This window comes from Kribbella sp. VKM Ac-2566, from assembly GCF_004366005.1.
Lineage (GTDB): Bacteria > Actinomycetota > Actinomycetes > Propionibacteriales > Kribbellaceae > Kribbella > Kribbella pratensis.
On record NZ_SODT01000013.1, the window covers coordinates 504,515 to 561,050 of the forward strand.

56 protein-coding genes (2 of these 56 cut by a window edge) are annotated in these 56,536 nt (G+C 68.8%); 27 read left to right on the top strand and 29 right to left on the bottom strand.

Translation table 11 applies throughout. The features are described from left to right. From EV647_RS33180 to EV647_RS33200, 5 genes are all read right to left on the bottom strand, one after another. Positions 1–28: the 5' end (the start) of a helix-turn-helix transcriptional regulator gene (locus EV647_RS33180; protein ID WP_238177515.1), read on the bottom strand. The gene continues 842 nt to the left of window position 1, outside the view; 28 of the gene's 870 nt are visible here — the first part of the coding sequence; it begins with the start codon at positions 26–28; its stop codon lies beyond the left edge, outside the window. A gap of 44 nt (positions 29–72) precedes the next feature. Next, a complete protein-coding gene (locus tag EV647_RS33185; RefSeq protein ID WP_238177516.1) occupies positions 73–552 on the bottom strand; it encodes an O-methyltransferase in 480 nt (159 codons plus the stop codon). A gap of 110 nt (positions 553–662) precedes the next feature. Beyond that, positions 663–1,337 (bottom strand): bifunctional 2-polyprenyl-6-hydroxyphenol methylase/3-demethylubiquinol 3-O-methyltransferase UbiG, encoded by a 675-nt coding sequence (locus EV647_RS33190; RefSeq protein WP_134010014.1) that lies wholly within the window; start codon positions 1,335–1,337, stop codon positions 663–665. Further along, complete coding sequence (locus EV647_RS33195) at positions 1,330–2,883, bottom strand: ATP-dependent DNA ligase (RefSeq protein ID WP_134010016.1); 1,554 nt, start codon at positions 2,881–2,883, stop codon at positions 1,330–1,332. The genes EV647_RS33190 and EV647_RS33195 overlap by 8 nt, the downstream gene beginning before the upstream one ends. Before the next feature lie 99 nt (positions 2,884–2,982). Then, on the bottom strand, positions 2,983–3,951 hold the full coding sequence (locus EV647_RS33200) for a Dyp-type peroxidase (RefSeq protein WP_134010017.1): 969 nt from the start codon (positions 3,949–3,951) through the stop codon (positions 2,983–2,985). Positions 3,952–4,147: 196 nt separating this feature from the next. Here EV647_RS33200 and EV647_RS33205 point away from each other — a divergent pair, with 196 nt between their 5' ends. Further along, a complete protein-coding gene (locus EV647_RS33205) occupies positions 4,148–5,119 on the top strand; it encodes a CPBP family intramembrane glutamic endopeptidase (protein ID WP_134010019.1) in 972 nt (323 codons plus the stop codon). A gap of 44 nt (positions 5,120–5,163) precedes the next feature. Further along, the gene (locus tag EV647_RS33210; protein WP_134010021.1) at positions 5,164–5,880 is read left to right on the top strand and encodes an HAD family hydrolase; all 717 of its coding nucleotides are present in this window, start codon (positions 5,164–5,166) and stop codon (positions 5,878–5,880) included. Between the two features lie 106 nt (positions 5,881–5,986). On the opposite strand, the gene EV647_RS33215 is transcribed toward EV647_RS33210, so the two are convergent. The 5 genes from EV647_RS33215 to EV647_RS33235 all read right to left on the bottom strand — a co-directional run bounded on the left by EV647_RS33215 (position 5,987) and on the right by EV647_RS33235 (position 11,255). Next, positions 5,987–6,946 (bottom strand): RNA polymerase sigma factor RpoD/SigA, encoded by a 960-nt coding sequence (locus EV647_RS33215; RefSeq protein ID WP_133789278.1) that lies wholly within the window; start codon positions 6,944–6,946, stop codon positions 5,987–5,989. Between the two features lie 258 nt (positions 6,947–7,204). Continuing rightward, entirely contained in the window at positions 7,205–9,322 is a 2,118-nt protein-coding gene (locus EV647_RS33220; RefSeq protein ID WP_134010023.1) for a S9 family peptidase, read from the bottom strand. A 36-nt stretch (positions 9,323–9,358) separates the two neighbouring features. Beyond that, positions 9,359–10,162, bottom strand: coding sequence for an exodeoxyribonuclease III (locus EV647_RS33225; protein ID WP_134010025.1), 804 nt, complete (start codon positions 10,160–10,162; stop codon positions 9,359–9,361). Between the two features lie 10 nt (positions 10,163–10,172). After that, positions 10,173–10,637 carry a hypothetical protein gene (locus EV647_RS33230; protein WP_134010027.1) on the bottom strand — a complete coding sequence of 155 codons (465 nt, stop codon included), beginning with the start codon at positions 10,635–10,637 and terminating at the stop codon, positions 10,173–10,175. A gap of 6 nt (positions 10,638–10,643) precedes the next feature. Further along, entirely contained in the window at positions 10,644–11,255 is a 612-nt protein-coding gene (locus EV647_RS33235) for a TetR/AcrR family transcriptional regulator (RefSeq protein WP_134010029.1), read from the bottom strand. Between the two features lie 74 nt (positions 11,256–11,329). On the opposite strand from EV647_RS33235, the gene EV647_RS33240 reads away from it, so the two are divergent. Genes EV647_RS33240 through EV647_RS33260 form a run of 5 tightly spaced genes read left to right on the top strand, consistent with a single transcriptional unit; the run spans position 11,330 to position 15,221 of the window. Next, a complete protein-coding gene (locus EV647_RS33240) occupies positions 11,330–12,223 on the top strand; it encodes an SDR family oxidoreductase (protein ID WP_134010031.1) in 894 nt (297 codons plus the stop codon). A 20-nt stretch (positions 12,224–12,243) separates the two neighbouring features. After that, positions 12,244–13,392: a trans-acting enoyl reductase family protein gene (locus EV647_RS33245; RefSeq protein WP_134010033.1), complete on the top strand. Its 1,149-nt coding sequence runs from the start codon at positions 12,244–12,246 to the stop codon at positions 13,390–13,392. After that, positions 13,364–14,110 (top strand): alpha/beta fold hydrolase, encoded by a 747-nt coding sequence (locus tag EV647_RS33250; protein ID WP_238177517.1) that lies wholly within the window; start codon positions 13,364–13,366, stop codon positions 14,108–14,110. The genes EV647_RS33245 and EV647_RS33250 overlap by 29 nt, the downstream gene beginning before the upstream one ends. Further along, entirely contained in the window at positions 14,107–14,493 is a 387-nt protein-coding gene (locus EV647_RS33255) for a YccF domain-containing protein (protein ID WP_134010035.1), read from the top strand. The genes EV647_RS33250 and EV647_RS33255 overlap by 4 nt, the downstream gene beginning before the upstream one ends. Further along, positions 14,490–15,221 (top strand): MBL fold metallo-hydrolase, encoded by a 732-nt coding sequence (locus EV647_RS33260; RefSeq protein WP_134010037.1) that lies wholly within the window; start codon positions 14,490–14,492, stop codon positions 15,219–15,221. The genes EV647_RS33255 and EV647_RS33260 overlap by 4 nt, the downstream gene beginning before the upstream one ends. Here EV647_RS33260 and EV647_RS33265 read toward each other — a convergent pair. After that, positions 15,218–15,661, bottom strand: coding sequence for an SRPBCC domain-containing protein (locus EV647_RS33265; RefSeq protein WP_134010039.1), 444 nt, complete (start codon positions 15,659–15,661; stop codon positions 15,218–15,220). The two genes, EV647_RS33260 and EV647_RS33265, sit on opposite strands and share 4 nt — an antisense overlap. A 9-nt stretch (positions 15,662–15,670) precedes the next feature. Continuing rightward, positions 15,671–16,189 carry a hemerythrin domain-containing protein gene (locus EV647_RS33270; RefSeq protein ID WP_134010041.1) on the bottom strand — a complete coding sequence of 173 codons (519 nt, stop codon included), beginning with the start codon at positions 16,187–16,189 and terminating at the stop codon, positions 15,671–15,673. Between the two features lie 50 nt (positions 16,190–16,239). Here EV647_RS33270 and ddaH point away from each other — a divergent pair, with 50 nt between their 5' ends. Then, the gene (gene ddaH / locus EV647_RS33275) at positions 16,240–17,037 is read left to right on the top strand and encodes a dimethylargininase (RefSeq protein WP_134010043.1); all 798 of its coding nucleotides are present in this window, start codon (positions 16,240–16,242) and stop codon (positions 17,035–17,037) included. Here ddaH and EV647_RS33280 read toward each other — a convergent pair. Then, the gene (locus tag EV647_RS33280) at positions 17,006–17,938 is read right to left on the bottom strand and encodes a tetratricopeptide repeat protein (protein ID WP_134010045.1); all 933 of its coding nucleotides are present in this window, start codon (positions 17,936–17,938) and stop codon (positions 17,006–17,008) included. The genes ddaH and EV647_RS33280 overlap by 32 nt on opposite strands. Continuing rightward, entirely contained in the window at positions 17,931–19,286 is a 1,356-nt protein-coding gene (locus EV647_RS33285) for a DNA polymerase IV (RefSeq protein WP_134010047.1), read from the bottom strand. The genes EV647_RS33280 and EV647_RS33285 overlap by 8 nt, the downstream gene beginning before the upstream one ends. Positions 19,287–19,322: 36 nt before the next feature. Here EV647_RS33285 and EV647_RS33290 point away from each other — a divergent pair, with 36 nt between their 5' ends. From EV647_RS33290 to EV647_RS33335, 10 genes are all read left to right on the top strand, one after another. Further along, the gene (locus tag EV647_RS33290; protein ID WP_134010049.1) at positions 19,323–20,084 is read left to right on the top strand and encodes an MBL fold metallo-hydrolase; all 762 of its coding nucleotides are present in this window, start codon (positions 19,323–19,325) and stop codon (positions 20,082–20,084) included. Between the two features lie 103 nt (positions 20,085–20,187). Further along, positions 20,188–21,666, top strand: a complete 1,479-nt coding sequence (locus EV647_RS33295; protein ID WP_134010051.1) for a glutamate--cysteine ligase — start codon at positions 20,188–20,190, stop codon at positions 21,664–21,666. 352 nt (positions 21,667–22,018) lie between these two features. After that, positions 22,019–22,432, top strand: coding sequence for a universal stress protein (locus EV647_RS33300; protein WP_131337975.1), 414 nt, complete (start codon positions 22,019–22,021; stop codon positions 22,430–22,432). A 1-nt stretch (position 22,433) separates the two neighbouring features. Beyond that, positions 22,434–23,054, top strand: coding sequence for an HhH-GPD-type base excision DNA repair protein (locus tag EV647_RS33305; RefSeq protein WP_134010053.1), 621 nt, complete (start codon positions 22,434–22,436; stop codon positions 23,052–23,054). A 203-nt stretch (positions 23,055–23,257) separates the two neighbouring features. Next, positions 23,258–24,574: an RNA polymerase sigma factor gene (locus tag EV647_RS33310; RefSeq protein ID WP_131292075.1), complete on the top strand. Its 1,317-nt coding sequence runs from the start codon at positions 23,258–23,260 to the stop codon at positions 24,572–24,574. A 4-nt stretch (positions 24,575–24,578) separates the two neighbouring features. Beyond that, positions 24,579–24,845, top strand: coding sequence for a DUF6412 domain-containing protein (locus EV647_RS33315; protein WP_130385811.1), 267 nt, complete (start codon positions 24,579–24,581; stop codon positions 24,843–24,845). A 45-nt stretch (positions 24,846–24,890) separates the two neighbouring features. Beyond that, positions 24,891–25,568, top strand: a complete 678-nt coding sequence (locus EV647_RS33320) for a membrane protein insertase YidC (protein ID WP_134010055.1) — start codon at positions 24,891–24,893, stop codon at positions 25,566–25,568. An 86-nt stretch (positions 25,569–25,654) separates the two neighbouring features. Next, complete coding sequence (locus tag EV647_RS33325; RefSeq protein WP_134010057.1) at positions 25,655–26,836, top strand: ROK family transcriptional regulator; 1,182 nt, start codon at positions 25,655–25,657, stop codon at positions 26,834–26,836. 35 nt (positions 26,837–26,871) lie between these two features. Then, positions 26,872–27,678 (top strand): sugar phosphate isomerase/epimerase, encoded by an 807-nt coding sequence (locus tag EV647_RS33330; RefSeq protein ID WP_134010059.1) that lies wholly within the window; start codon positions 26,872–26,874, stop codon positions 27,676–27,678. A 1-nt stretch (position 27,679) separates the two neighbouring features. Continuing rightward, positions 27,680–28,735, top strand: coding sequence for a Gfo/Idh/MocA family protein (locus EV647_RS33335; RefSeq protein ID WP_133789299.1), 1,056 nt, complete (start codon positions 27,680–27,682; stop codon positions 28,733–28,735). Positions 28,736–28,782: 47 nt separating this feature from the next. Here the strand turns inward: EV647_RS33335 and EV647_RS33340 are convergent, their stop codons facing one another. Beyond that, positions 28,783–29,592, bottom strand: a complete 810-nt coding sequence (locus EV647_RS33340) for a phosphotransferase (RefSeq protein WP_134010061.1) — start codon at positions 29,590–29,592, stop codon at positions 28,783–28,785. Between the two features lie 93 nt (positions 29,593–29,685). Here EV647_RS33340 and EV647_RS33345 point away from each other — a divergent pair, with 93 nt between their 5' ends. Continuing rightward, the gene (locus tag EV647_RS33345) at positions 29,686–31,002 is read left to right on the top strand and encodes an MFS transporter (protein WP_202876386.1); all 1,317 of its coding nucleotides are present in this window, start codon (positions 29,686–29,688) and stop codon (positions 31,000–31,002) included. Between the two features lie 58 nt (positions 31,003–31,060). Then, the gene (locus tag EV647_RS33350) at positions 31,061–31,687 is read left to right on the top strand and encodes a cyclopropane-fatty-acyl-phospholipid synthase family protein (RefSeq protein WP_134010063.1); all 627 of its coding nucleotides are present in this window, start codon (positions 31,061–31,063) and stop codon (positions 31,685–31,687) included. A 54-nt stretch (positions 31,688–31,741) separates the two neighbouring features. Here EV647_RS33350 and EV647_RS33355 read toward each other — a convergent pair whose 3' ends face one another. From EV647_RS33355 to EV647_RS33370, 4 genes are all read right to left on the bottom strand, one after another. After that, the gene (locus tag EV647_RS33355; RefSeq protein ID WP_134010064.1) at positions 31,742–33,241 is read right to left on the bottom strand and encodes a cell wall metabolism sensor histidine kinase WalK; all 1,500 of its coding nucleotides are present in this window, start codon (positions 33,239–33,241) and stop codon (positions 31,742–31,744) included. Next, a complete protein-coding gene (locus EV647_RS33360; protein WP_130385800.1) occupies positions 33,241–33,942 on the bottom strand; it encodes a response regulator transcription factor in 702 nt (233 codons plus the stop codon). Before EV647_RS33360 ends, EV647_RS33355 begins: the two co-directional genes overlap by 1 nt. Positions 33,943–34,029: 87 nt before the next feature. Beyond that, positions 34,030–34,566, bottom strand: coding sequence for a hypothetical protein (locus tag EV647_RS33365; protein WP_134010066.1), 537 nt, complete (start codon positions 34,564–34,566; stop codon positions 34,030–34,032). 131 nt (positions 34,567–34,697) lie between these two features. After that, positions 34,698–35,183: a DUF456 domain-containing protein gene (locus tag EV647_RS33370; protein ID WP_134010068.1), complete on the bottom strand. Its 486-nt coding sequence runs from the start codon at positions 35,181–35,183 to the stop codon at positions 34,698–34,700. Positions 35,184–35,224: 41 nt separating this feature from the next. On the opposite strand from EV647_RS33370, the gene EV647_RS33375 reads away from it, so the two are divergent. Continuing rightward, positions 35,225–37,237 carry a glycogen debranching N-terminal domain-containing protein gene (locus tag EV647_RS33375; protein ID WP_134010070.1) on the top strand — a complete coding sequence of 671 codons (2,013 nt, stop codon included), beginning with the start codon at positions 35,225–35,227 and terminating at the stop codon, positions 37,235–37,237. On the opposite strand, the gene EV647_RS33380 is transcribed toward EV647_RS33375, so the two are convergent. Then, positions 37,195–37,821: a LysE family translocator gene (locus EV647_RS33380; RefSeq protein ID WP_134010072.1), complete on the bottom strand. Its 627-nt coding sequence runs from the start codon at positions 37,819–37,821 to the stop codon at positions 37,195–37,197. The genes EV647_RS33375 and EV647_RS33380 overlap by 43 nt on opposite strands. 90 nt (positions 37,822–37,911) lie before the next feature. Here EV647_RS33380 and EV647_RS33385 point away from each other — a divergent pair, with 90 nt between their 5' ends. Beyond that, a complete protein-coding gene (locus EV647_RS33385; RefSeq protein WP_134010074.1) occupies positions 37,912–39,387 on the top strand; it encodes a PLP-dependent aminotransferase family protein in 1,476 nt (491 codons plus the stop codon). A gap of 107 nt (positions 39,388–39,494) precedes the next feature. Here the strand turns inward: EV647_RS33385 and EV647_RS33390 are convergent, their stop codons facing one another. Continuing rightward, positions 39,495–39,725, bottom strand: coding sequence for a hypothetical protein (locus EV647_RS33390; RefSeq protein WP_133789309.1), 231 nt, complete (start codon positions 39,723–39,725; stop codon positions 39,495–39,497). Between the two features lie 392 nt (positions 39,726–40,117). Here EV647_RS33390 and EV647_RS33395 point away from each other — a divergent pair, with 392 nt between their 5' ends. Beyond that, entirely contained in the window at positions 40,118–42,202 is a 2,085-nt protein-coding gene (locus tag EV647_RS33395) for a type IIA DNA topoisomerase subunit B (RefSeq protein ID WP_134010076.1), read from the top strand. 169 nt (positions 42,203–42,371) lie between these two features. Then, the gene (locus EV647_RS33400) at positions 42,372–43,013 is read left to right on the top strand and encodes an HAD family hydrolase (RefSeq protein ID WP_134010078.1); all 642 of its coding nucleotides are present in this window, start codon (positions 42,372–42,374) and stop codon (positions 43,011–43,013) included. A gap of 222 nt (positions 43,014–43,235) precedes the next feature. Here the strand turns inward: EV647_RS33400 and EV647_RS33405 are convergent, their stop codons facing one another. After that, positions 43,236–44,558 (bottom strand): hypothetical protein, encoded by a 1,323-nt coding sequence (locus tag EV647_RS33405; RefSeq protein WP_134010080.1) that lies wholly within the window; start codon positions 44,556–44,558, stop codon positions 43,236–43,238. Between the two features lie 133 nt (positions 44,559–44,691). Between EV647_RS33405 and EV647_RS33410 the strand changes: the two genes are divergently transcribed. Then, on the top strand, positions 44,692–45,474 hold the full coding sequence (locus EV647_RS33410) for a carbonic anhydrase (RefSeq protein WP_134010082.1): 783 nt from the start codon (positions 44,692–44,694) through the stop codon (positions 45,472–45,474). 155 nt (positions 45,475–45,629) lie between these two features. Here EV647_RS33410 and EV647_RS33415 read toward each other — a convergent pair whose 3' ends face one another. Genes EV647_RS33415 through EV647_RS33445 form a run of 7 tightly spaced genes read right to left on the bottom strand, consistent with a single transcriptional unit; the run spans position 45,630 to position 54,736 of the window. Next, positions 45,630–46,127 (bottom strand): carbonic anhydrase, encoded by a 498-nt coding sequence (locus EV647_RS33415; protein WP_134010084.1) that lies wholly within the window; start codon positions 46,125–46,127, stop codon positions 45,630–45,632. Continuing rightward, the gene (locus tag EV647_RS33420) at positions 46,124–47,110 is read right to left on the bottom strand and encodes a sucrase ferredoxin (protein ID WP_134010086.1); all 987 of its coding nucleotides are present in this window, start codon (positions 47,108–47,110) and stop codon (positions 46,124–46,126) included. The genes EV647_RS33415 and EV647_RS33420 overlap by 4 nt, the downstream gene beginning before the upstream one ends. 46 nt (positions 47,111–47,156) lie before the next feature. Then, entirely contained in the window at positions 47,157–48,815 is a 1,659-nt protein-coding gene (locus EV647_RS33425) for an MFS transporter (RefSeq protein ID WP_134010088.1), read from the bottom strand. Further along, on the bottom strand, positions 48,812–49,513 hold the full coding sequence (locus EV647_RS33430) for an LppX_LprAFG lipoprotein (protein ID WP_134010090.1): 702 nt from the start codon (positions 49,511–49,513) through the stop codon (positions 48,812–48,814). The genes EV647_RS33425 and EV647_RS33430 overlap by 4 nt, the downstream gene beginning before the upstream one ends. A 5-nt stretch (positions 49,514–49,518) precedes the next feature. Further along, positions 49,519–51,966 (bottom strand): DNA topoisomerase (ATP-hydrolyzing) subunit A, encoded by a 2,448-nt coding sequence (locus EV647_RS33435; RefSeq protein ID WP_134010092.1) that lies wholly within the window; start codon positions 51,964–51,966, stop codon positions 49,519–49,521. 59 nt (positions 51,967–52,025) lie between these two features. After that, entirely contained in the window at positions 52,026–53,969 is a 1,944-nt protein-coding gene (locus EV647_RS33440; RefSeq protein ID WP_134010094.1) for an FtsX-like permease family protein, read from the bottom strand. Then, complete coding sequence (locus EV647_RS33445; protein ID WP_134010096.1) at positions 53,969–54,736, bottom strand: ABC transporter ATP-binding protein; 768 nt, start codon at positions 54,734–54,736, stop codon at positions 53,969–53,971. Before EV647_RS33445 ends, EV647_RS33440 begins: the two co-directional genes overlap by 1 nt. 108 nt (positions 54,737–54,844) lie before the next feature. On the opposite strand from EV647_RS33445, the gene EV647_RS33450 reads away from it, so the two are divergent. Together EV647_RS33450 and EV647_RS33455 are read left to right on the top strand one after the other, a co-directional pair. Beyond that, positions 54,845–56,107 (top strand): sensor histidine kinase, encoded by a 1,263-nt coding sequence (locus EV647_RS33450; RefSeq protein WP_134010098.1) that lies wholly within the window; start codon positions 54,845–54,847, stop codon positions 56,105–56,107. Then, positions 56,089–56,536 carry the 5' portion of a response regulator transcription factor gene (locus EV647_RS33455; protein ID WP_134010100.1) on the top strand. It continues 206 nt past the right edge of the window, so only the first 448 of its 654 coding nucleotides appear in the window; it begins with the start codon at positions 56,089–56,091; its stop codon lies off the right edge, out of view. The genes EV647_RS33450 and EV647_RS33455 overlap by 19 nt, the downstream gene beginning before the upstream one ends.

Here is a 56,536-nt window from a genome sequence, read left to right on the forward strand (position 1 = left end):
TCGGCCCCACCACACCTCGCCCCGCCATAACCCGAGTCTACATGATTATCGAACAAATGTTCCCATGCAATCTCAGCTCACCCGGGTGCCCACGAGCAGCGAATTCCGCAGGTCCGGCAACACCACCTCGGCCGCCACGAGCCGCGGATCGCCGAAGAAGAACTCCCGCTTCGGATCGTGTTCGCGGTACGGCGAATCAGCCGGCAGCACGTCCACCGGCGTGACGTCGTCGTTCACCAGCCGCCCGCCGATCCGCAGCAGCTCCACGATCCCGCCGGGCTGCCGCCCGCCGTCCGCGAAGAGCAGATCGAACGGCGCCCGCCGCCGCAACTCGTCGAACGAATCCCCGTGCACCACCGCGACCCGCGGCTCGTCCGCGAACACCCGCCGAGCCGCAGCCACACGGGTCTCGTCCAGTTCCACCGTCACCAGACGGCAATCGACCGGCATCGCCGACGCCATCCACGCCGCCCCGAAGCCGACACCGGTTCCCGCCTCGCCGATCGAACCGCCAATACACCCGGCCGCCAGCACCGCCAGAAATCGGCCCACGTCCGGCAGGCAACAAGACGGACCGGTTCCTTCCCGCCGCAGCGGCATGCCGACTTCACTGGCCGCGTCCAGGGCGCGCTGAACGAGCGGAGGCAGGTCGGACATGGAGTTCAGTCGCGTAGGTATTCGGCTCGCCAGCGGAGGACGGTTGCGTCGACTGGGCTGGGGGACTGGATGAGTTGGATGAGGCGGAGATCCGCGCCGGCGAACGACTGGATGGTTGCGCGCGTGAGGGGCCAGGGTGGGCCTTCGATGGCGTCATCGGGCTGGTCGTCCGGGCGGGCGGCCGCGATGACCAGCAGCGTGCCGCCGGGTGCGACGAACTCGGCGACGTGCTTGACGGCCTCGGGCTGCAGGGCGATCGGGAGTGCCTGCACGGTGTAGATCTCCACCACGAGGTCGAACGCGTGCGGCCAGTCGGGCGGTGGCGCGAGCAGATCAGCGACGCGATAGTGCACTTTCGAGTCCGGGTGATTGCGGACCGCGGTCTCGATCGCGGTGGGGGAGATGTCGAACGCGGTCGTGTCGTACCCGCGGTCGGCGATCAGCTCGGCGTCCCACCCGGTGCCCGCCCCGACGATCAGCGCTGTCTTGCCCGCACCGTCCGGCGCGGACTCCTCGACCCATTCGATCAGCAACTGGTGCGCCGTACCGCGATCCCACGGGACGACCGCGGAACCCTCGGCGGCCGCGGCGTACAGGTTCTCGAACCAGCCGGTCGGGTCGTCCCGGTCGAGCGACTCGCGCGCGATCCGGCGCGACACGACATCCGGGTCCTCACTCATCGCCCACACTCTCTTCCGCACCGGGTCCGAGGTGAATCTCGCGCACCGTCTGCACGGTATCAACGTCGGCAGGACGCTTGTCCTCGCGATACCGGATCACCCGGGCGAACCGCAGCGCCATCCCGGCCGGGTACCGCGGCGAGGTCTGTACGCCGTCGAACGCGATCTCCACCACCACCTCCGGCCGGAGATAGACGGCCCAGTCGTCCCGCCGTACGGCGAGCTCCTGGAACCGCTCCGTCTGCCACCGCAGCAGCTCGTCCGTGAGCCCTTTGAACGTCTTGCCGAGCATCACGAACTCGCCGGTCTCCTCGTCCCGCGCGCCCAGATGCAGGTTCGACAACCAGCCCGTCCGCCGCCCGTGACCCCACTCGGCCGCCAGCACGAGCAGGTCGAGCGTGTGCGTCTGCTTGACCTTGACCCATCCCGAACCGCGCCGGCCCGCCTCGTACGGCACTGTCAACGACTTCACCATCACGCCTTCGTGCCCGCGGCGTACGGCGTCTGCGAAGAACGCCTGACCGGCCTCCGCGTCATCGGTCACGAGTCGCGGCACCCGTCGCTCCTCAGGCACGAGCTTCGCCAGCCACTCGTGTCGCGTGGCACCGTCGAGCCCGAGCAGGTCCTCGCCGTCCTGATGCAGGATGTCGAAGAAGTACGGCGTCAGCGGTACCGACTCCGGTCCCGTCGCAGCCCGGGTCGCCGTCCGCGAACCCGTCACCTGGAACGGCTCCGGTCGCCCGTCGGCCCGCAACGCGATGAGCTCGCCGTCAAGCACGACCTGCTGTGCATCAAGCGCGAGTACGGCGGTCGCCACCTCCGGCACCCGCGTGGTGATGTCGTCCAGCGTCCGCGTGTAGACGACGACCTTCTCGCCGTCCCGGTGCGCCTGGATCCGGATCCCGTCCAGCTTCCACTCGAGCGCCGCCGGCGTACCCGTCTTCTCCAACGCCTCCGCCACACTCGTCGCCGACTGCGCGAGCATCGGCTGCACCCCGCGGCCGACCTCGAGCCCGAACTGCGCGAGCCCCGCCTCGCCCTCGGTCAGTACGGCGACCGCAACGGGAGCAGCCGCCCCACGCAACATCGCCGCGGCCCGGATCTTGTTCAGCGGAATGCCCGTCGCTCGCGCGACCGCATCCGCCATCACACCGTCGAGCGCACCCTGCCGTAGCTCACCCCCGACGAGCAGCCGCAGGAACCGCTGCTCGTCCGCTGTCGCCCGCGCGAACAACCCGTCCACCGCAGCCCGTCGGCGGGCCTGTACGCCGGTGCCCGACATCTCTGCCAGCTCCGCGAACGTCGCGTCGACCTCCTCGACCGTGACTGTCGGCTCGGCCGCCGGCTCCGGCGCGTCCATCAGGGTCCGCCAGCCGACCCCGGTGCGCCGCTGCCGCAGCTCGCCCGACAGGTAGGTCACGACGATCTCGATCTCGGCCGGTTCGGTGGCCTTGGACAACAACCCCGCGATGAACTCGGCCTTCTTCAGCCGCGACCGGGTCCCGGCCAGCGCCGCCGACGTCTCGACCACCTCGGTGAGCAACATGTTCCCAGTGTCACTCAACCCGCCGACACTCGTCCTGACCCCTCACTCGCCACCCCGGGATCCGGCCCGTGCCGTCGTACAGACGCCGGCGGGTCGGTTTCAGGGCGCCGGGGGCAGGTCGTCCAGGAAGTCGGCGGGGGGTGTGAAGAACAGGCAGCCGGTGACCGCGGTGGAGAAGTCGAGGAGCCGGTCGTGGTTGCCCTCGGGAACCCCGATGAACATCCGCCGGAGCATCAGCTCGGTCACCGCCGGCGTCTTGGCGTACCCGATGAAGTAGGTGCCGAACTCCTGCGTGCCGACGGTGCCGAACGGCATGTTGTCGCGCAGGATCTGCAGTTCGTTGCCGTCGTCGTCCTCGATCACGTTGAGCACGATGTGCGCGTTGCCGGGCTTCTTGGCGTCGTCGAGCTCGATGTCGTCGAGCTTGGTCCGCCCGACGGCGAGCTCCTGCTGCTCGACGGTCAGCGCGTTCCACGCCTTCAGGTCGTGCAGGTACTTCTGCACGATCACGTAGCTGCCGCCGCGGAAGTCCGGGTCCTCGTCGCCGATCAGTACGGCGGCGTGCGCCTCGCCGCCGGTAGGGTTCTCGGTGCCGTCGACGAAGCCGAGCAGGTCGCGCATCTCGAAGTACTTGAAGCCGTGCACCTCGTCGACGACCGTCGCGGCGCCGTCGAGCACGGTCATGATCTGGCTGGCCAGCTCGAAGCACTGGTCCTGGTGCGCGGCCCGGATGTGGAAGAGCAGATCACCCGGCGTCGACGGCGCGTGGTGGGTGGCGCCCTTGAGCTCGACGAACGGATGCAACTCGCCCGGGCGCGGACCGCTGAACAAACGGTCCCAGACGTCCGAGCCGATGCTGGTGACACACGACAGGTTGCCGGCCGGCACGCGGAACCCGACCGAACGCACGAGACCGCTCAGCCGCTCCAGCAGGTCCCGGGTCCGGTCCTCGCCGCCCGGCTGCACCTGGACCACCAGGAAGATGGCCGAACCGCTCAACGGCATCAGCACGGACTGCGGCAACGCGTCCGTCTGCCGGTTCACCCCGAGCGTCGGTTCAGTAACCACCTTGTTCTCCCTCCGTCCAGTTGGCCCGATCTTCTAGAGTCCAGTTATGGACCCGCAACAGCCCGGACCGTCTCCGCAACCGGGCCCATACTCCCAGCCGGGGCAGCCCCCACCACCGCCGCCCCACTCTGGTCCATATCCCGAGCAATACCCACCGCCGTATCAACATCCGTACGGCGCTTATCCGTCGCCGTACGTGAACCACGAGCCGCGAACAGTCCCGGCGCCGGAAGGTACGCCGTACCACCGGCTCGCCCGTACGCCGAAACACGCCTGGTGGCGGCCCTTCGCCGGAACCATCCTGCTCGGCCTCTTCGGGTTCGTCCTGACCTCAGCCGTCGTGGTGATCTGGGTGATCGCGCACCGGGCGCTGGCCGGACCGTTCCCCACGCCCAGCGGTACGGACATCTTCCCGAGCGACACCGAGAACCTCGCCATGACCCTGGTGCTGCTCGGCATCCTGACGCCGCTCGTCGGCCTCGTCGCGTGGATGGTCCAACGCCGGCCGTTCTGGAGCGTCGCCTCGGTGCTGAACCGGATCCGCTGGCGCTGGCTCCTGTGGTGCTGCCTGCCGGCGTTCGGGTACATCGCGCTCTCGTTCGCGATGGGCGCGCTGGTCGACGCGGTGTTCCCGGCCGAGGACTCGATCGGGACGGCTGGCGGAGACTGGATCGGCTTCGGTGCGTTCGTCGTACCGGCGCTCGTGATCCTGCTCCTGGTGCCGTTCCAGTCGGCGGCCGAGGAGTTCGTGTTCCGCGGCTGGCTGATCCAGGCGGTCGGCGCGTACGGGCCGGACGACCCGAACGGGCGGGCGCGCTGGTTGCGGACGCTGTTCCGGTCGCCGTGGCCCGGGATCGTCGTCGGCGCCGCGGCCTTCGCGTCTGCCCACGGGTACCTGGGTTGGGCGATGGCCGACATCTTCCTGTTCGCGGTGGTGGTCGGCTGGCTGACCGTCCGGACCGGGGGACTGGAGGCCGCGATCGCTCTGCACGTGCTGAACAACCTGATCGCCTTCCTGTTGCCGGCGGCAACTGGCCGCGGGGATCAGTGGGACGTGCAGGGCAGCGGCCCGTGGACGCTGCTCGTCGCGGACATTCCTTGCCTGGCGTTCTACCTGATCGCCGTCACCTGGCTGGCCCGCCGGCAGGAGATCCGCCGCCTGAGCTGAAAAGCAGGCGAGAACTGTCGGTCGGTTCTGGCAGGCTTTGACGGGTGACGAACGCGAAGATCGAAGCCGTCCTGTTCGACTGGGGCGGCACGCTGGCAACCTGGCACGACATCTCTCTCCACGAGATGTGGAGGGCCGTGTCCGTGCTGCTCGATGAGGACAACGCAGACGAGCTGACGGCCCGCCTGGTGGCGGCCGAGAGCTCTGTCTGGCTGCGGTCGCGCGACGAGCACCGCAGCAGCACCCTGGAGGAGGTGTGCGCGCTCGCCGAGGTGGTGATGACACCCGCGGCGCTGGCGGAGTACGAGCGCCAGTGGGACCCGCACACCGAGCTGGAGCCGGACGCGATTGACACGCTGCAGGCGCTCCGGGACCGCGGTCTCAAGGTCGGTGTGCTGTCGAACACGATCTGGCCGCGTCGGCGGCACGAGGAGGTGTTCGCGCGCGACGGCGTACTCGACCTGCTCGACGGAGCGGTCTACACCAGCGAGATCGCGCACACCAAGCCGCACCCGGAGGCGTTCCTGGCCGCGATGCGGGCGGTCGGGGTGGACGAGCCGTCCCGGTGCCTGTTCGTCGGCGACCGGCTGTTCGACGACGTCTGGGGCGCGCAGAACGTCGGGATGCGAGCGGCGCACCTGCCGCACAGTGCGATCCCGATCGAGCAGATCGGCCACACGGAAGGTACGCCGGACGCGACAGTCCAGCGCCTCTCCGAGCTGCCCCCGCTGATCGACTCCTGGAACGAAGCAGCTGCTTAACGTCCGCGACGCGCTACGGCTAGCGACCGGCCACTTGGGCTGAGAACCGAAAGGACCCCCGAGCCAGATCGTGGCTCGGGGGTCCTGAGGGGTTTCGGGGTGGGTGTTACGCGGCCAGCGTCGGGTCTGCCATCAGGCGGAGGCGGCCCAGTGCCTCGCGCTCGATCTGGCGGACCCGCTCGGCCGAGATGCCGTGCACCGCGCCGATATCGGCCAGCTTGGCCTGGCGGCCGTCGTGCAGACCGTAGCGGCGCCGGATCACGTCCGCGGACCGCGGGTCGAGCTGGTCGACCAGACTGAACAGTCCCGAACGGTCCGACGCGTCGGCGACCAGCTGGTCCGGACCCGGCGCGGTCTCGGCCGCGATCAGGTCACCCAGCGAGGTCTCACCCTCGTCGTCGACCGGGCTGTTCAGGCTGATGTGGTCCCGGCCGATACGGATCAGTTCGGTGACCCGCTCCTCGTCCAGGTTCAGCTCGGCTGCGATCTCGTCCATCTCCGGCTCCCGCCCGAGCTTGCGCTCCAGCGTGCGCCGTGCGGACCCGATCTGGTTCAGCTGCTCCACCACGTGCACCGGCAGCCGGACCACCCGGGCCTGCTGCGCGATACCGCGGGTGATGGCCTGCCGCACCCACCAGGTCGCGTACGTCGAGAACTTGAAACCCTTCCGGTAGTCGAACTTCTCCACCGCGCGGATCAGTCCCGTGTTGCCTTCCTGGACCAGGTCCAGCAGCGGCATCTGGGACCGCCCGTAGCGGCGGGCGATCGACACCACGAGCCGGAGGTTGGCGGTCACGAACCGCTGCTGCGCGCGCCGGCCCTCTTCGGCCAGCCACTCCAGCTCCTCCTCCGTGGCATATTTGGGCGCTCCGCCCTTCTTACGTCCAACCCGCCCTTCGGCCAGCAGTTGCTCCGCCAGGAGTCCTGCCTCGACCGTCTCAGCGAGCTCGACTTCTTCCTCAGCCGTCAGCAAAGGAGTGCGAGCGATCTCCTCGAGGTAGAGACCGACGCTGTCCTTGCCGTCGATACCGTCGTCCGTGGACCGGACACGAGCCATGCGAGCCACCGAAACTCCCTTCGTCGTTACATGGAGAGCAACGCTCGAGTAGGGTTCAAGATTCCGGTACCAGTGTGTAAACACCCTGAAGGTTCCCTGAGAGTTCCCGGCAGCGAATTCGCCGTGGAAACCGGTGTCCCGGGGCGTTCGTGGCCTATTCGGCCCAACACTCCGGGACACAACCTGAGAATCCGTACAGAAATCCGGTGTTCCGGTGCCCCGGATGTGTTACACAACACACGTCCGGGGCCAGAAATTCCCGGCCTCTCAGCTCAATCCGAGGGTGTCCAGCTCCCAGGCGAGCGAGAACGCGACCTCGCGCCAGGCGTCGTACCGCCCGCTGCGGCCGCCGTGCCCGGCCTCCATCTCGGTCTTGAGCAGTACGTCGGTGTCGCCGGTCGCGGTCGCCCGGAGTTTCGCCACCCACTTCGCAGGCTCGACGAAGAACACCCGGGTGTCGTTCAGGCTGGTGATCGCCAGGATGCGCGGATAGTGCTGGGCGGTGACGTTTTCGTACGGCGAGTAGGACTTCATGTACTCGTAGACTTCCGCGTCCTCGAGCGGATTGCCCCATTCCTCCCACTCGATCACGGTGAGCGGCAGCGACGGGTCCAGAATCGTCGTCAGCGCGTCGACGAACGGGACTTCCGCGACGATTCCGCCGAACGCCTGCGGGGCCAGGTTCGCGACGGCGCCCATCAGCAGGCCGCCGGCACTGCCGCCCTGGGCGACGATCCGTTCCGGCCTGGTCCAGCCGGCCTGCACCAGATGTTCGGCGGCGGCGATGAAGTCGGTGAACGTGTTCCGCTTGGTGAGCATCTTCCCGTCGTCGTACCAGTGCCGGCCGAGCTCGCCGCCGCCGCGGACGTGCGCGATCGCGAACACCACGCCGCGGTCGAGCAGCGACAGCCGCGGGATCGAGAACCACGGGTCCATCGAGGACTCGTACGAGCCGTACCCGTACAGCACGACCGGAGCGTTCCCGTCCTGCGCGACGTCCTTGCGCGCGACCATCGAGATCGGCACCTTCGTGCCGTCGGGCGCCGTCGCCCACTCGCGGTACTGCGTGTAGTCGCTCAGGTCGACGCCTCCGAGCACGGGCTGCTGCTTGAGCAGGCGCCGCTCACCGGTCGCCACGTCCACGTCGTACGTCGAACCGGGGGTGACGAGGGACGTGTAGCCGAAGCGGTACCGGGTGTCGTGCCACTCGTCGTTGCGGCCGGGGGACACGGTGTAGATCGGCTCGTCGAACTCCAGTACTTCGGGATCGCCGAACCCGTCAGTACCGTCTTGGCTACGCCGCATGATCGCGAGCTCGGTGAGCGCGTTGCGGCGCCGGTACAGGATGACGTGGTCGGCGAACGCGTCCGCGCCGAGCAGACGGCTGGTCTCGTCGCCCTCGATCAGCGTCGTCCAGTCGCCGGGAGAGTCGAGCGGCGCGGAGGCCAGCGAGAAGTTGGCGGCGTCGGCGTTGTGCGTGATCAGCAGTTGGTCGCCGGCGTGCTCGACGTCGTACTCGACGCCCTCGCGGCGGGCCGCGACCACGACCGGGTCACCCGTCGGGTTCTGGGCGTCGAGCAGCCAGACCTCGCTGGTGAGCTTGCTGCCGAGAGCGATCATGATGGCCTGCTCATTGCGGGTCAGGTCGACTCCGACCCAGAACCGCTCGTCGGGCTCCTCCATGACCAACACGTCGTCGGTCTCACCGAGCGTGTGCCGCCAGACCTGGTACGGGCGCCAGGCGTCGTCGACCTTGGTGTAGAAGATCGTCGAGCCGTCGGCGGACCAGGCCGAGCCGTAGTGCACCTCGGGCAGCTCGTCCGGCAGGAGCTCACCGGTGTCGAGGTCCTTGATCCGCAGCGTGAACCGCTCGTCGCCCTTGAGGTCGACGGAGTACGCCAGCAGGCGGCCGTCGGGGGACACGTCGACGGTGCCGAGTGAGAAGAACTCGGAGTCGCCGGCCACCTCGTTGCCGTCCAGCATGACCTCTTCGCCGGCGATCTCGCCGTCGGTGGCCGGCGGCTGGTCGCCGTCCACCTTGACCCGGCAGTGCAGCGAGTACTGCCGGCCCTCGATCGTGCGCGAGTAGTACCAGTACCCGCCGCGCCGGGCCGGAACGCTCAGGTCGGTCTGCAGCGTCCGGTCCGAGATCTCCTTGAAGATTGCCTCACGCAACGATTCCAGGTGCGCGGTCCGCGCCTCGGTGTACGCGTTCTCGGCCCGCAGGTACCCCAGCACCTCGTCGTCGCTCTTGTCCCGCAACCACTCGTACTCGTCGACGAACACATCACCGTGATGCACCCGCTCAACCGGCTTCCGGGCAGCAACCGGCGGTGTGCCAAAAGATGTGCCAGAAGATGTGACAGAAGAAGAATTCTCGGACATGCCGCGAGACTACCTGCGACGTCGGACAGCGGTCACTCAGAGGTTGTACGTCGCGACGACCGGGGCGTGGTCGCTCCAGCGTTCGGCGTAGGTGGGGGCTCGGTGGATGACGCAGGTGGTGGCGGAGGCGGCGAGGTCGGGGGAGGCGATCTGGTAGTCGATGCGCCAGCCGGCGTCGTTGTCGAAGGCCTTGCCGCGCCAGGACCACCACGAGTAGGGGCCGGGGCCGTCACCGCCGAAGCGGCGGCCCAGATCTACCCAGCCGGCCTCGAAGAGACGGTCCATCCACGCGCGTTCCTCGGGCAGGAAGCCGCTCTTCTTGCGGTTCGCCTTCCAGGCCTTCAGGTCTTCCTCGCGGTGCGCGATGTTGAGGTCGCCGCACATCAGCACGTGCCGCCCGTCCGCCCGCAGTTCGGCCAGCCGGGCGGTGATCGCGTCCAGGAACGCGTACTTCTCCTCCTGCCGCGGCGGGGTCTCGAACTCGCCGGTGAACACGTACGTGCTGACCGCGGTCAACGTCGTACCGTCGTCCAGCACTACGTCCGCCTCGACCCAGCGCCCGGTCCCGGTGAACCGCTCGGGACCGATCTCGCCGCGCTCGTCCTTGATCGGCCGCCGGCTCGCGACCGCGACACCCGCGCGTCCCTTGTGCCCGTCGATCGCCGGCTCGGCGTGCGCGATGTTCCAGTCGCCTCCGAGGAGCTCCCGCAGTACGTCGTCCGACGCGCGAACTTCCTGCATCAGCAACAGGTCCGGGTCCGTGCTCTCCAGCCACGGCGCCATCCCGCGCCGGAAGGCGGCCCTGATCCCGTTCACATTCACCGTGGCAACCGTCAGCACGGCGGAAACCCTACCCCTCGGTGTGCCCCGGCTTGACCACCATCAACACCAGGACGATCAGCCAGAGCAGTCCGAAGATCCCGCTCGTCATCGACAGCAACTTCGCCTTCGAAAGCAGCCCGCTCCGCACCTCGGCCGGCTGGTCGGCGACCGCGAGTACGGCGGACTGCGCCGGCACGACCAGGAACGCGAGGACGAGTGCGGCGGCCAGCGTCAGGACGATCGAGACGATCAGCCACGCCTCGTCCATCACCTGCATGCCACCGGCGACCGCGAACCCGAAGACCGGTACGGCGAGGCCCGCCCACGCGTACACCCGCGTGATCCGGTGCAGTACCTGGAGACCGCCCGCGTCCGGAGTTTCGGCGCCGAGCATGCGCCGCGCGATCGGCGGGAACATGCTGGCCGCGACGGTGACCGGACCGACGCAGAGGATCGCGGCAAGAACATGAACCGTCAGGAAGAACTTGGTCATTCACACTCACTCGGAGGTCGTCGTGAGGCTGGTTGTCGACAGGATGGCGTCCAGGGACTGCGCGCACAGATGCTCGAGGGCTTCCGGCGAGACGGTCGGGTCGTCGATCCACACCAGCAGGGTCTGTTCGACGTAACCCTGCCAGCCGTGACACGCGAGCTCGACGACGGGGGTGATCTCGATGCCACGCTCGGCGACGGCGCTGATCACCCACTGGCTGAAGACCCGGCGCAGGTCGGAGTGCAGCGCCCTGACGTCGGGGTCCCCGGCGGCCGACATCAGCAGCGTCGCCCGGTACAGCTGAGGAGCTTCGAGTACGGCGCGGACGAACGCGCGGATCCCGGCACGCAGCTGCTCGTCGGGCGGCAGCGACGGATCCGGGGCGGTGCGCAGCATGACCTCGGCCGCGGCTTCCTCGATGACGGCGTACTGGAACTTCTTCTTCGAGCCGAAGTAGTGGAACAGGAGAGCGGGGGAGACGCCGGCCTCGGCGGCGACGAGCTCGACCGTGAGCTCGCGGTGCGGGTCCGCGAGCAGCACCCGGCGCGCGGCCGCGAGGATCTGCGCACGCCGCTCGTCGGGCCGCAACCGGGCACCGGAGGAAGAGGTCTGGCTCACGGGAACAGTCTATTGAGTAATCGGTCAACAAGCACTTACTGTTGAGTATCCACTCAACAAGCTGGAGGTCCCAGATGCGTCCGTTGGCCGGTCAAGTCGTGCTCATCACCGGCGCCTCTCGGGGGATCGGCGCCGCGGTCGCCCGGAAGCTGGCGCAGGACGGCGTGAAGCTCGCGCTGGTCGGCCTGGAGCCGGACGAGCTGAAGAAGGTCGCGGAGGACTGCGGCCCGGAGGCCGGCTGGTGGGAGGCGGACGTCACCGACACCGATTCGCTGCGGACCGCGGTCGAGGCGATCGCCGAGCGCTACGGCCGGATCGACGTCGTGATGGCGAACGCCGGGATCGCCGCGCCGGGCTTCAGCCGGAGCATGGACCCGAAGGTCTGGGAGCGCGTACTGGACGTCGACCTGCTCGGCGTCTGGCGCACTGTCCACTTGACCCTGCCGTATCTGCTGGAGAGCAAGGGCTACCTGCTGCTCGTCTCGTCCCTCGCCGCGATCGTCCATATCCCGGGGCTGGCGTCGTACAACGTGTCCAAGGCCGGGGTCGAGGCGATGGGCGACACGCTGCGGGCCGAGCTGAAGCATCTCGGCGTACGGGTCGGCGTCGCGCACATGACGTTCGTCGACACCGACATGGTGCGCGGGGTCGACGCGCACCCGGTGTTCGGCAAGGCCCGGACCGGGATCCCGGGAGTGGGCAAGACGTACTCGCTGGAGTTCGCGGTGGGCAAGTTCGTCGAGGGCATCAGAAGGCGCTCCCGCACCGTTCACGTCCCGGGCTGGATCGGCGCGCTGAAGGTGTTCCGCTGGGTGATCCCGCATGTCATCGAGGCCGGTTCGCGGTTCAGCGTGCCGAAGGCCGACGCGGCGGCGCTGGCCGATGTCCAGGCGCGCGGCGCCGAAGCGTCCTCGCGGCCGACGGGCGCCGGCGGGCTCGCGGACGCCGAGAAAGCGGCCCAGAAATGAGCGCAGAAATGAGCGCAGAAATGAGCGCAGAAACGGGTCGCGAGTACGACGTCGTCCTGCTGGGTGCGAGCGGGTTCACGGGAGCGCTCACCGCGGAGTACCTGGAGAAGAACGCGCCGGACGGCCTGCGCTGGGCCGTTGCCGGACGCAACAAACAGAAGCTCGAGCGGTTCGGCAGGGACATCGTGGTCGCGGACGTCACCGACCCGAACTCCTTGCGCGAGCTCGCCGAGTCCACCAAGGTCGTCGCCACCACGGTCGGCCCGTACGTCCGGTACGGCGAGGCGCTCGTCGCCGCCTGCGCCGAGGCAGGGACCGGGTACCTCGATCTGACCGGTGAGCAGGAGTTCATGGACCGGATGTACGTGCGCTACCACGAGCGCGCGACGCAGACCGGCGCGCGGATCATCCACGCGTGCGGCTTCGACTCGATCCCGTACGACCTCGGTGTGCAGTACACCGTCGAGCAACTGCCGCAGAATGTGCCCATCCAGGTGGACGGGCTGCTGCGCGCCGGTGGCCGGCCGTCCGGTGGGACGTTCCACACCGCGATCACCGCGTTCTCGCGGGCGAAACAGCACCTGGACGCGCATCGCCAGCGGCGCGCTGCCGAACCCATGCCGACGGACCGGAGGGCGCGAGCGGTTGCAGGGAAGCTCCACCGCCAGCAAGGGTTCTGGGCGGTTCCGTTGCCGACGATCGATCCGCAGATCGTCGGGTACTCGGGCCGGTTGCTCGACCGCTACGGGCCGGACTTCCGGTACTCGCACTACGCCGCGGTGAAGCATCTCCCGACTGTTGCCGCAGGCATCGGTGGGGTCGGTCTGCTGATCGCGGGCGCCCAGGTCCCGCCGGTCCGGAACGCGCTCCTGAAGCGGCTGCAGCCCGGTGACGGACCGAGTGCGGAACGCCGGGCGCGGTCGTGGTTCAACGTCCGGTTCGTCGGCCGTGGCGGTGGCAAGCAGGTGATCACCGAGGTCGCGGGCCGGGACCCCGGGTACGACGAGACCGCGAAGATGCTCGGGGAGAGCGCGGTGTGTCTGGCGCTCGACGATCTGCCGGAGACCGCCGGCCAGACTACGACGGCCGCGGCCATGGGACCCGCTCTGCGCGAGCGCCTGGTGAAAGCGGGGATGACCTTTGCCACCCTCGAAGTCGACAGCTACTAGCCGAGACGGCACCACCCTAGCCGTCTACAACTACGGCAACCACGGTCGCCCGGTGCTCGTCTGCGTGCACGGGTACCCGGACAACGCATCGCTCTGGGGCCCGGTGGCCGAGTTGCTTGCCGACGGCTTCCAGGTGGTCGCGTACGACGTCCGAGGCGCCGGCGATTCCGACCATCCGGCAAGCACCGCGGCGTACGCACTCGATCGCCTGCAGGAGGACTTCCAGGCAGTCATCGACCAGGTGTCACCCGACCGGCCGGTGCACGTGCTGGCTCACGACTGGGGCTCCATCCAGGCCTGGCACTTCGTGACTGCCCCGGATCTGCAACCCCACATCGCCTCCTTCACCTCCCATGGCTCGCGGAGCTCGGCTGGCGCAGGGGCTGGGCGCTCCGCGCGTTCAATCGCCTCGAGAAGCAACAGCCCGACGACAACCGCTCTCGGCGACTACCTGAACGGCATGAAGCTGTACCGCGCGAACGTCGTCCCACGGCTCCTCCGGCCGGCACAACGGCGTACCGACGTGCCCGTGCTTGCGGTGTCACCCGATGCCGACCCGTTCGTCACCACTCCGCTGCAGACCGACATCGCGCGCTGGGCCCCGAACCTCACGGTCAAGGTGATCAGGGGTGGCCACTGGATGCCCTGGAACGATCCCGGACTTGTCGCCCAGTTGGTGCTGGATCACACCGTCCAGGTGGCACGCTGGGGGACATGAAGACGCTCCTCAACCTGATCTGGCTGGTTCTGGCCGGGTTCTGGCTGGCGGTCGGCTACGCGATCGCCGGGATCATCTGTTGCGTGCTGATCGTCACGATCCCGTTCGGGATCGCGTCGTTCCGGATCGCGGCGTACACGCTGTGGCCGTTCGGGCGGACCATCGTGGACAAGCGCAGCGCCGGGGCGGGCGCGCTGCTCGGCAACCTGATCTGGATCGTCGTCGCGGGCTGGTGGCTGGCGCTCGGCCACCTGACCACCGCTATCGCGTTGTGCCTGACGGTTGTCGGCATCCCGCTCGGGGTCGCGAACTTCAAGCTGATCCCGGTCTCGCTGGTGCCGCTCGGCAAGCACATCGTGCCGACGAACCAGCCGTTCGCGTGAGGTCGCTGACCGTCCTGGGTTCCTGCGGCGCCTGGCCGGAGGCGGACAGGGCCTGCGCGGGATTCCTGCTGGAGTACGACGGTTTCCGGGTCGTCCTCGATCTCGGGTACGCCGCCCTGCCGCGGCTGCTCGAACATTGTCCGAAGGGCGAGGTCGACGCGATCGTCGTCACGCACCAGCACCCGGACCACTGTGTCGACGTGAGCGGCCTGGCCCGGGTGCGGTACTACGAGGCGCCTGACGCACCACCGGTCCCGCTGCACTGCCCGCCCGGCGTTCTCGACGTACTGCGAGCGCTCGAGCCGCACCCGGACCCGGCCGACGTCTTCGCCGTCCACGACCTGGCGTGGACGACGCGGATCGGGCCGTTCGAGGTGCTGACGGTGGAACTCCCGCATTACAAGACGAATCTCGGCGTACGGCTCACCGCGCCAGGGGTGTCGGTCGCGTATACGGGGGACAGCGGCCCATCGCCCGACCTGGCGCGATTGGCCGAGGGAACCGATCTCTTCATCTCAGATGCGACGCTTCAAGGCCCGTCACCGCAGACCCAGCCCCGTTACGTGATGACGGCTACCGAAGCGGCCGAGGGCGCTCGAGGAGCATCGAGGCTGTTGCTGACGCACTTCTGGCCGGGCTCGGATCGATCAGTGTCCGTGGCAGAGGCCAAGCGAGTCTTCGCGGGCGAAGTGATCGCGGCCGAGGAAGGCCTGACCGTCCAGCTCTAGCGAGGACGGTTGGCGGCGTACTCGGCGAACCGGCCGAGCGCGTACGGCCACACCTGCTCGAAGTTCTTCCGGTACTCGGCGCCGGCCTCGCCGTGCCGCTCCCAGCCGCGATGGGCGACGGTCACTGTCGACCCGTCGAAGGTGACCTCCACCTCCGTCGCGTCCTCGGCACGAGGGACAGGCACCCTGTCCGGACCGATCTGCCAGCTGAACACGAGCCGGCGACCCGGTTCCCACCTCAGCACGCGGCCCCAGTCCCATTGCAGGCCGTGCGGACCGAGCTCGTACAAGACTCCGTCGAGGAGGCCCATGTCGGTCAGCAGGTCGGCACCCGACCAGGAGAACTCCGGCGGCCACCATCGACCGAACTCGTCGGTGAAGATCTCGAAGGCCGCCTCGGGTGGGACCGTCAGGTTCGCCACGGCGGTGAGTTCGCGCACGGGCGCAGCCTAGTTCTGCTGTTCGGCCGCGACGACCTTCCGTACGTTGGCGATGTCGCCGCAGCCGGACTCGATCAGCCGGGCGCGCTCTTCGGCGAACGAGTCCCCGAGCCTGCGGCGGACACCTTCGTCGACGTCCGTCCGCGCCGGGTTCAGGACGTCTCGCTCCTCCTCGTCGAGGTGGTGGGTGAGCGCCTCGGACAGCTCGTGCAGCTTCTCGCTGAACTCCTCGCTGCCGGTGTCGTCGACCTCCATCAGGGCGAGCAGCGCGTCGTTGCCCTCGGCATGCTCGTGTTCGGAGTGCTCGACCTCGTCGGCGTCGATCGCGTCCTTGCGCCGCAGCGCCGGGTAAACCTTGGACTCCTCGGCCTCGGCGTGCGCGATCAGAACGGTGGCGAGGTCGGCGAGCACCGCCGCACGATCGCTGCGCACATCACGCAGTTCGCGCAGCGCCTCCTCGAACCACCTGTGGTCGGCGAGGATGATCTCGACCACGTCACCACCCGCTGCCGGAAGGATCTTCGGCATCCGTCGTCTCCTTTCTCGGATGCCTGCCGGTACCCGGATACCCTGCGACCATGCCGCCGACTCCGCCGCCAACCCTGCCGCCGAGCCCGCTGACAGCCCTGGTCCGCCGCCCGAGCACGCGACTCGCCGAAGGGCTCGTCACGCACATCGAGCGCCGGCCGGTGGACCTGGACCTCGCGTTCGAGCAGTGGCAGCGGTACGTCGACGCGCTGCACGACACCGGCTGGCAGACAGTCGAAGTACCGCCGATCGACGAGTGCCCGGACAGCGTGTTCATCGAGGACACGATGGTCGTGTACGGCGACCTCGCGGTGATCGCCCGCGCCGGCGCGCACGAACGACGCGCGGAGGCGGCCGCGGCCGAGGAGACCGTCGCGGCGCAGGGGTACCGGATCGCGAAGATCAAGGAGCCCGGGACACTCGACGGCGGCGACGTACTGAAGATCGGCTCGACCATCTACGTCGGGCAGGGCGGCCGGACGAACGCCGCCGGGATCCAGCAACTGCGCGACGCGTTCGCACCGCTCGGTGCGGAGGTGCGCGCGGTCCCGGTGCAGAGAGTCCTCCACCTCAAGTCGGCCGTGACCGCACTACCCGACGGAACGGTCGTCGGCTACGAACCACTCGTCGACGACCCGGCCGCGTTTGACGTGTTCCGTGCGGTGCCCGAGGAAGCCGGCGCGCACGTCGTACTGCTGAACGACGACCGGCTGCTGATGGCAGCGTCGGCGCCGAAGTCGGCGCAGCTGTTCGAGGGCCTTGGCTACCGGCCGATCGTGGTCGACATCAGCGAGTTCGAGAAGCTCGAGGGCTGTGTCACCTGCTTGTCGGTGCGTCTACGCCGCTGAGCAACCCTCGCGCGGTTTCGGCGAGCTGTACGTCGCGCTTCTTCCCCCGTGCCTCGACGAGTCCGCACGCCTCCACGAGCGCCTTGCGGTAGATCGCCGTGTCCGGATGACCAGGCGGGGCGTCGCGGACGACCTGGGTCAGCGCCTCGACCGCCTCCGCGATGTCGCCGCACGCGAGCAACGCCTTCCCAAGTGCTGCCCGATCGCGCAACAACTGCGCATCGTCGTCCACGAACTCGTCGGCCGCGACGATGTCCGCGAGCAACTGAGCCTCCGACCGCGGACCGCCGACCATCAACCGCGCACCGGTCATCGCCTCGGTCGCCACCCGCGTCAGCTCGTGATGGGGCCCGAACACCTCGACCAGCTGCGGCGTCACCAGCTCGAACCAGGCGATCGCCCGCCCGTAGTTCGCAGTCGCCAGCAGGCCCTGCGCCACCCGCAACCGGACCCGCAACGTCGCCGGGTCGTCGGCTGCCAGCACCTTCTCCCGCTCGGCCAGCGCCGACTGGTAGAACGGCAACGCCTGCCCGGGCTCGCTCTCCTCCCAGTACGCCTCGGCCTGCTTGTACGCCGGGGCGCCGTCCAGTTCGGGATGATTCACGATCGCCGACGCGGGCTCCCGCCGTACGACGGCCGGCACGGGCTGATCGACCACCTTGCGGCCGACGTACGTGCGCCCGCCGGTCGGGATGATCCGGAACCGTCCGACCTTCGACACCGGGACCCACAGCACCGTGTTGTACAGCGTCCGCACGGACGACCCGCAGTTCTCGCACACGTTCCGATGCCCGTAGAACCTGCTGCCCATCGGCCCGGCCGTCTCGGCGGCACGCCACGCCTCCGAACCCGCCGTGCACGGCCCACAGAACGGGTACACCCCCCGTCGTTCCTCATTCACCCGGGACATTCTGGTCAGTTTGGGGTTCGTCGTCCGCATCCGCACCGATGTGCTGCACTTTTGTCAGGGCCGGATCGTCGACGGAGAACGTCCGGACCGGGCCCGGCGGGGTGTCCGCGGTCTCGAACCGGACCGTGACGCGGCCCCGCCCGGAGCCCCAGACCCAGCCGCGGCCGTAGTCCGGGTGCTCGACGTCCTGGCCGGGATGGAATCCGAGCTGGTCGCGTGGCCTGGCCGGCAGCTCGACCACCTCGACCGGGTTCTCGGCGTGCTCACCTTCGGTGAACAGGTCGTCCTGGATCCAGTCGGCGAGTGATGAGACGCCTACACCGAGCAATCGGATACCGCCGCCGATGTCGCTCTCCTCGAGCAGCCGGCGCGCGACCCGCGCGACCACCCGCGCGTCGTCGGTCGGGCCGGCCAGTGTCGACGAGCGGGTGTGCGTGGTGAAGTCGTGCATCCGCGTCTTGACCGTCACGGTGCGGCCGGACAGTTGCGCCTTCTGCAGGCGCTCGGCGACGCGGTGCGCCATCCGGTCGCTGATCGCGGTCAGCAGTGCGCGGTCGATGATGTCGGTCTCGAACGTGTCCTCGACGCTGACCGACTTGGTCTCCCGATCGCTCACGACGGGACGGTCGTCGGCCGCCACGGCGAGCCGGTGCAGGCTGGTGCCGTGCGCGGATCCGACCTGGCGGATCAACTCGTCCTCGTCGAGCTGCTGCAGGTCCGCGACGGTGCGCACGCCGGCCATGCTCAACCGTTGAGCGGTCGCCGGACCGACTCCCGGGATGACGGTGACCTGCATCGGCGCGAGGAACTCGGCCTCGGTGCCGGCTGGTACGACGACCACCCCGTCCGGCTTGTCGAGGTCGCTGGCGATCTTCGCGATCAACTTCGACGTACCCGCACCGACGGACGCTGTCAGCCCGCCGGACACCTTGTAGATGGCCGCCTTCAGGTCGTCGGCGATCGCCTGCACGTCATCGACCGTCAGCCCGGTCAGCCCGCTCGCCGCCAGATCGATGAACGCCTCGTCCAGCGACAGCGGCTCGACCAGCGGCGACAGCGCCCGCATCTCCGCCATCACGGCCTGGCTGCTCTTCCGGTACACCTCGAAGCGCGGACTCAGGTACGCCGCGTGCGGGCAACGGGATCGCGCCTCGGCGGTCGACATCGCCGACCGTACGCCGTACTTGCGTGCCTCGTACGACGCGGTGGACACGACTCCGCGCACGCCGACACCGCCGACCACCACGGGCTTGCCCCGCAGTGACGGCTTGTCCCGCTGCTCGACCGCCGCGAAGAACGCGTCCAGGTCCACGTGCAGCACCGACGGATCGTCTCGCACCTGTCCAGTGTCCCTGCCACCACCGACAATGACGTGATGACCTTCCCGAACCGCTGGGACGACGGCACCGATCCGTTTGCTCCCGACCATCAGGTCCATCGGTACGACGAACGTACGGTGATCATCCGCCAGTCGCTCCGGACCAACTTCGAGGGACCGTTCCTGTACCTGTTGCTCGGTGACGAACGCGCCTTGCTGCTCGACACCGGCACCGGACATGTGCCGCTGCGTCCGCTGATCGAGGAGCTGGCGGGGGAGCGGGAACTGGTTGTCGCGCACACCCACGGCCACGGCGACCACGTCGGCGGCGACGGCGAGTTCGACAAGCCCGTCGGTCGGTCCGCCGAGGAGGTTGCGGCGTACTTCGGGTTCGCCGACTGGCCGCACGGTGTGGTGCAACTCGATCTCGGCGGGCGGGTGCTCGACGTCTTGGCGATCCCTGGCCACCATGCCTCGCACATCGCGGTCTACGACCGCGCCACGCGGCTGCTCCTCAGCGGCGACTCGCTCTACCCGGGGCGGCTGTACGTCGTCGACTGGCCGGCGTTCCGGGCGAGCGTCGCGCGGCTGGGCGAGTTCGTTGCCGCGGGCAATCCGGTGGAATGGGTACTGGGTGCACACATCGAACTGACGACTCGACCCGGCCGGGACTACGAGATGGGAGCCGACAAACACCCGGACGAGCACGTGCTCGAGTTGCGTCCCGGCGTACTGACCGAGCTCGTCGACGCCCTGGCCGACGCCGGCGACGAGCCGGTGCGGATCGAGCGCGACGACTTCATCGTGTTCCCGGTCTGAGTCCACGACGCGAATGAATCGCCCATCGAGGGGAACCTTCGTGCACACTGAGGCCATGTCATAGCCGTGTCATGCCGGGGGAGCCACACCAGGGGAGTCGCTGATGGGTGAGGAAGTCGACCGGGTCGAGTTCACCCGGGCGGACCGGACCGCGTTCCGCGAACAGGTGCACCGCAATCTGGACGCCTTCGCGCGGATGCTGCGCGAGGACCGGTTCGCGCCCGAGCGGCCGATGACCGGGATCGAGATCGAGCTGAACCTGGTCGACGAGAAGTGCGACCCGGCGTTCAAGAACTCCGAGGTGCTGAGCGCGATCGAGGACGACGCGTTCCAGACCGAGCTCGGCCAGTTCAACATCGAGATCAACGTCCCGCCCGGCCAGATCGACGGACTCGGTCTGGACACCATGGAGTCGAGCATCCGGGAGAGCCTGAACGCCGCCGAGGACAAGGCGGCGCGGACCGGTTCGTCGATGGTGACCATCGGGATCCTGCCCACGCTGCTCACCGAACACATCCACCGCGAGGCGCTCAGCACCAACCCGCGGTACGCGCTGCTCAACGACCAGATCTTCGCCGCCCGCGGCGAGGACGTGCAGATCGCCATCGACGGCGTCGAACGGCTGCAGGTCACCGCGGACAGCATCCTCCCGGAGGCCGCCTGTACGTCGACGCAGTTCCATCTCCAGGTGACACCGGAGGCGTTCCCGCGGTACTGGAACGCGGCGCAGGCGATCTCCGGCGTACAACTCGCGGTCGGCGCCAACTCGCCGTTCCTGTTCGGCAAGGAACTGCTCCGCGAGACGCGGATCGCGTTGTTCGAACAGGCCGCCGACACGCGGACGCACGAGCTGAAGACGCAGGGCGTCCGGCCGCGGGTATGGTTCGGCGAACGGTGGATCACCTCGATCTTCGATCTCTTCGAGGAGAACTCGCGGTACTACCCGGCCCTGCTGCCGGTCACTTCCGACGAGGATCCGATCGCGGTTCTGGACCGCGGTGACACGCCGGCCCTTTCGGAGTTGCGGCTGCACAACGGGACGATCTATCGCTGGAACCGGCCCGTGTACGACGTTGTCCGGGACAAGCCGCATCTGCGCGTGGAGAATCGCGTCCTGCCCGCCGGGCCGACCGTGGTCGACACGATTGCCAACGGCGCGTTCTACTTCGGGCTGGTGCGTGCGCTGGCCGACGACGAACGGCCGATCTGGTCGCAGATGTCGTTCAGCGCCGCCGAGGAGAACTTCCACGCCGCGGCCCGCAACGGCATCGAGGCGGAGGTGTTCTGGCCCGGCGTCGGTACGGCGCGTGCGACGGAGCTCGTGCTCAGACGCCTTCTGCCGTTGGCGGTTCGCGGCCTCGACGCGTGGGGCGTGGACGTCGCCGTACGGGACCGGCTGCTCGGGATCATCGAGCAACGCTGTTTGACCGGCCGGAACGGCGCGTCGTGGCAGGCCGACGAGTTCCACCGCCTGTATACAAAGGGATCGCACGGACGCAAGGACGCGTTGCGCGGGATGCTCAGCCGGTACCGCGACCACATGCACGACAACACGCCGGTGCACGAGTGGCCGGTGGACTGAACGGAACTGAACCGGTTCGTACGCCGTCGTTCGCAGGACAACGTAGGACAGCGGCGGCGGAACCCCGGTCCTTCAGGCGGAACCCGTTCGATCTTGCCCAAGGCAACGGGATCGACGGTTTCCGCACGAGTTCGATAACGACCCGGACTACAGGGGTGGCGCATTTGGTGACAGCCCTGCAAAGGTGTGGCCACCGGAAGGTTAGGCGGGCCCGCCGCGGGTAGGACCCGGGCACCGGCAGCCCTCCGTCACCGGTGCGACACAACAGGTGCAAATGCAGCGGATGCCGACAGCGGTCGGGAGCAGTATCGTTCGAGACGGGTCGACACACACCCGGAGGTGAGGCAGGGCGATGACGACCATCGTCGTGGGTTATGTGCCGAAGGCGGAAGGCCGTGCGGCCCTTCGGCGCGCAGCGGAGGAGGCAACGCTGCGGGACGCCAAGCTGGTGGTGGTGAACTCGCACCGAGGTGGGCGCAGCTTCGACAGCGACGAGGCTGCGGCGAGTGACGCCGCATTGACGGAGGTACGGGAGCAGCTCGACTCGACCGGTGTGCCGTACGAGGTGCGGCAGCTGGTGCGTGGCCTGGACCCGGCGGAGGACCTGGTGGCCGTCGCCGAGCAGGTGCATGCGGAGTTCATCGTGATCGGCCTGCGACGCCGTTCCCCGGTCGGCAAGCTCATCCTCGGCAGCAACGCGCAGCGGGTGCTGCTCGATGCGCCGTGTCCGGTGCTGGCCGTGAAGGCCGAGGAAGGGGAGGACTGAGGTGACTTCCACACGCAGCAGGAAGCTGTGCCTTGCGCAGCAGCCCGACGCCGACGAGATGTTGAGCAGAGATCCGTTCGCCCTGCTGGTCGGCATGCTGCTCGACCAGCAGATCCCGATGGAGCGGGCGTTCGCCGGCCCGGTCGCGATCGCGAAGCGGATGATCGGTCCCTTCGACCCGGCCACGGTCGCGCACTACGACCCGGACGCGTTCGTCGAGGTGGTGGCCGGTCCGCCGGCCGTGCACCGGTTCCCGACCGCGATGGCGGCCCGGATCCAGACGCTGGCCAAGCACCTGGACGACCACTACGCGGGGAACGCGTCGGGCCTGTGGTCCGACGTGAAGTCGGGGGACGACCTGCTGGCGAGGCTGTCGGCACTGCCGGGGTTCGGCGCGCAGAAGGCGAAGATCTTCGTCGCGCTGCTCGGCAAGCAGTTGAAGGTCCGGCCGCGCGGCTGGCGCGAGGCGTCCGAGCCGTACGGCGAGGACGGCGCGTTCAAGTCGGTCGCGGACGTCATCGACGTGGCGTCGCTGGTCAAGGTCCGGCAGTTCAAGCAGGAGCAGCAAATGGTTCGGCAGCGGGTGGTGGCGCGTCCACTGCGGCAGACCCGCAACGGGTGAGACGATCGACGGCGGCGGCCCCCCGGAAATGACGTCAGCGGGGGGTCGCGCGACGCCTGGGCTTGGTTCGCGGATTACAATGGACTGTTGCCGCCGCTTGACCAGCGAGCAGCCGCGAACAGCAGTACCCACAGACTCAGCAGCACCCACAGCGTCATCAGTCGTACCGTCGTACAAACCCTGCGTCAGACGAGAGGTAATTCGTGTCGTCCAGCTCGTCCGAGAATCTTCCCGCCGAGCCGGCCCGGACCGTGGCCGCCACGGCCCGTAGCACGGCTCCGAGGACCAGCGCCCGAGTGACCGACCCCGCTGCCAAGAAGGCGGCCGCGAAGAAGGCGGCGGTGAAGGCCGCCGGCACCAAGGAGGACGGTATCCCCGCGAAGAAGGCCGCTGCCAAGAAGGCTCCGGCGAAGAAGGCAGTGTCCGAGGCGGGTCTGTCGATCGACCCGAAGACCGGGAAGCCGCGCGCGCTCGACGAGGTGGACGAGTCCGACTTCCAGCCGGAAGCGGTGAAGGGCCTGGAGAAGGAGCTCACCGAGGACCAGGGCTTCATCGTCTCCGAGGCCGACGAGACCGACGAGCCCGAGCAGCAGGTGATGGTCGCCGGTGCCACCGCGGACCCGGTCAAGGACTACCTGAAGCAGATCGGCAAGGTCCCGCTGCTGAACGCCGAGCAGGAGGTCGAGCTCGCGAAGCGGATCGAGGCCGGCCTGTTCGCGGAGGAGCAGATCGCCGACGAGGCCGCCAAGCTCAAGGAGAAGGTCCGCGACGAGTACGAGTGGATCTCCGAGGACGGCCGCCGCGCCAAGAACCACCTGCTCGAGGCCAACCTGCGCCTGGTGGTGTCGTTGGCCAAGCGCTACACCGGCCGCGGCATGCTGTTCCTGGACCTGATCCAGGAGGGCAACCTCGGTCTGATCCGCGCGGTGGAGAAGTTCGACTACACCAAGGGTTACAAGTTCTCGACGTACGCGACCTGGTGGATCCGGCAGGCGATCACCCGCGCGATGGCCGACCAGGCCCGCACCATCCGGATCCCGGTGCACATGGTCGAGGTCATCAACAAGCTGGCCCGCGTCCAGCGGCAGATGCTGCAGGACCTCGGCCGCGAACCCACTCCGGAGGAGCTCGCCAAGGAGCTCGACATGACCCCGGAGAAGGTCATCGAGGTGCAGAAGTACGGTCGCGAGCCGATCTCGCTGCACACGCCGCTCGGTGAGGACGGCGACTCCGAGTTCGGCGACCTGATCGAGGACTCCGAGGCGATCGTGCCGGCCGAGGCGGTCTCGTTCACGTTGCTCCAGGAGCAGTTGCACGCGGTCCTCGACACGCTGTCCGAGCGCGAGGCCGGCGTGGTCTCGATGCGCTTCGGTCTCACCGACGGTCAGCCGAAGACGCTCGACGAGATCGGCAAGGTGTACGGCGTGACCCGCGAGCGGATCCGCCAGATCGAGTCCAAGACCATGTCGAAGCTGCGCCACCCGTCGCGCTCGCAGGTCCTCCGGGATTACCTGGACTGATGTCATGACGCAGTGGATCGCCGGCGTGCTCGCGTCGGTGATCCCTGTGTTCGACACGGCTTCCTTGGCCGCCGCCGTGCTCACGGCGGCGGCTTTGCTGTTGGCGCTGGTCGTGGTCGCGCGGACGTCCGCGCGTTGGTCGGTGCACACCGCCGCGCCGCTGCTCGCCCGCGCCACCTCGGTCCGGGACCGCGCCGAGCAGACCGTGTTCCTCCGGCTCCGCGATCCTGACGCGGCCGGCCGCCCCCGCCCACGAGCACCGGGACAGTAGCGCTCCACCTCGCTACCTGTTCCTACACACTCGTGGAGTTTTGCTGTGCCTTCTTTCCTGGAGGCACCGGTCGCCGGTGCCTATCACTTGCTCACGTCCCTCGTCGCCACTCTCGAACCGTTCGCCGGCGCGTACGCCGCGGTCATCGCGATCGTGATGTGCACCCTCGCGGTACGGCTGTCCCTCGTCCCGTTGAGCGTGCGGGCGCACCGCGGGCTGAAGGCCCGCGCGGAGTTGATGCCGCAGTTGAAGCAGTTGACCGAGCGGCATCGCGACAACCCGGAGCGCCTGCAGCGTGAGGTCGCGAAGCTGCAGACGGAGTCCGGTACGTCGTTGTTCGCCGGCTTCCTGCCGACCCTCGCGCAGCTGCCGTTCTTCTGGCTGATGTACACGCTGTTCTCCCGAACCATGGTGGCGGGGGAGTCGAACCAGCTCATCAGCGGCAACCTGCTCGGCGCCCCGCTCGGCGTCCACTGGCCGATCCTCACCGGCACCCCGGCGTACGTCGTGATCGCGGTCCTACTCGCTGTGGTCGCATGGTTCTCGGCGCGACTCCAGCTACGGCAGCTCGATCCGTCGGCGACCACGTTGTCACGACGGCTCGCTCAACTGGTGCCGTTCGGCACGCTCCTGACCGCCGCCTTCGTACCGCTGGCCGCCGGCCTCTACCTCCTGACAACCACCACCTGGACCCTCGCCGAACGCACGATCCTCCAACGCTAGTCGCCGCTGGATAATAGCCGTTGCCTTCCGGCAACCCATTCTGTTACCGTCTTTATTAAAGCCGGTTCCATAATGGGTTGGGGTCGATGGACACTGCACGCGGCGCCGCCCAGGCGGAGCGATCTGCGAACCAGGTCGCGTGTCTGCGCTTCCTCGCCGACGCCGACGAGGCGCGCACGGTCGGGGCGATCAGCGAGGGCACCGGCCTGTCGCGGCCGACGGTGCATGCCGTCCTGGACGATCTTCTCGAGACCGGGCTGGTCGAGGCGGGCAGCCCGGCGACGGCCGGCCCGGGCCGACCTGCTCGCGCGTTCCGGTTCGCCCGCGAGACCGGGCTGGTCGCCGGCGTCGACCTCGGTCCCCGCGGCGCACGCGCGATCATCTGCGACCTGTCCGGCCGCCGGCTCGGGTACGCCGAACTGGCGCCCGAGCGGAAGGCGGATCTCTCACTGATCCCACGTGCACTCGAGGCCGCAGCCGACTCGACCGACCCTGGGCGCGCGGGCCGGTCGATCGAGCTGGGACGTCTCCGCGCGGTCGGTGTGGGCCTGCCCGGCGTAGTCGAGGCCGACGGTCGCCTGCGTGCCAGCCTGGCGATGCCGGACCTGGTCGGCCTGCCCGTCGCGGAGTTGCTGGCGAAGGAACTCGAACAACCGATCGTCGTCGACAACGACATCAAGCTGGCGGCGCTGGCCGAGCAACGCGGCGGCGCAGGCCGTGGGTACTCCGATGTCGTCTATCTCCAGATCGGCCATCGGCTCTCCGTTTCGATCGTCCTGAACGGCGTCATCCGGCAGGGCCGCCATCGCCTGGCGGGCGAGCTCGGCGCGCAGCGCGGCATGCGATGGACGCGCAACGCGCAGCGCGGGCAGCTTGTCTGGTCTGTGCGGCCGACCAGCGCGGAGGTGCTGAGTGCGGCAGCCGCCGGTGACGCCGACGCGCAGGCGGAGGTCGAGGACTTCTGCGCGCAGATCGCCGGGCGGATCGCGACCGTGTTGCTGGTCGTCGATCCCGAGGTCGTGGTCGTGCGCGGCGGGGCCTTGCAGGACAGCGGCGCGCTGCTTCGTCCGCTCACGGCAGCGGTCGAGCAGGAATTGGTCTTCCCCGAGCGTCCGCCTTTCGTCGCCTCGGCGCTGGGGCGCGAGGCGGTGGTGCTCGGGGCGGTCGGCAACGCGTTCGACCGGTGCAGCTCAGGTATCTACGGTGTCCACGACTACCCCAGTCCGTGGGCCCACATCACTCATGAACTCGAGAGGACCACGCAGTGAAGCTAGGAGTCAGCTCGTATTGCTTCCGCCAGCTCATGACGAGCGGCGAGATGGACCTGATCGCGGTCCTGGACTGGGTCGCGGCCTCGTCGGCCGGGCACATCGAGGTCGCCGCGATGGACGGCGAGTACTACCTGGAGAACGAGAACGTCGTCCGCGACACGGCCAAGCACGCCGAGGAGATCGGCGTACCGATCGTGAACTACCTGGTCAGCGGCGATCTGCGGACCGCCGACGGCGAGGAGATCGACCGTCTCCGCCGGCAGCTGGACGTCGCGCACCGGTTCGGCGCCCGCATCTTCCGGCACGACGTGGCGCCGTGGGCGTGGCGTGAGCAGGACCCGGGCGAATTCGAGACGACGTTCGCAAAGGTGGTCGAGGGCTGCCGCGCGGTCGCCGACCACGCCGCGGACCTGGGCGTCGTGTCGACGATCGAGAACCACGGCTTCTTCATGAACGGCAGCGACCGGCTGGCCCGGCTCGTGCACGCCGTGGACCGCCCGAACTTCCGGGTCACCCTCGACCTCGGCAACGGCCTGTGCGTCGGCGAGGTGCCCGGCAAGACCGCCGCCGGCCTGATCGACGTCGCGGCGTCCATCGGCGTCAAGGACTTCCACATCCGCCGTTCGGCGGGCGACGGCTGGCTCAAGACGCTGGCCGGCGACTACCTGCTCGGCACGGTGTCGGGTCACGGCGACGTGGACCTCCCGGGCCTGCTCGCACTGGTCGCGACCAAGCCCGACGTACCGGTGAGCCTGGAGTTCGAGGGCATGGAAGCACCGCTTCCGGCCATCGAGCGCTCGCTCGCGAACATCATCCGACTGACTGAAAGCGTGGCGTGACATGACGACGCGGATTGCCGTGATCGGGCTCGGCTCGATCGCCGTCGAGCACCTGAAGGCGTACCAGGCGAACCCCCAGTCCGAGCTCGTCGCCGTGTGCGACGTGGACCTCGAGCGGGCGAAGGCCCGCGGTGAGCAGTTCGGTGTGGAGCGGGTGACCGGCGACGCCGCGGAGATCTTCGCGGACCCGGGCATCGACGCGGTGAGCGTGTGCGTACCGAACACCCTGCACGCCCCGATCGCCGAGGCGGCACTGCGGGCCGGCAAGGACGTCCTGGTCGAGAAGCCGATGACCGTGACGGTGCCGGAGGCCGAGGCACTGGTGAAGGCGGTCGAGGAGACCGGGAAGGCGCTGCAGATCGGATACGTACGGCGGTATGCGCCGAACGCGCTGGTGACCAAGCGGTTCCTGGACGCCGGCGAGTTCGGTGACATCTACGCGGCCCGGGCCACGCTGCTGCGGACGGCCGGCAACCCCGGCGGCTGGTTCGGTGACGTGGAGCTGTCCGGCGGCGGTCCGCTGATCGACCTCGGCGTCCACATCATCGACCTGTGCTGGTACCTGATGGGGATGCCGAAGGCGGTGTCGGCGTCCGGTGCGACGTTCACGCTGCTGGGTGCCCGCGACAACATCCAGAACCTGACCCGGTACAAGGCCGCGTCGGCGGCGCGGCCGAACACGGTCGAGGACTTCGCGACCGCGCAGATCCGGTTCGAGGGCGGGGCGGTCCTCGACGTGGCCACGTCGTACTCGCTGCACGCGCGCAACGAGATCAGCGTCCGGATCCACGGTGACAAGGGCGGCGCCGAGATCGAGCCCGAGCTGCTGATGATCACCGAGCGGCACGACACGCTGCTGCACGTCCAGCCGCAGATCGACTCGCTCGGGTTCGACTTCCGGGTCGGGTTCGCGAACCAGATCGACCACTTCCTGCGCATCTGCCGCGGCGAGATCCCCGCCGACGCCACCGCGGAACAGGGCCTGGAGATGGCCAAGATGCTGTCGGCGATCTACGAGTCCGCGAAGTCAGGCACCGAGGTCGCAATCACGCACTGACTGCCCGGCTGCCCGAGGCGACCAGCCTCGGGCAGCTCCTGGGCGGGTCAGCCGAGTAGTGCTGTGGTGAGGGAGTCGGCGTTGTCTTCGAGCCAGGTTTGGCGGGCTCGGATCTTGTCGCCGACTCCCTCGCTCCACATGCGCTGCCAGCCGCCGCCCAGGGTTTCCGCGCGGTATTTCATGGTGTGCCAGGCGCGCACGTTCAATGCGATCGTGAGCTCCACTGCGCGGGCGCGGTCGGCGGGGGAGAGACCGTAGGCGTCGGCGAGGAGGCGGCAGCGGCGGGGGCGGTCGAGGCCGCGGAGTTCGAGGTCGAGATCCTCGTTGGCGCCGAGTGGTGCCCACCACAGCATCAGGTTCACGAACTCACGGGCCCGGCTCACCGGGCGGGCGAGATCGAAATCGATCAGGGCGTACGCGCGGCCTTCCCGGAAGACCACGTTCTCCGGCGTCACGTCCTGGTGGCCGACCAGCTCCGGCGGATCGTTCAGCTCCGGCAGGCCGGGCGGCTCGATCGGCGCGGGCAGGTTCTCCGGGATGCCGAATCCCTCGACCGCGTCGTCGTACGCGCGCAGCAGCCGGGCGACCGAGATCATCCGCTCCTCGTCCGCGATCCACGGTGGCCGCGGGCGGCCCGCGACCTCGCCCTCGACGTACGTGAGCGCCTGGCGGCCGGCCGAGTCGATGCCGAGGAAGCGCGGTGCACCGTCGAACCCGACCTTCTCCAGGTGCAGCAGGACGTCCTGGACGAGTTCGGCGCGTTCGCCGGGCGGGCGCCGTACCGTGTCGCCGACGCGCACCAGGCCCTCGGTCACATCGCCGCCGAGCAGCGGGATCTCTTCGCCGTCCTCGATCACTCGAACCTCATTCCACTGGATGAAACGCTTGTCTGCACAAAGGAACCGGTCGAGGTAGCGTGCCGACGATCCGCTGTCGATCGGAGGCACAGAGTGACCGCCACCACTGTTGTGAAGGCTCCGCCCGGAGCCAGCCGTACGAGGTACCTGATCCTAGGGCTCGCGTTCGTCGGGCTCTCACTGAATTATCTGGATCGCGCGAACCTCAGCGTCGCGCTGCCGTTCATCGAGGACGATCTGCACCTCGACCTCAGCAACGCCGAGAAAGGCCTGATCCTCGGCGCGTTCTTCTGGGCGTACGACGGGGCGATGCTCGCGGCGGGCTGGTTCGCCGACAAGGTGGGCTCGCGGAAGGCGTTCACGTTCGCGGCGTTGTGGTGGAGCATCGTCACCGCGCTGACGCCGCTGGCGCGCGGGTTCTGGTCGTTGTTCGCGTTCCGGTTCGCGCTCGGCGCGGGGGAGGCGCCGGCGTACCCGAGTGCGACCAAGGCGGCGTCGCGGTGGTTCCCGGCGCACGAGCGGGCGTTCGCGAGCGCGGTGATCGACTCGGGTTCGCGGGTCGGGACGGTGCTGTCGCTGCCGGTCGTGACCGGACTGATCGCGTTGGTGAGCTGGCACTTCTCGTTCGTCGTCCTCGGCGTCCTCGGGATCATGCTCGCGGCGGTCTGGTACTGGTACTACCGCGACCCGATGGAGCACCGGCACGCGAACGCCGAGGAGCGTTCCTACATCGCGTCGAACGGTGCGCGGATCGACGAGAACGACACCGAGGCGGCGGCGCAGGTGCGCTGGCGGGACCTGTTCCGCTACCGGACGATCCGCGGGATGATGCTCGGCTTCTTCTGCCTGAACTTCGTCATCTACTTCTTCCTCACCTGGTTCCCGTCGTACCTGAAGGACGCCCGCGGACTCGACCTGAAGGAGCTCGGGACGCTCGGGACCCTGCCCGGCATCACGGCGATCGCCGGTGGATGGATCGCGGGCATCGTCGCCGACCGGCGGATCCGGGCCGGAGCGGACGTGACGCGGGTGCGGAAGACCGTGATGGTCGGCGGGCTCCTCGGCGGTGCGGCGATCGTGTTCGCAGCGCCGGCGAGGTCGGTGTACGTCGCATTGCTGTTCCTGGCGATCTCCTACGCGAGCCTGGCGATCGCGGCGACGGGGATCTGGTCCTTGCCGGGTGACGTGGCGCCGTCGTCGCGGCATGTGGCGTCGATCGGCGGCATCCAGAACTTCGCGTCGAACATCGCGGGGATCATCAGCCCGTACGTCTTCGGTCTGCTGCTCGACGTCTACCACGGGTCGTATCTGCCGTCGTTCGCCGTCGCCGGGGTGGTGGCGGTGGTCGGCGCGCTGACGTACGCCTTCGTGGTCGGGAAGGCCGAGCCACTGCCTGTCCGCGACAGCTAGGTTGCCAACCTGGCAACATTGTTTGCCGGACGGCGGTGGGTCCGCGCACCATCGGTCCATGACGACCGAACAGCTCCCTGACGAGCACTGGAACGCGTTCTACACCGAGCACGAGCAGATCTGGAGCGGCAAGCCGAACGTTGCCTTCGTCGACGAGGTGTCCGGCCTGACGCCGGGCCGGGCGCTCGACCTCGGCTGCGGCGAAGGCGCCGACGCGATCTGGCTCGCAGAGCGGGGCTGGACGGTGACTGCTGTTGATATTTCGACGGTCGCGTTGGGTCGCGCCGTCGCGCATGCGAAGGCCGCCGGTGTCGGCGATCGGATCGACTGGCAGCAGCACGAGTTGGGCAAGTCGTTCCCGGACGGGGAGTTCGACCTGGTGTCCGCGCAGTTCCTGCACTCCAAGACCGAACTGGCCCGCGACGCAATCCTGCGTAGGGCAGCGGCGGCTGTCGCGCCAGGCGGCGTACTGCTGATCGAGGGCCACTTGGGTTTCCCGCCCGGCGAACACAATCCGCACCCCGACATCCACTTCCCGGAGCCCGACGAGGTGATCGAGAGCCTGGCTCCTCCGGACGGCGAGTGGGAGACGCTGGTCAGCCGTGTGCACGACCGGGCACAGGTGCTGCGCGACGGCGTACCGATCAACCGCCGCGACTGCACAGTCAAGCTCCGCCGCCACTGACCCTTGCTCCCCTTGGACGATCAAGCGGTTCGTGGCGGTAGGTCGCGCGGCGGCTTACGTGCTGAGGGGGAGGTGGACGGTGAAGGTTGCGCCGTGGGGGTGGGTGTCGGTGGTGGTTACGTGGCCGTGGTGGGCTGCTACCAGGGCGGCGACTATGGAGAGGCCTAGGCCGGAGCCGCCGGTGGAGCGGGTTCGGGCGGTGTCTACTCGGTAGAAGCGTTCGAAGATGCGGGTCTTCTGTTCGTCGGTCAGGCCGGGGCCGGTGTCGCTGACTTCGAGGATGGCTTCGGAGCCGCGGGTGCCGACGGAGACGGTGATGGGTGCGTCGACGGGGGTGTAGTTCAGGGCGTTGCTGACCAGGTTCCCGAGGACCTGCCGCAGACGTGCCTCGTCACCGGAGACGACAGGCGCTTCCGAGTCGGGCAGAATCGTCAGCGAGATGTGGCGCTCGGGCTGCACAGCCTGCGCGTTGTGCAGGGCGTCGGCCGCGATCGGGAGCAGGTCGACGGACTCCGAACGCAACGGGCGCTGCTGATCCAGTCGCGCGAGCAGCAACAGGTCGTCGACGAGCAGCCCCATCCGCTTGGCCTCGTCCTCGATCCGGCGCATCGTGTCGGCGTCTGTCACGTCACCCCGGTGCCGGGCCAGTTCGGCGAATCCCCGGATCGACGTCAACGGCGTACGCAACTCGTGCGACGCGTCCGCCACGAAGCGCCGCATCCGCTCCTCGGACTGCCGAGCGGCCTCCTCCGACTGCCTGGCCGCGTCCTCACTCCGCCGCGCCGCGAACTCCGACGCGGTGCGCTGCGCGAACGCGGTCTCGATCTGCCCGAGCATCTGGTTCAGCGCAAGGGACAACCGCCCGACCTCCGTCCGCGGGTCCCGCTGCGGCACCCGCCGGCTCAGATCCCCGCCTGCGATCGCGACCGCGGTGTGCTCCACGTCCTCGAGCCCGCGCAGACTTCGCCGTACGACGTAGGTCCCGAGGCCCGCCAGCAGCACCAGCAGGATCAGTCCGGCCGCGGCCTGGATCCCGACGAGCCGCTGGATCGTGTGGTTCATCTCCTTCAGGCTCAGCGCCACGAGGACGGAGCCCTTCCCGTCGTCAGTAGGTACCGCGAGCACCCGCCACGTCGCTCCGCCGGACTGCGCGTCGACCTGGAACGGTTTCCCGGCCAGGTTCCGCACCTGGTTCAGATCGAGCGTCGGCAGGTTCGGCAGCGGCTCCGTCTCGGCGAGCGGCGACCCGACCGGCCCCTTGTCGCTCGTGCCTTCGGAGTCGTTGAACTGCACCACGAACTCGCTCGGCAACTGCCGACGCAGCGCACCACCGACGCCGGGAGGCAACGGACGCCGATCCGTCGGGGCGTGCGACAGCGGCATGGCCGTCTGCTGCAGTTGCTCGTCGACGCGGTCGGTCAGGTAGCCGCGCATGATCGTGGTCGCCAGCACACCGGACGCGGCCAGCGCGAGCGCGACCAGCGCCAGCAGGACCACGACGATGGTGACCCGCAGCGGGTACCGGTCTGTGAACCGCCGGTGGTTCAGTGGCATCAGTTGGGGCCTCGCGGAGTACGCAGGACATAGCCGACCCCGCGGACGGTGTGGAGCAGCTTCTGATCGCCGGTGTCGACCTTACGGCGCAGGTAGGACATGTACGACTCGACCACGCCGGCGTCCCCGGCGAAGTCGTAGTTCCAGACCGCGGACAGGATCTGCCCCTTCGACATCACCCGCTCGGCGTTCTCCAGCAGGCACCGCAGCAGCTTGAACTCGGTCAGCGACAGCTGCACGGCCTGACCGGACTTGAAGACCTCGTAGCTGTCCTCGTTCAGTTCCAGGTCCGCATACCGCAGTACGGCGGCCTCGGTCGTGGTCTGCTCGCGATGACCGGACCGGCGGAGCAGCGCACGCACACGGGCTACGAGCTCGTCCAGGCTGAACGGCTTCGTGACGTAGTCGTCGCCGCCGGTCTGCAGGCCGAGCACCTTGTCCTCGACCGCGTCCCGGGCGGTGAGGAACAGCACCGGCACGTGCCGATCCTCACCGCGCAACCGGCGTACGACCTCGAAGCCGTCCAGCCCGGGCATCATCACGTCGAGCACGACCAGGTCCGGCTCCACGTCCCGCGCCTTGCGCAGCGCCTCGGCGCCGTGGGTCGCCGTGGTCACGTCGTACCCGGCGAACCGCAGGCTCGCGGACAGGAGCTCGACGATGTTCGGCTCGTCGTCGACAACCAGCAGATGCGGACTCATGGTCTCAGTGTGCCGGTGGTTCCCCTGTGAACCCTGGAAGGTTCCTGGCAATCACCTGTGAGTCGTCCGCGCCTACCGAGAGCGAATTCAGCGGGGACCGTGCTTGAAACCCCACTTCTGGCCGGCCGCGTCGCGAACGGTCCCGTCGTTCACCGAGCTGGCGGTCGCCTTGCCGTCGGTGACCACAGCCATCACGGTCACGGTGTTCCCGGTCTTGACGTCGTCGATGCCGTCGCGGGCCGCGTTGACCATGGTGTCCTCGGTGAGCGTGTAGGTCCGGCTGTACCCGTCCGCGCTCTTCACGGTGATCGAGTCCTTGCTGACCGCGGTGACCTCTCCGCGCTGGGTCGCGACGGTCTGGTACCCGCCGCCGTCCTTCGGTACGACGAACTCGCCGTGCAGCGCCCCGCCGAGCCCGAACTCGCCGCGCGGCACGAATCCGCCCTTGCCCGGTCTGTCCGGCTTCTGTTGCTGTCCGGGCGTCGACGGGCTGGAGGGGGAGGCCGACGGCGACGGCGTCGGGTCCGCGTTGCTGGCAGCCCAAGCGACCCCGCCGGCCGTAGTCGTCACGGCCACGGCGGCCACCGTGCCGAGCAGCCGCCATCGCTTCTGAGAGAGCTTCATCCTGTTGCGCCTTCCGTACTGCGTGCCGGGACGTCACCCGGCACTCGTCCCTCCCAGGATGACGCGTCAGGCTTGGACGAACCTCCGCCGCGGATAAGAGGAACCTGGCAATCAGCTAAGAACGGTGTCGCTCAGACGACGAAAAGCACCGCGACGAGCCAGACGGCTGCGGCGAGTGACGTGCCGACCAGTTCGATGAGGATGGAGACGCCGGTCTGCCGAAGCGCGTGCTTGGTCGAGGTCCAGGCCGCGGCGTGGTCCCGCCGGCGCTGCAGCTCGGACAGGTAGACGCCGATCGGGAAGCCGACGAACATGCCGACCACCGGGATGACGAAGAACCCGACGATGCCGAGCAGGATCCCGACGACCATCGACCGCCGCGGTACGCCGGCCTCACGGAGCCGCCGCTCCGGTACGACGTACTTCACCACCTGACTCGCACCGATCAGGACCACGGCGATCGCGAACACGACCCACCCGATCGCGCTGTGCTCGACGATCGCCCAGACCAGGATCGCAGCCAGACTGAGGATCGCTCCGGGCAGGATCGGTACGACGATGCCCACGATCCCGACGAAGATCGCGATCCCGACCAGTACGGTCACCCCTGTCTCCATACCCACACTCTCTCGCACCGACCGGCCTTTAGGGTGGAGACATGTCCCCTTTGCACGAACTGGTCACCGCGCTCGCTGCCCCGTGGGTGGTCCTGTCGCCCCGCTCCGGTCAGCTGACCGGAGCCGGCGCCGAGGGCGTGTACGCCCGGGACCGCCGGATCCTGTCCCACCTGAGCGTGACGGTCGACGGTCGCGCGCCGATCCCGGTGCACGTCGACGAGCGGGATGCGGCGACCCATCAGTACGTCGCGATGGTCGAGGGACTGGGCGACACCCGGCACGACCCGACCGTGATGCTGTACCGGACCCGGACGGTCGACTCCGAAGGTCTCACCGAGCGCATCACCCTCGTGAACCGTTCCCGGTCGGCGATCGCGGGCCGGCTGGATGTTGCCCTCGGCACCGATCTCGCCGGCACGGCCGCGGTCCGCAGCGGCGCCGCCACCAGCCTGCCGCAACTTGCACCGCTCCCGGACGGCCCCGGCCGCACGCGCTGGGAGAGCGACGACACCCGCGTCGTGGTCACCGCCGACCCCGGCGTTTCGGCCACGCCGCGCATCGAGCCGGGGGAGGAGTTCACCATCACCGTGCGCGTCACGGCCGACTTCCCGAAGTCGAACACCGGCTTCTCGATCGAGCCGCCGGCCGAGCGCACGCCGTACGACGTCACTGTCCGCTGTGACGACAAGCGCGTCGAACGCTGGCTGGACCGTTCGCTGGAGGACGTCCGCGCGCTCCAACTCGCCGCCGACGACGACCGCTACCTCGGCGCCGGTCCGCCCTGGTACCTCACGCTCTTCGGCCGCGACTCGCTCATCTCGTCGGGCATGCTGATCCCTGTCGACCCTACGCTGGCCGCCGGCACGCTGCGCGCACTGGCCGCGCGGCAAGGCACCAAGGTCGACGCCGGATCCGCCGAACAGCCGGGCAAGATCCCGCACGAGCTCCGCGCCGAGGTCGCCGACCACGGCGGCGGACTGGTCCTCCCGGCTGTGTACTACGGCACCCACGACGCGACCCAGCTGTGGATCATGACGCTGCACAAGGCATGGCGGTGGGGCATGCCCGCCGACGAGGTCCGTGACCTGCTGCCGAACCTGAAGCGCGCCCTCACCTGGATGAAGGAGTACGCCGACCCGGACGACGACGGCTTCCTCGAGTACGTCGACGAGTCTGGTCACGGGCTCGCGAACCAGGGCTGGAAGGACTCCAACGACGCGGTGCAGTGGCCCGACGGGACGTTGGCGACGGCGCCGATCGCGCTGTGCGAGGTGCAGGGATACGCGTACGCCGCTGCCGTCAAGGGCGCCGAACTGCTCGACGCGCACGGCGAGTCCGGCGACGAGTGGCGGACCTGGGCGACCGCGCTGCAGGAACGCTTCCGCGAGGAGTTCTGGATCGACGGCTACCCGGCGATCGCGCTCGACGGCGCGAAGAACCCGGTCGCCGGCCGTGCCTCGAACATGGGCCACCTGCTCGGCACCGGGCTGCTCGACGCGGACGAGGAGCAGACGGTCGCCGACGTACTGGCCGGTGAGGACCTGAACAGTGGCTTCGGGCTGCGAACGTTGTCCACCGCAATGACCCGCTTCAACCCACTCGGCTACCACACCGGCAGCGTGTGGCCGCACGACACCGCCATGACGGTCCAAGGCCTGTTCGCGAGCGGTCAGGCCGACGTGGCGTCGTCGTACGTCGAGGGTCTGGTGCGTGCGGCAGAGGCGTTCGACTACCGCCTGCCGGAGTTGTACGGCGGACGCGGGAAGAGCGTGGAGAGTACGCCGACGCCGTACCCGCTCTCGTGCCGTCCGCAGGCGTGGGCGGCGGCCTCGGCGATCGCCGTTCTGGTCGCCGCGTTCGGCATCGAGCCCGATGTACCCGGTGGAACGCTGGCGATCAATCCCGCTGACTCGCTGCCCTGGCAGGTGCTCGAACTCGGCGGGTTGCGGGTCGGCGGCGAGACGTTGTCGCTGCGGTTCGAGAACGGCTCAGTGGTGGTTGTCGAAGGTTCTCAGAGTGCCGTGATCAGCGCGAACGCGGACAGTCCGAGGTAGATCGCCGCGACGATCAGGTTGCGCCGGCGGCTCGTCGTACGGACCGAGCGGAAGCGGCGGCCGACGGCGTCGGCGCCGATCGCGTAGCAGAGGTCGAGGGTGAGGCCGATCAGCAAGGCGCCGACGCCGAGCACGAGGAGTTCCGTGCGGAGCTGAGCGGGATCCGCGCCGCGGGTCGCGAACTGCGGCAGGAAGGCGAGGAAGAACAGCGCGGCCTTCGGGTTGAGCAGGTTCACCACGACACCGTCGCGGAACACGCGGCCGAGCGGCGCGGCCTGGATATCGGCCGCGTGGTCGCCCGCGGGAGCCTTGAGCAGCTTGAGACCGAGGTATGCGAGGTAGAGCGCCCCGGCGACGGTGATGGCGGTGAAGAGTGTGGGCGACGTCTGCACGAGGGTGGCGAGACCGAGCGCGGTCACGACGATGTAGACGAGCGTCCCGGTCTCGATGGCCAGGGCGGAGACGACGCCCGCGCGACGGCCCTGGGTGAGGCTGCGGAGCGAGATGTACAAGTTGTTCGGCCCCGGCATCCCGACCAGCACCACCGTCGCGCCGGTGAACCCCAGTAGCTGACCGATCATCATGTCTGCTCACTCCTGCTCTCGAACTGGACTGCCTTCCGGTACTAGCCTGGCGGCGCGAGAAGCAGTCCACCCGAGCCAATATGAGGAGAAGTGGACCGTTCTGGAGACCCGTCGGCGCTGGCCGACCTGATCGGGCACCGGCTGAGCACCCGCAGCGGCGGCCTGTACCGGCGGCTGGCCGACGAGATCGCCGCGCTGATCGGCTCCGCGGAGCTCCCGGTCGGTGCCCGCCTTCCGGCCGAGCGGCGGCTGGCCGACTCGTTGGCGATCAGCCGCTCGACGGTCGTCGCGGCGTACGACGAGCTCCGCGCCCGCGGCCTGGTCGAAAGCCGGCGCGGCAGCGGTACGACGGTCGCGCGGACGGCCGGACGCGGTCGTTCACGATCGGACAAGCAGATGCCCGCCGGGTACGGCGAGTCGCTGTTCCACCGGATCACGGTCGGACCGGGCGAGGTCATCTCGCTCACTTACGCCGTGGATCCTGGGCTGCCCGAACTGTCGTCGGAGCTCATCGCGCTGGCCTCCGACGAGCTGCCCACACTGCTCGGCGACGTCGGGTACCACCCGCGCGGCCTGCCGATACTGCGGGAGCGGATCGCGGAACACTTCACCGAGGGCGGGTTGCCGACGTCGCCCGACGAGATCGTGGTGACGACCGGCGCGCACCAGGCGATCGCGCTGGCGACGCAGATGTACCTGCGCAACGGCGCCACGGTCGCCATCGAGCAGCCGAGCTGGCCGGGATGCTTCGACCTGTTCGGCGCGGCCGGCGGACGAGTGGTCGGCGTACCGCTGGACGACGCCGGCATCCGGCCGGACCTGCTCGAGGCCGCGTTCGCTGAGCATCAGCCGGCGATGCTGTTCGTGATGCCGACGTTCCACAACCCGACCGGCCGGCTGATGTCGGCGAACCGCCGCCGGCAGGTCGCGGAACTGGCGGCGCGGCACGGAGTCGTCGTGGTCGAGGACAACGCGTACTCGGCGTGGGATCCGGCCGGTCCGGAGATCCCGCCGCCGCTGGCGGCGTATGCGCCGGACGACGCCGAGGTGCTGACGATCGGGTCGGTGTCGAAGGCCGTGTGGGGCGGACTGCGGATCGGGTGGATCCGGGCGTCGCGGCCGCTTGCCGAGCGGCTGGCGCGGCACAAGGCGCTGGCCGACCTGGGGAGTCCGGTCATCGACCAGGCGCTGACTGCCCGGCTGCTGCCGCGGCTGACCGAGCTGACGTCGGTCCGGGCGCGGCTGGCGACCGTGCGGAAGAAGCTGATGGGGGAGTTGCTGACCGAACGACTACCGGACTGGGAATGGTCGCCGCCGGTCGGTGGATCGGCGTTGTGGGTCCGGCTGCCGGACACTGATGCTCGGGTGTTCGCGCAGGTGGCCTTGCGGCACGGCGTCGAGGTGGTGGCCGGGCAGGCGATGGATCCGTCGGGTGCCCACAACGACTACTTACGGGTGCCGTTCGCCTACTCCGAGCAAGTGCTTGATGATGCGGTCGCGCGGCTTTCGCGGGCCTGGCAGGAGCTACGGCGGCACGGACCCGGTCCCGGCGTACCTGTCGTGTAAGCCATTTCGGTGAAAAGAGGGATGGCGGTTCACCGCTCGGGTGAACCGCCATCGAAGCCTGTGATGACTTTGGCGCCGGCGCTGGCGCGTTTAGAACAGCGTGTGGGTCACCGCTCGTCGTCTACGGTGACCGTGGGGGTGGCTTCGAGCCGACCGGTCTCGTCGTGGATGGTGATCGCGATGTCGCGCAGCTTCTCCGAGTGCTCGCGGCCGTGGTGGGCGCAGAAAAGTAGCTCCCCACCGCTGGTCAGGGTGACTCGGACGTAGGCCTGCGCACCGCAGCGGTCACAACGATCCGCGGCAGACAGCGCCGAACTCGGGGCGAGTGCTGTAGTCATTGAGGCCTCATCTCATCTAGTTCCGTACTCACCAGATTGCAACATCCTGACATGCGGATCGCTTCCCGGTGGGGACAACGTGTCCGTATGTGAGACGAACCACCTGTCCTCGTATGACGCTTGCTGACGCGGAATCGTTTCGTCTTCGGGCGATTTCTGGTGATACACGGAGGCGGGGTGCTTCTTCTCTCACTGTGCGCCATGGAGCCGTCACCGTCTGCTCGGATTCGGAGTGTCGTACGCCACTCTTAATCGAGTCCGGATCGATACCTGTCGCGACACGCATCTCCGGTACCCACCCGCCAGTCGTCACGGGCCCCGCCTGCCACGTTTTGGGGGTGCGGCCGCATAAGCTGCGGTGTGTAAGTGTGGCAATCCAGTGAAGGAGCCCTGTGGCCGCCCCGACGCCTCGCAGTACCGAGATCGACCCGGCGTACAACGCCCGCCATCTGCTCGTCCTCGAAGGTCTCGAGGCGGTCCGGAAGCGGCCCGGTATGTACATCGGGTCCACCGACAGCCGCGGCCTGATGCACTGCCTGTGGGAGATCATCGACAACGCCGTCGACGAGGCCCTGGCCGGGCACGGCGACCGGATCGACGTCGTGCTCTACAAGGACGGCTCGGTCGAGGTCGTCGACCGAGCGCGCGGGATCCCGGTCGACATCGAGCCGAAGACGAAGCTCAGCGGTGTCGAGGTCGTGTTCACCAAGCTGCACGCCGGCGGCAAGTTCGGCGGCGGGTCGTACAACGCGTCCGGCGGTCTGCACGGCGTCGGCGCGTCGGTGGTGAACGCACTGTCGGCGCGGCTGGACGTCGAGGTCGACCGTGGCGGCGTGATCTGGACGACGTCGTTCCGGCGCGGTGTCGCGGGTGAGTTCGACGGCGAGGGCGCCGGGGCCGGCTTCACCCCGGCGAAGGGGCTGCGCAAGGCCGGCCGGGCGAAGAAGGGTGTCACCGGCACCCGGATCCGGTATTGGGCGGACCGGCAGATCTTCACCAAGGACGCGACCTTCAACTACGACGAGCTGGTCACCCGGGCGCGGCAGACGTCGTTCCTGGTGCCGGGGCTCGAGCTGGTGATCCGCGACGAGCGCGGCGACGAGGTCACCGAGGAGACCTTCAAGCACGACGGCGGGATCAGCGAGTTCTGCGAGTTCCTGGCGACGGACCAGAAGGTGACCGAGGTCATCCGGCTGGCCGGGACGGGGCACTTCACCGAGACCGTGCCGATGCTCGACGACGCCGGCCACATGACCCCGTCCGACGTCGAGCGGGACCTGGACGTCGACATCGCGGTGCGCTGGGGCGACGGGTACGAGACCGAGGTGCGGTCGTTCGTCAACATCGTCGCGACCCCGAAGGGCGGCACCCACGTCGCCGGGTTCGAGCGGGCGCTGTCGAAGAGTTTCACGAACGCACTTGACGGCACCCGGCTGCTGAAGAGCGGCGAGGAGATCATCAAGGACGACGTACTCGAGGGTCTGACCGCGGTCGTGACGGTGCGGCTGGCCGAGCCGCAGTTCGACGGGCAGACGAAGGAAGTGCTGGGTACGCCGGCGGCGTCGCGGATCGTGGCGAAGGTCGTGCAGACCGAACTCGAATCGTTCCTGACGTCGACGAAACGGGAGTACAAGGCGCAGGCGCGCGCCGTCCTGGAGAAGGTCGTCGCGGCCTCCCGGACCCGCGTCGCCGCGCGTCAGCACCGGGAGCTGCAGCGGCGGAAGACCGCGCTGGAGTCGTCGGCGCTGCCGGCGAAGCTCGCGGACTGCCGCAGCAACGATGTCGACCGCTCCGAACTGTTCATCGTCGAGGGTGATTCCGCGCTCGGTACGGCGAAGCTGGCGCGGAGCTCGGAGTTCCAGGCGCTGCTGCCGATCCGCGGCAAGATCCTGAACGTGCAGAAGGCGTCGGTCAGCGACGTCCTGAAGAACGTCGAATGCGCGTCGATCATCCAGGTGGTCGGCGCCGGCTCTGGCCGCACGTTCGACCTCGAGCAGGCGCGCTACGGCAAGATCATCTTCATGGCGGACGCCGACTCCGACGGCGCCCACATCCGGACGCTGCTCGCGACGCTGTTCTTCCGGTACATGCGGCCGCTGGTCGAGGCGGGCCGCGTCTACACCGCCGTACCGCCGCTGCACCGGTTCGAGCTGACGAACCCGAAGAAGGGGCAGGACAAGTACCTGTACACCTACAGCGACTCGGAGTACCAGCGGAAGACGGCCGAACTGATGAAGAAGGGCGTCCGCTGGAAGGAGCCACCGCAGCGCTACAAGGGTCTCGGTGAGATGGACGCCGACCAGCTGGCCGAAACCACCATGGACCCCCGGCACCGCACCCTCCGCCGCATCACGGTGGACGACGCCGAAGCCGCCGCCAAGGTCTTCGACCTCCTCATGGGCAACGACGTGGCCCCCCGCAAGGAGTTCCTCGTCCAAGGCGCCTACGAACTGGACGAAAACCGCATCGACGTCTGAGTTGAGGCGGACACCCAGCCCATCACAATTGCTTGTCGCCGGGCGGATGCACGCTCGCGCGTGCCAGCAGTCACCAGTTGTGATGGCCTGGGCGTCCATGCTCGCCGGCTGAGGTGGTGTCGGCTGTGGGCTGGGGTGCTCCGGTGTGTGAGGGTGGGGTGTGGAGCGGATGTCCCGGTTGGCTTGTTTTGATTTGGACAACACGCTGATTGATCGGGACGGGGCGTTTTTGAAGTGGGCTCGGTGGTGGGCGGGCTTGTATGGGGTGGGGGAGTCCGGTGTCGAGTGGTTGGTTGCTCATGACAACGGTGGGTTCCGGCCGCGGGCGGAGTTGTTCGAGCTGGCGCGGGCGCGGTTCGGACTCGCTGCTCCGGTGGACGAGTTGGTGGCGTCGTACGACGAGGAACATCCGTTGTTCGCCTGGGTCGAGCAGCCCGTGCTCGACGGACTGGCCGCCTTGCGGGCAGCCGGGTGGCGCGTCGCGGTGGTGACGAACGGCGGCACCGTCCAGCAGAACCTGAAACTCGAGTACACCCAGATCGCCGACGCCATCGACTACGCCTGCGTCTCCGAAACAGTCGGCATTCGCAAACCCGACCGGCGAATCTTCGAACTCGCCGCAAGCCGAACCGGCACAACCCTCGACGGCGGCTGGATGGTGGGCGACCACCCCTCCCACGACATCGCCGGCGGCATCGAAGCAGGCCTCCACACGATCCAGATCGGAAACCGGCAGGCAACCGACGCCCCCGCACCCGACCATCAGTTCGACTCGGTGCTGAAGGCGTTCCCGGTCATCTTGGCGGAATGACGTTGCCTCCAGCAACCGTTCAGCCGGTACTTCATGCACACAATTCTGATCACTTTAGGTACGGTGGTGATCACTTTAGTGGTCGCCTCTTGCGTGGCATGCTCGAGGACGCTGCCCAGGCGGGCGGCTTGGACTGAATGTCGAAGAGTCGACATATAACGTACGGGCGGCCGACATCCTCAAGCTGGGATCAGAATAGTGATCACATGGCGACTATTCTGATCATGACAGGGCGGCGCGCAGGATCGAGTGGGCGCCGGCGACGATCGCGTCGCGGTTCGCCTCGTAGGTGGGGTCGGTGATCGCCGTCTTGTTCGCGAGGTCGAACGACAGCACCGGGACGTGCAGATGGCCGGCCGGCATCGACGGGTCGAGCAGGTCGCGCTGCAGAGTGTTGCGGTAGGCAACTTCATTGGAGAGGTACCCGCCGCCGGTGCCTTCGGAGGCGATCGAACCGGCCGTGGGACCGTCCGGCCGGCGCACCGGTGTGGTCTCGCCGACGGGGATCTCCAGCACGGAGGTGTTCACACGAGTCCGGAACGGCGGGACCTCGGTCTGCGCCATCCGCGCGAGCGGCAGGCTCGAGGTCAGCCACTCGGGGCCTGCCGGCATGCTGGGGGAGACGACCGGGGCGCTGATCGTGCCGCCGCCCCAGAGGTTGTTGTTGTCGCCGATCGAGCTGACCGAACGCCGGCGTCCGTTGAAGACCTCGAGATCGAAGATGCCCACCCGGCCCTGGCTCGCCGTCATCACGAGGTCGGCGTGCTGCGCGCCGGGGCGGTAGTGCGGTGCGAGCGCGTTCTCGACCATGCTCTCGTCGAAGTCGGTGTATCTGACCGGGAACATCACCGTCTGGATCTCGTACGTCGTGCCGTTCACCCGCCAGCGCCGGCCGTCGAGCGTCAGCGCGTTGGCGCCCGAGGGGTTGCCGATCCGGATGTCCGCGTCGAGCGTGAACGGGTCGAAACCGGTGACGAGGATCTTGCGGACGCCCGGGGTGAAACGGGTACTGGTGATGCCGCGGGAGGCGTACTCGAACGAGCGGATCAGGTTGGCCCGTTCCGTCGTACCGAGGCCGAAGGCTGGTTGCCATTGGCGCAGGGTGAGGGCCATTGAGATGCGCGCCCAGTACAGGCCGCGGTCGTCTGTCGCGGGTAGCGCATCAGTGCCTTGCGGGGTGCGCTGGGCGCGGTGGGTCGCCGTACGCCAGAGGGCCTCGCCTTGCGTGCGTACGAGGGCTGCTGCGGCTTGGCGGCTGGGGACGCGGCACAGGAGTTGTGTGAACAGGTCGACCTGGCGGTCGAAGCCTGAGCGGCGCAGGATCTCGGCGGGCACTGACGGACCGCCGTTGACACCTCGGCTGAGTCGTTGCTCCTCGACCGTGCCGACGATCGACTGGTCCAGGCAGCCGGTGACCGGTCCACCGCGGAAGGCGGGCGCGGTGGCCGGAAGTGCCTGAGCGATCGGCGCTCCGGAAAGTACGGCGGTCAGCGCCAGGGCGCCGGCGACCAGGGAGCGGTGGAATGAGCTGGGGCGGAGTCTCATAAGGGGTGTCTATCAGATTTCCGGGCGGGATCCGAGAGATCCTCAGTGTTCGTGGGTACTGCAGACTGTATGCAATCTGCTACGGTCGATGAGACGGCACCGCCCGGCCGTCCGTGCGTGAGGAGACCCGCCGATGAAGACCCCGTCCCGCCGCCATATCCTCACCGCTTTCGGCGCCGCCGTGGGCGCGGGTGCCCTCGCCGCCTGCACTACGGAAGCCGGTCCTAGCACGTCGCCGGGAGGCGGTCAGCCGGACGCATCGGTGGGAGGTGATGGGCCGCACACGTCGGCGGGTGCGATCGGAAGACACCCGCCCACGTCGGATGTGGTTGCTGATGGCAAGCAGGCGCTCGAGCGGTTGCTGGCGGGAAACGCGCGGTTCGTCGCCGCGCAGGAGCAGGATCTCGACGAGGGGATCGCTCGGCGGATCGCGGTGAGCAAGGGACAGCACCCGTTCGCGACGATCCTTGGCTGCGTCGACTCCCGCGTACCGATCGAGCTCGTCTTCGACCAGGGCCTCGGCGACCTGGTCGTCGTACGCAGCGCCGGCGGAGCGCTCGACCGGTCCGTGATCGGCAGCCTGGAGTTCGGAGTCACCGAGCTCCACACCCCGCTCCTGCTCGTCCTCGGCCACCAACGCTGCGGCGCTCTGGACGCGACCATCAAGGCCCTCGACAAGCCCACCAGCCACCCCGGCAAGCTCGGCTACCTCGTGGACACCCTCGCCCCGGCCGTCCGCCAGACCTCCGGCAAACCCGGCGACCGCCTCACCAACGCCGTCCACGCCAACGTCACCCACGTCCTCGCCGAACTCCGCCAATCACCCGTCATCGCCCCACTGGAGAAATCCGGCAAACTCCAACTGACCGGCGCCTACTACGAACTCGACACCGGCAAGGTCACCCTCGAACCCTGATCGACACCACCTACCCCGGACAGGAACAGTGGCCACCCGTCGAGCAGACGACGGGTTATCCCCTCGCGTGGTGGGTTCTCTACTGATACCCGAGGGGAGAACCCTGCACACGAGCGGATAACCCCGGCTCTTCTGACGGTGCCCCGCCGAGAGGGTCAGTCGATTTGGGTGAGGCGGCCGTTGTCCACGTCGTACATGAAGCCGCCGACGAGGATGTCCTGGCCGATCAGGGGGTGTTCGCGGACCGCGGCGACGTCGCGGCGGAGGGCCTCGAGCTGGTCGGGGATGACCGAGATCGGCAGGTAACCGGCCGGTTTCCCGGCGGCCAGTTCGACCTTCGCGCGGAGGTCGTCCTCGGACATCGCGGCCATCGCGCAGCGGGTGTGCGGGATGATCATGATCCGCCGGACGCCGAGCAGCTGGACGCCGAGGACCAGGCCGGTCATCGTGACCTCGGTGACCCGCCCGCCGGCGGACCGCAGGACCTTCGCGTCACCGGGTTTGAGACCGAGCATCTCCAGCGGCGGGATCCGCGAATCCATGCAGGTGACCACGCCGATCCCGGCATGGGCGATGCCGTCGAATCCGCCGTAGTGGAAGTCGGCGGCGTACTCGGCGTTGGCGGCGAGCAGGTCGTCGAACCCCCCGCTCATCGGGCTGCGCCTGAAATTGGGCCTGACATCGGGCCTGACATTGGGCCTGACATGGGGCCTGACACTGGGGTACCGGCGTGCAGAATCGACATGGCGAACGGTTCCTTTCCGCAAGAGTCCGGACGGGGTGGATCGGCTGGTGCACTGGTGACCGGCACGATCCACGCCCGCCCGTCGACATGCTGGACAGTGACGGTGTCGGCGCCTTCGCCGACGACCGCCAACGAATCCAATGACAGATCTCCGATCAATGAACGTACGGCGACCTCGGCGGCCTGACCGCGCTTGGTCCAGGTGGACCGGCCGCGCAGTCCGGTCAGCACTGTTTCGCCGCGGTCGGCCGCGGCCAGCACCTCGACCGCCGTGTCGACCGTGAGATGCCCGTGCATGGTTCCGGCAGGCAGGTACGTCGCGGTCGGCGCGAACCGGTGCCCGCCGAGGTGGTTGGCCTCCCAGACCCGACCTGGCACGCGCTCGGCCAGCCCCGACACCAACGGCCGTCCGAGCAGAGCACAACACTCGTCGCGCTTCCCGTTGGTACAGACCAGCACGATCGGTTCGTCGAGCGGCGTCAGGACGGGCAGTGACGCGACAGCTGCCGCGCGATCACCACGGGCGACCGCGCCGAGGTCGAGGTCGCTGAGCTCGGACGGATCCGCGACCTGGCCGCCGAGCAGCCACGAATTCCCCGGCCTCGTGGAGGCGACGAACACCTGGTGCGCCCGCTCGACCGAGTCCGCGTGCCGGCCAGGGGAGCGGATCAGGCCGAACCGTACGTCGACCTTCTTGCACTCGTCGTCGAAGGATCCGCCGAATTCCGGGTCGAGGTGACTCTGTGTTGGTGCCTTCGCACCCCACGGGCCGGGCTGCTCGACGACGACCCATCCGGTCGCGACCACCGCCGTACCGGGCAACGGCTCCTGCAGTACCCGACAGAACGTCGAGCACAGGCCGGCGGCAGGAGCAGAGGTCCCAGGTGTCACGGCTTCACGTTACGCGACCTGAGACGCCTGTCCCTCATGATGATCATCATGTGTGCAGTACGCCACGCCGCCCGAGCAGCAGGACGCCCAGGACGGCGGCCAGGAACGCGCACACAGCGGCCCCGGCGAAGATCGCGTGAACTTGTGAAACGGCCGCGTCGCGGAGCGCGTCGACGAACGGGCGGCAGTCGCCGGGGGAGTTCGGGCAGAGCTCGTTGGGCGATTTGATGCTGTCGGCAATCGCGTAGTACCGGCGGAGCCCGATCGCGGTCAGCGCCGAGACCCCGACGAGCATGCCGACCATCCGCGCGACCACGACGAGCGCGCTCACGAGGCCGTGGCTGTCGGCGGGTGTCGCACCGAGCATGGCGGTGTTGAGCGGTGACAGCGCCAGGCCGAATCCGAAGCCGCAGACGAGCAGTACGACGGTCGCCGGCCAGTGATCCAGCGCCGTACGGCTCCAGAACGCCATCACGACGAACATCGCCCCGGACAAGCCGAGCCCGGCACCGGTGATCAATCCGAGCCCATGGCGCCGTGTCAGCCACCCGCCGATGACCGCGCCGACCGGCAAAGCGATCAGGAACCGCAGCAGCACCAGCGCGGCCGCCAGCTGTCCACCGCCCTGCGTCGTGCGAGCAAACACCGGTACGTCGACCAGCGCCGCGATCAGCGCGCATCCGATCAGAAAACTGACCACCAACGAGCCCCAGGCCGGGCGACCACCCAGCAGGTCACGAGGCACGATCGCGGCCGCCGTACGACGCTGCCACAGCGCGAAGGCGACGGCGAACACGGCCGCCGCGACGAGCAGCCACGGTCCAGCGGGCGACATCAGCTCGCGCTCGGGATCCGCCGTCGCGAAAGCGAGCACGACACCAGCCAGTGCCAGCGCGAGCAGCAGCGCACCGACGAGGTCGACTCGCGAGAGCACTGCGGCCAGGTGTCCACGAGTCCGCCAGAGCACAAGGCCGAGCCAGACAAGCGCCAGTACCAGTGTGACGACCCCGATCGGCGTGAGCAGCCGGGACGTTCCGGTGAAGGGCACAAAGGGCAGACCGAGCGTCACGCCGGACGCGAGTCGATCCGGTGCTGTGAGTGTCAGCCCGAGCGCAAGGCAAGCGAGCAACCCGACGGCGCCCGAGAGCCGTGGTCGCCAGCGGCCGCGAAGCAGTAGCGCGAGCACGACGGCGACGACAAGGTTGAGCCAGAAGATGTACCGCCAGTCAGCTACCGCGAGTACGACGGCACCCAGCAACGGACCGAGCACGGAGCCCAGCTCCTGCACTGCCCCGACCACGCCCAACGGCAACCCGCGCCGCTCCGCCGGCCACAGGTCCGCGACCAATGCCAGCGTCGCCGGCACGAGCCCGCCGCCGCCGACTCCTTGAAGAAACCGACCGGTTACCACCAGCGGCAGGTCGTAGGCGCCGGCCGTGATCAGCGACCCGACCGCGAACAGCAAGAGCGCCCCGACGAGCACCGGCGTACGACCGGCAACGTCTGCGATCCGCCCGATCAGCGGCAGTACGGCGATGTACCCGAGCAGGAACCCGGAGATGATCGGCGCCGCCCGCTGCAACTCGTCCGCGGACAGCCCGACCCCGGCCATCATGTCCGGCAACGCCAGCACGACGACGTACGTATCGGCTGCCGCAAACGCAACGGCGATCGAAGCCAGCGTGAGGCGGGTCCTCGGGGTCACGGCTTCGTGATTTCGATCTTCTCGCCGTATTTGTCCAGGGTGACGTCGTAGCTGCTGGTGGCACCGGAGTAGAACGGGCCGGTGATGGTCGCCGAGATCAGCTGTTTGCTGCTCTTGTCGATCTTGAACGTGCTCGGGAAGCTCTGGTCGGCCGGGGCCTTCGGGAAGATGCCCTGAAGAGACTTGCCCTCGACGGAGCCGGTGACCTCGGTGAGGACCTTCGCGCCGTCGCGGGTCTCGCCCTTCACCTTGGCGTCCTTGAGCGTCGGCAGGACCGCGGTCAGGCCCTTCGCCGGATCGAGCAGGATCGCGGGGTCGGGTGCGCCGAGCCCGGCCAGCTGGGTCGGCGTGAGCTCGATGTAGCTGGGGGAGAACGACACCTTGGCGTAGACCTTGCTTCCGACCGCCACCACGTCGGCGTCGATCGGGGAACCGGACGATCGCACGGTCAGCTTGCCCTTGAACGCAGGCGCGTGCGTCGCGACGCCGTCGCCGCTGGCGAGCGTGTTCCCGCTGTCCGGCAGGTCGCGGCCGGTCAGCACGATGTGCACGCTGGCGGCCTCGTCGATGGTCTTCTTGACGTCGGTCAGCAGCCCGACCGCGTCTGCGGTGGGCTGGTTCCCGCCGGTGTCCTTCTTGTCGCTACAGCCCGCCACCGCAAGTACCACGACCGCGCACAGCGCGAGCACTCTCTTCACAGAGGTCAGCCTGCCAGATCGGGAGCGCATGCAGCGATCGGCTGAGCAACCGGTACGCCGGATCCGTCGCGCCGCATGTCGACAGGTGGCAGCTCGACCGGTGCACCACTGTTCGCGCTGGCCTTCACCGGCGCCGTGCCGACGTACCCGAGCAGCAGGCCGTCCTCGCCCTTCAGCAGCCGCTGGCAACGCACACCGCCGGTCCCGCGGCCCTTGCCCGGGTACTCGCTGAACGGCGTCACCTTCACCGCGCCGACCTCGGTCCCCGGCAGCGCGGACGACGAGCCCGCGATGGTCACGACCTGCGCCTCACGCGCGGTGTCCACGGCACCGAAGAAGACCACCTTCGCCTTCGCGGCGAGCCGTACGCCGGCCATACCGCCCGCGGTCCGCCCTTGCGGCCGCACGGCCGACGCTGGGAAGTGCAGCAGTTGCGCGTCGGAGGTGATGAAGCACAGCTCCTCGTCACCGGTGGTCAGCTCGACCGCTCCGACGACCTCGTCGCCGTCCTTGAGACCGATGATCTCCCACGAGTCGCGGTTGCTGAGGTGATCCGGTACGACGCGCTTCACGACGCCACCCGCCGTACCGAGAGCGACACCGACCGAGTCCGGATCCATCGTGGTCAGAGCCAGCGCCTTCTCGCCCGGATCCAGCGACACGAACTCCGCGATCGGCGCGCCACCCTGCAGGTTCGGCGCGTTCGCGGTCGTCGGTACGGCGGGAAGGTCGAGCGACTCGAGCCGGATCAAGCGGCCCGCGCTGGTGATCACGCCGTACTGCCCGCGGGCCGTGCTCTTCACCGCGGACACGATCGCGTCGTGCTTCGCGCGCGAGTCACTGGGACCGAAGGGCTCCACGCCGTTGGTCCGCGCGAGCAGCCCTGTCGAGCTCATCAGGATCCAGCACGGGTCGTCGCTGACCTCCAGCGGCACAGCGGCCGTCTTGGTCGCGCCGGACGACTCCAGCAGCACGGTCCGCCGCGGCGTCCCGTACGTCTTCGCGACCTCGGCGAGCTCGTCGGAGACCGTCTTGCGGAGCAGGGCGACGTCCTCGATGATCGCGGTCAGCGCCTCGATCTCGCGCTCCAGCTCGCCCTTCTCGGTCTCCAGCTCGAGCTTGGAGTACTTCGTCAGCCGGCGCAGCGGCATGTCCAGGATGTAGTTCGCCTGGACCTCGGACAGGTCGTAGATCTCGATCAGCCGGGCCCGGGCCTCGGCCGAGTCGTCGCTGCTGCGGATCACCTGGATGACCTCGTCGATGTCCAGGATCGCGATCAGCAGGCCGTCGACGATGTGCAGCCGGTCCTGGGCCTTCTTCCGGCGGAACTCGCTGCGCCGGCGGGTCACGTCGTACCGGTGCTCGAGGTAGACCTCGAGCAGCTCCTTCAGGCCGAGGGTGCGCGGCTGTCCCTCGACGAGGCAGACGTTGTTGACGTGGAACGCGTCCTCGAGCGGGGTCAGCTTGTAGAGCTGCTCGAGCAGCGCCTCGGGGACGAAGCCGTTCTTGACCTCGATGACGAGCTGAGTGCCGTGAGTCCGGTCGGTGAGGTCCTTGACGTCCGCGATGCCCTGGAGCTTCTTGCTCTGCACCAGGGTCTTGATCTTCTCGATCACCTTCTCCGGACCGACGGAGTACGGCAGCTCGGTGACCACGATGCCCTTGCGGCGCGGAGTGACGTTCTCGACGCGGGCGGTGGCGCGCATCTTGAAGCTGCCGCGGCCGGTCGCGTACGCGTCCTTGATGCCTTCCAGGCCGACGATCTTGCCGCCGGTCGGCAGGTCCGGCCCGGGGATGAACCGCATCAGGTCGTCGAGGTCCGCGCCCGGCGTCTTGATCAGGTGCCGGAGCGCCTGGATCACCTCGACCAGGTTGTGCGGGGCCATGTTGGTGGCCATGCCGACCGCGATCCCGGCGGCGCCGTTGACCAGCAGGTTCGGGAAGGCGGCCGGCAGGACGTACGGCTCGGTCTCCTGGCCGTCGTAGTTCGGTTTGAAGTCGACGACGTTCTCGTCCAGACCGGTCGTCATGGCCATCGACGGCGGCGCCATCCGGCACTCGGTGTAGCGCATCGCGGCCGGGCCGTCGTCGAGGGAGCCGAAGTTGCCGTGGCCGTCGATGAGCGGCACCCGCATCGACCACGGCTGGGCGGTCCGGACCAGGGCGTCGTAGATCGCGCCGTCGCCGTGCGGGTGGTACTTACCCATGACCTCACCGACGACGCGGGCCGACTTCACATGGCCGCGGTCGGGGCGGATGTTGTTCTCCGCCATCGAGAACAGGATCCGCCGCTGGACCGGTTTGAGCCCGTCCCGGGCGTCGGGCAGCGCCCGGGAGTAGATCACCGAGTAGGCGTACTCCAGGTAGCTGGTGCGCATCTCGTCGGAGACGTCGATGTCGAGGATGTGCTCCTCGAAGTCCTCGGGTTCGGCGGTGCTGGTACGGCGTGCCATGCGGGTCTACGAACTCCTCGATCAAGCGGTACGGGCGCCGCGACGGTCCGGCGCCGTACCTATTGTCCCTGCTGGATTGCGTTTTGCCCGGCCACGACCCGCAGGAGGTACGCAGTCGGGGCCAGAGCGGACCCTACCGCCAGCGTCAGACAAAGTCCGCCGATGCCCAGCAGGATGCCCCACGGCACGGTGATCGGTACGTCGGCGACGCCTGATGTCATCGAATGTCGTACGAGAACACCGACCGTGATCGTGATCGCGGCCCCGAGACTGAGAGCGACCGCTCCGACCAGCGACGACTCCCAGAGCACCATGCGCCGTAGCTGCGCCGGCGTCGCACCGAGCAATCGCGAGGTGACGAACTCGTGACGGCGCTGCAGGCTGCCCATGAGGAGCGTGTTGGCGATCGCGATGGCGCTGTAGAGCGCGGCCGGGCCGAGCAGCATGACGAGCCCAAGCCGGTTCCCCTTCCGCAGACCCTCCGCCTGGTCGGCCTCCCAGTCGGTTGCGAGTTGCGCACCGGGAATCCGCTGCACGAGATCGGCCGGAGCAACCCCGTCGGCGGGCAGTACGAAACTCCGCTCCGTCCGGGCCTGCGGTGCGTGTTCGCGCGCAAGTTCGAGCGGGATCAGGAACGACGGGTTCACCCCGAACGCGTCCTTCACGATCGCGACCACTCGAAGCTTCACCGGCTTCCGGTCGGGGAAGACCACCGGGACCTCGGCGCCGACGCGATAGCCCTCGAAACCCGCCATCTCCTTGCTGACAGCAACCGTATTGCCGGTCAGCTCGCCGAGATCACCGGACCGAACGGTCAGGTCCCGGGTCTGTGACGCGATGACCGGATCGATCCCCTCCGCATCCTCGAGTTCCGCGTAGTCGGCCGCGACCCGCACCACCTGAAGAGGCACACCCGCATCAACCGCCTTCACCCCAGCGCGGTCAACGGGTGCGGCGCCGGTGACGACGATCGGCGCCCGGACCGCGTCCGGGATGGTCGCCGCCGCACTGTCCGCGGCAAAACTGAGGCTCAGCACCATGGACCCGGCGATCGCCGAGATGGCGAGGATCGGCGCCGCGAGGGACGCGCTCCGCCGCGGTGCCGCGAGCACGTTGCTCCGCGCCAGCCGCCCCGACACCTGCGTCCACGCGACGAGCGGCACTGCCCACACCCGTCCGACCAGCGGTACGACGAGGGGCGCGAGCAGGGTCAGCGCGATCACCATCACCATCGGCGTGAACATCGCGAGCGGTACGGCGCCCTCACCGCTGGACGGCCGGATCAGGGTCAGCATGGTGATCGCGCCGGCCAGGAACAGCAGCCCGAACACGACCCGCACCGGCCCGATCCGCGGCGGCTCCAGTGAGGCCTCGCGCAACGCGTCGATGGGACCGACCCGGCCTGCCCGCCGGGCCGCCGAACGCGCACCGAGCATCGCGACCAGCAACCCGGCCCCGACGGCGATCGCCAGCGGAACCCACGGTGACGCCGGCTCCAGCTTCACGGGTGCCAGCTCGGTGTACGACGCCTTGCGCAGCAACAGCGGCGTCGCGAGTTGAGCCGCGATCGCACCGGTCAGCGATGCGGCGAGCGCGACCGCGACGGCCTCGCCGAGCACCATCCGGCGGATCTGCCGCGGCGTCGCTCCGATCAGGCGCAGCAGCCCGTACTCCCGCCGCCGCGACGCGACGGCGAATGCGAACGTGCTGGCGATCACGAAGACCGTGATGAACCCGCTGATCGTCCCGACCATGCTGAGCACGGTCTGCAAACCGGACACGTCGGCGTCCGACAACGGCACCTTCACGTTCTGGGGCGCCGTACCGTCGCCGCCGAGCGTCGTGACGCTGATGCTCGCGGAGGCCGGGCCGTGGTAGGCGATCGTGGCGGCCGTCGCGGTCGCGGCCAGCCCGAGCAGGAACACCCCGACGGCGAGCGCCACGAACGATCCGGCATACAGCGAGCGGTGACGTCCGACGGTCTGCCGGCTGAGGAAGAACATCACCGCTCCAGGTCGCTCATCGCCGCCGCGATCTGCGCGGGCGTGGCGCGATCGAGGTGGCCGGCGAGCAGCCCGTCGGACAGGAACAGCACGCGCTCGGCGTACGCGGCCGCGACCGGATCGTGGGTCACCATCACCACGGTCTGGCCGACGCGGTCGGTTGCCTCCCGCAACAGTCCGAGGATCTGCCGGCTGGTGCCGCTGTCCAGCGCGCCGGTCGGCTCGTCGGCGAAGAACACCGACGGCCGCGTGATCAACGCCCGCGCGATGGCGACCCGCTGCTGCTGCCCGCCGGACAGTTCCGCAGGTCGCCGCTTCGCCTTGCCCTCCAGGCCGACTTGTTCCAGCACCCGCTGTACGTCGTTCCGCGCCGGGCGGCGACCGGTGAGACGCAGCGGGAGCGCCACGTTGTCGTACACGGTCAACGACGGCAGCAGGTTGTACGCCTGGAAGACGAAGCCCATCTCGGCCCGGCGCAGTTTCGTCAGCTCTACCTCGTTAAGCCCGAGCAGGGTGACTCCGTTGAGTACCACGGTGCCTGTGGTCGGATGGTCGAGTCCTGCCGCACACTGCAGCAGTGTCGACTTGCCGGAGCCGGACGGGCCCATCACAGCGGTGAACGAGCCCCGCGCGAAGTGGTACGTCACCCCGCGCAGCGCGTCGACCGCTCCAGCCTTGGAGCGGTACGTCTTGGTGATGCTGTCCAGTAGCAGCGCAGGCGGCCCGGCCGGTGCGGTGTACGGATAGGTGGGCGCAGTAGCGGTCATAGTCCCAGCAAACCCGCGTACGGCGTTCTGGACCCTGGCCCACAGGGGAGACCTGCAGTAGCGCGCACGCTACCGCCCAGCAGCCGGTACCCGCTTAGGGTTGTCGCCATGACCGTGTGGGCCGCATTGGCGTCGCCGCGCTACCTCATTTCGTCGTGGCCGTGGCGGAGCTATGCGTACCTGTTCTCGTCCGTGCCGATGGGTGCGGTGTCGATCGTGGTGCTGGTCGGGCTGGCCGGGCTGAGTGCGTTGCTGAGCCCGATCCTGGTCGGGATCCTGATGCTGGCGGCGTTCCCGCTGCTCGGCGCGGCGATCGGGTGGATCGAGCGACGGCGAGCAGGGCTGATGCTGGTCGAGGGCATCAAGAGTCCGCACGCGAAACTGCCTGCCGGACTGACGTCGCGGGCGAAGCTGACATACCGCCGGCGCGAGCAGGCGTCGATGCGGGCCCTCGGGTACGGCTTCGTGCTCGGGGTGTTCGTCTGGCCGTTCAGCGCCGCGTTCGCGGGGATCAGTGCGACGGTCCTCCTGATCACGATCGCGGCGCCGATCATCGCGGACGAGGACCAACTGGGTATGGGGCCGTGGACGCTGGACTCGGCGCAGGAAGGATTCCTGTTCCTCGTCCTGTTCGGGCCGGTGTTCTACGTGGTCAGCTCGTACCTGCTCGGGGTGATCGCCGGAGCGGAGGCCTCGCTGGCGAAGGCGATGCTCGGACCGCGGCAGGAGGAACTGCAGCGGAATCTCGCCGAGCTGCGGCGTTCCCGGCTGGACCTGGTGGACGCGTTCGAGACCGAGCGGGTGCGGATCGAACGGCATCTGCACGACGGTGTACAGCAGCGGCTCGTCGGGCTCACCATGACACTCGGTCTGGCCGAGCTGGACCTGCCGGACGGCGAGGGCCGGCGGTTGGTGGTGAAGGCGCACGGCGAGGCGGAGGCTGCGTTGGCGGATCTGCGGGCCGCTGTACGAGGCATTCATCCGCGGGTGCTGGTGGATCACGGGCTGGAGGCCGCCGTACGGGAAGTTGCCGATCGGATGCCGCTGCCGGTGACGCTGCAGTTGTCGATCCCGACGCGGCTGCCGGGGCCGATCGAGGCTGCGGCGTACTTCGTCGTCAGTGAGGCGCTCGCGAACGTCGCCAAACACGCGCAGGCGTCGACGTGCGAGGTGACCGGCTGGGTGGACCGCGACCGGCTCGTCATCACGGTGCAGGACGACGGCATCGGTGGCGCGCAACTCGGTGCGGGGACGGGTCTCACCGGGTTGGTGACGCGGTTGGACGCTCTGGGCGGCACACTCGACGTCGACAGCCCACCCGGTGGGCCGACCCGACTGAGGATGGAGTGCCCGTGCCGACTCGGCGACTGAGCATCGTGCTGGCGGAGGACTCGCTGCTACTGCGGGAGGGGCTTGCCAGCATCCTGGATCGCGCCGGGCACGAGGTACGGGACGCCGTGGGGGACGGGGACGCGCTGCTGGCCGTCGTACGCAAGGACCCGCCGGACATGGTGATCACCGACGTACGGATGCCGCCCGGGCACAGCGACGAGGGGTTGCGGGCCGCGGCTGCGGTCCGGGCGGAGCTGCCCGCGATCGGGATCCTGGTGCTGTCGCAGTACGTCGCGGACGCGTACCTCTCGTCGTTGCTGGAGACAACGACCGGCGGGATCGGGTACCTGCTGAAGGACCGGGTCGGGCACGTGACCGAGTTCCTCGAGTCGCTGGACCGGGTCGCGGACGGCGGGACCGTGGTCGACCCCGAGGTGGTGCGGCAGCTGCTGGCGCGGCGGCGGAACG

What these genes read in the sequence shown, in the direction of transcription:
- EV647_RS33295 (WP_134010051.1), top strand. Translation starts at nt 20,188, where the DNA reads ATGGGTGAGGAAGTCGACCGGGTCGAGTTCACCCGGGCGGACCGGACC.
- EV647_RS33195 (WP_134010016.1), bottom strand. Translation starts at nt 2,883, where the DNA reads ATGTTGCTCACCGAGGTGGTCGAGACGTCGGCGGCGCTGGCCGGGACC.
- EV647_RS33330 (WP_134010059.1), top strand. Translation starts at nt 26,872, where the DNA reads ATGACGAGCGGCGAGATGGACCTGATCGCGGTCCTGGACTGGGTCGCG.
- EV647_RS33300 (WP_131337975.1), top strand. Translation starts at nt 22,019, where the DNA reads ATGACGACCATCGTCGTGGGTTATGTGCCGAAGGCGGAAGGCCGTGCG.
- EV647_RS33375 (WP_134010070.1), top strand. Translation starts at nt 35,225, where the DNA reads ATGTCCCCTTTGCACGAACTGGTCACCGCGCTCGCTGCCCCGTGGGTG.
- EV647_RS33415 (WP_134010084.1), bottom strand. Translation starts at nt 46,127, where the DNA reads ATGAGCGGGGGGTTCGACGACCTGCTCGCCGCCAACGCCGAGTACGCC.
- EV647_RS33335 (WP_133789299.1), top strand. Translation starts at nt 27,680, where the DNA reads ATGACGACGCGGATTGCCGTGATCGGGCTCGGCTCGATCGCCGTCGAG.
- EV647_RS33450 (WP_134010098.1), top strand. Translation starts at nt 54,845, where the DNA reads ATGACCGTGTGGGCCGCATTGGCGTCGCCGCGCTACCTCATTTCGTCG.
- EV647_RS33360 (WP_130385800.1), bottom strand. Translation starts at nt 33,942, where the DNA reads ATGAGTCCGCATCTGCTGGTTGTCGACGACGAGCCGAACATCGTCGAG.
- EV647_RS33405 (WP_134010080.1), bottom strand. Translation starts at nt 44,558, where the DNA reads ATGAGACTCCGCCCCAGCTCATTCCACCGCTCCCTGGTCGCCGGCGCC.
- EV647_RS33380 (WP_134010072.1), bottom strand. Translation starts at nt 37,821, where the DNA reads ATGATGATCGGTCAGCTACTGGGGTTCACCGGCGCGACGGTGGTGCTG.
- EV647_RS33270 (WP_134010041.1), bottom strand. Translation starts at nt 16,189, where the DNA reads ATGCCGAAGATCCTTCCGGCAGCGGGTGGTGACGTGGTCGAGATCATC.
- EV647_RS33230 (WP_134010027.1), bottom strand. Translation starts at nt 10,637, where the DNA reads ATGACCAAGTTCTTCCTGACGGTTCATGTTCTTGCCGCGATCCTCTGC.
- EV647_RS33400 (WP_134010078.1), top strand. Translation starts at nt 42,372, where the DNA reads ATGTCCCGGTTGGCTTGTTTTGATTTGGACAACACGCTGATTGATCGG.
- EV647_RS33390 (WP_133789309.1), bottom strand. Translation starts at nt 39,725, where the DNA reads ATGACTACAGCACTCGCCCCGAGTTCGGCGCTGTCTGCCGCGGATCGT.
- EV647_RS33245 (WP_134010033.1), top strand. Translation starts at nt 12,244, where the DNA reads ATGAGCGCAGAAACGGGTCGCGAGTACGACGTCGTCCTGCTGGGTGCG.
- EV647_RS33315 (WP_130385811.1), top strand. Translation starts at nt 24,579, where the DNA reads ATGACGCAGTGGATCGCCGGCGTGCTCGCGTCGGTGATCCCTGTGTTC.
- EV647_RS33240 (WP_134010031.1), top strand. Translation starts at nt 11,330, where the DNA reads ATGCGTCCGTTGGCCGGTCAAGTCGTGCTCATCACCGGCGCCTCTCGG.
- EV647_RS33355 (WP_134010064.1), bottom strand. Translation starts at nt 33,241, where the DNA reads ATGCCACTGAACCACCGGCGGTTCACAGACCGGTACCCGCTGCGGGTC.
- EV647_RS33440 (WP_134010094.1), bottom strand. Translation starts at nt 53,969, where the DNA reads ATGTTCTTCCTCAGCCGGCAGACCGTCGGACGTCACCGCTCGCTGTAT.
- EV647_RS33445 (WP_134010096.1), bottom strand. Translation starts at nt 54,736, where the DNA reads ATGACCGCTACTGCGCCCACCTATCCGTACACCGCACCGGCCGGGCCG.
- EV647_RS33325 (WP_134010057.1), top strand. Translation starts at nt 25,655, where the DNA reads ATGGACACTGCACGCGGCGCCGCCCAGGCGGAGCGATCTGCGAACCAG.
- EV647_RS33370 (WP_134010068.1), bottom strand. Translation starts at nt 35,183, where the DNA reads ATGGAGACAGGGGTGACCGTACTGGTCGGGATCGCGATCTTCGTCGGG.
- EV647_RS33410 (WP_134010082.1), top strand. Translation starts at nt 44,692, where the DNA reads ATGAAGACCCCGTCCCGCCGCCATATCCTCACCGCTTTCGGCGCCGCC.
- EV647_RS33290 (WP_134010049.1), top strand. Translation starts at nt 19,323, where the DNA reads ATGACCTTCCCGAACCGCTGGGACGACGGCACCGATCCGTTTGCTCCC.
- EV647_RS33435 (WP_134010092.1), bottom strand. Translation starts at nt 51,966, where the DNA reads ATGGCACGCCGTACCAGCACCGCCGAACCCGAGGACTTCGAGGAGCAC.
- EV647_RS33255 (WP_134010035.1), top strand. Translation starts at nt 14,107, where the DNA reads ATGAAGACGCTCCTCAACCTGATCTGGCTGGTTCTGGCCGGGTTCTGG.
- EV647_RS33350 (WP_134010063.1), top strand. Translation starts at nt 31,061, where the DNA reads ATGACGACCGAACAGCTCCCTGACGAGCACTGGAACGCGTTCTACACC.
- EV647_RS33220 (WP_134010023.1), bottom strand. Translation starts at nt 9,322, where the DNA reads ATGTCCGAGAATTCTTCTTCTGTCACATCTTCTGGCACATCTTTTGGC.
- EV647_RS33190 (WP_134010014.1), bottom strand. Translation starts at nt 1,337, where the DNA reads ATGAGTGAGGACCCGGATGTCGTGTCGCGCCGGATCGCGCGCGAGTCG.
- EV647_RS33365 (WP_134010066.1), bottom strand. Translation starts at nt 34,566, where the DNA reads ATGAAGCTCTCTCAGAAGCGATGGCGGCTGCTCGGCACGGTGGCCGCC.
- ddaH (WP_134010043.1), top strand. Translation starts at nt 16,240, where the DNA reads ATGCCGCCGACTCCGCCGCCAACCCTGCCGCCGAGCCCGCTGACAGCC.